The organism is Pseudomonas sp. S2_A05, from assembly GCF_054668485.1.
Genome location: NZ_CP162775.1, coordinates 4,408,803 through 4,465,673, shown reverse-complemented (window position 1 = coordinate 4,465,673; position 56,871 = coordinate 4,408,803). Strand labels below are relative to the sequence as shown.

51 protein-coding genes, 1 other RNA gene and 2 pseudogenes (2 of these 54 running past the window's edge) are annotated in these 56,871 nt (G+C 61.3%); 34 read left to right on the top strand and 20 right to left on the bottom strand.

What is annotated here, in order from left to right:
* A protein-coding gene (locus AB4O12_RS20380) for an NADPH:quinone oxidoreductase family protein (protein WP_056791691.1) crosses the window boundary here: on the bottom strand, positions 1-623 show its 5' portion. Its footprint begins 355 nt before the window's first position; 623 of the gene's 978 nt are visible here — the first part of the coding sequence; its start codon is at positions 621-623; its stop codon lies off the left edge, out of view.
* 150 nt (positions 624-773) lie between these two features.
* Here AB4O12_RS20380 and AB4O12_RS20375 point away from each other — a divergent pair, with 150 nt between their 5' ends.
* Positions 774-1,181, top strand: coding sequence for a flagellar basal body-associated protein FliL (locus AB4O12_RS20375; RefSeq protein WP_056791694.1), 408 nt, complete (start codon positions 774-776; stop codon positions 1,179-1,181).
* A 19-nt stretch (positions 1,182-1,200) separates the two neighbouring features.
* Here the strand turns inward: AB4O12_RS20375 and AB4O12_RS20370 are convergent, their stop codons facing one another.
* The 4 genes from AB4O12_RS20370 to AB4O12_RS20355 all read right to left on the bottom strand — a co-directional run bounded on the left by AB4O12_RS20370 (position 1,201) and on the right by AB4O12_RS20355 (position 6,577).
* Positions 1,201-2,319, bottom strand: coding sequence for an ABC transporter permease (locus AB4O12_RS20370; RefSeq protein WP_095181272.1), 1,119 nt, complete (start codon positions 2,317-2,319; stop codon positions 1,201-1,203).
* Positions 2,319-5,042 carry a ribosome-associated ATPase/putative transporter RbbA gene (gene rbbA, locus AB4O12_RS20365; protein WP_460059645.1) on the bottom strand — a complete coding sequence of 908 codons (2,724 nt, stop codon included), beginning with the start codon at positions 5,040-5,042 and terminating at the stop codon, positions 2,319-2,321. The genes AB4O12_RS20370 and rbbA overlap by 1 nt, the downstream gene beginning before the upstream one ends.
* Positions 5,039-6,004, bottom strand: a complete 966-nt coding sequence (locus AB4O12_RS20360; protein WP_305381729.1) for an HlyD family secretion protein — start codon at positions 6,002-6,004, stop codon at positions 5,039-5,041. Before AB4O12_RS20360 ends, rbbA begins: the two co-directional genes overlap by 4 nt.
* Positions 6,005-6,127: 123 nt before the next feature.
* Entirely contained in the window at positions 6,128-6,577 is a 450-nt protein-coding gene (locus tag AB4O12_RS20355; protein ID WP_460059644.1) for an EVE domain-containing protein, read from the bottom strand.
* Positions 6,578-6,774: 197 nt separating this feature from the next.
* Between AB4O12_RS20355 and AB4O12_RS20350 the strand changes: the two genes are divergently transcribed.
* On the top strand, positions 6,775-6,930 hold the full coding sequence (locus AB4O12_RS20350; RefSeq protein WP_460059643.1) for a hypothetical protein: 156 nt from the start codon (positions 6,775-6,777) through the stop codon (positions 6,928-6,930).
* Positions 6,931-6,965: 35 nt separating this feature from the next.
* Here AB4O12_RS20350 and AB4O12_RS20345 read toward each other — a convergent pair whose 3' ends face one another.
* From AB4O12_RS20345 to AB4O12_RS20330, 4 genes are all read right to left on the bottom strand, one after another.
* The gene (locus tag AB4O12_RS20345) at positions 6,966-7,571 is read right to left on the bottom strand and encodes a 5-formyltetrahydrofolate cyclo-ligase (protein WP_460059642.1); all 606 of its coding nucleotides are present in this window, start codon (positions 7,569-7,571) and stop codon (positions 6,966-6,968) included.
* An 80-nt stretch (positions 7,572-7,651) separates the two neighbouring features.
* Positions 7,652-7,830: non-coding RNA, 6S RNA (gene ssrS, locus AB4O12_RS20340), on the bottom strand.
* Between the two features lie 30 nt (positions 7,831-7,860).
* Entirely contained in the window at positions 7,861-8,178 is a 318-nt protein-coding gene (locus AB4O12_RS20335; protein ID WP_016772632.1) for a cell division protein ZapA, read from the bottom strand.
* Entirely contained in the window at positions 8,175-8,384 is a 210-nt protein-coding gene (locus AB4O12_RS20330) for a TIGR02449 family protein (protein WP_007911197.1), read from the bottom strand. The genes AB4O12_RS20335 and AB4O12_RS20330 overlap by 4 nt, the downstream gene beginning before the upstream one ends.
* A gap of 125 nt (positions 8,385-8,509) precedes the next feature.
* Between AB4O12_RS20330 and AB4O12_RS20325 the strand changes: the two genes are divergently transcribed.
* The 10 genes from AB4O12_RS20325 (at position 8,510) to gcvP (ending at position 21,187) form a co-directional block, all read left to right on the top strand.
* On the top strand, positions 8,510-9,070 hold the full coding sequence (locus tag AB4O12_RS20325; protein ID WP_041476897.1) for a YecA/YgfB family protein: 561 nt from the start codon (positions 8,510-8,512) through the stop codon (positions 9,068-9,070).
* A gap of 27 nt (positions 9,071-9,097) precedes the next feature.
* Complete coding sequence (gene pepP / locus AB4O12_RS20320) at positions 9,098-10,432, top strand: Xaa-Pro aminopeptidase (RefSeq protein WP_095181277.1); 1,335 nt, start codon at positions 9,098-9,100, stop codon at positions 10,430-10,432.
* Positions 10,429-11,616: a 2-octaprenyl-6-methoxyphenyl hydroxylase gene (ubiH, locus tag AB4O12_RS20315; protein WP_460059641.1), complete on the top strand. Its 1,188-nt coding sequence runs from the start codon at positions 10,429-10,431 to the stop codon at positions 11,614-11,616. The genes pepP and ubiH overlap by 4 nt, the downstream gene beginning before the upstream one ends.
* A complete protein-coding gene (locus AB4O12_RS20310; protein WP_041476891.1) occupies positions 11,609-12,094 on the top strand; it encodes a DUF4442 domain-containing protein in 486 nt (161 codons plus the stop codon). Before ubiH ends, AB4O12_RS20310 begins: the two co-directional genes overlap by 8 nt.
* Positions 12,095-12,103: 9 nt before the next feature.
* On the top strand, positions 12,104-13,321 hold the full coding sequence (locus AB4O12_RS20305) for a 2-octaprenyl-3-methyl-6-methoxy-1,4-benzoquinol hydroxylase (protein ID WP_460062490.1): 1,218 nt from the start codon (positions 12,104-12,106) through the stop codon (positions 13,319-13,321).
* 220 nt (positions 13,322-13,541) lie between these two features.
* The gene (locus AB4O12_RS20300; RefSeq protein WP_460059640.1) at positions 13,542-14,546 is read left to right on the top strand and encodes an extracellular solute-binding protein; all 1,005 of its coding nucleotides are present in this window, start codon (positions 13,542-13,544) and stop codon (positions 14,544-14,546) included.
* Between the two features lie 245 nt (positions 14,547-14,791).
* Positions 14,792-16,408, top strand: coding sequence for an ABC transporter permease (locus AB4O12_RS20295; RefSeq protein ID WP_150637065.1), 1,617 nt, complete (start codon positions 14,792-14,794; stop codon positions 16,406-16,408).
* 155 nt (positions 16,409-16,563) lie between these two features.
* Positions 16,564-17,646 (top strand): glycine cleavage system aminomethyltransferase GcvT, encoded by a 1,083-nt coding sequence (gene gcvT, locus AB4O12_RS20290; protein WP_056791717.1) that lies wholly within the window; start codon positions 16,564-16,566, stop codon positions 17,644-17,646.
* Between the two features lie 47 nt (positions 17,647-17,693).
* Entirely contained in the window at positions 17,694-18,077 is a 384-nt protein-coding gene (gene gcvH, locus AB4O12_RS20285) for a glycine cleavage system protein GcvH (RefSeq protein WP_024014734.1), read from the top strand.
* Positions 18,078-18,313: 236 nt separating this feature from the next.
* Complete coding sequence (gene gcvP, locus AB4O12_RS20280; protein ID WP_460059639.1) at positions 18,314-21,187, top strand: aminomethyl-transferring glycine dehydrogenase; 2,874 nt, start codon at positions 18,314-18,316, stop codon at positions 21,185-21,187.
* A gap of 186 nt (positions 21,188-21,373) precedes the next feature.
* On the opposite strand, the gene AB4O12_RS20275 is transcribed toward gcvP, so the two are convergent.
* The 3 genes from AB4O12_RS20275 to AB4O12_RS20265 all read right to left on the bottom strand — a co-directional run bounded on the left by AB4O12_RS20275 (position 21,374) and on the right by AB4O12_RS20265 (position 23,975).
* Positions 21,374-21,694, bottom strand: coding sequence for a DUF2388 domain-containing protein (locus tag AB4O12_RS20275; protein WP_172667868.1), 321 nt, complete (start codon positions 21,692-21,694; stop codon positions 21,374-21,376).
* A 65-nt stretch (positions 21,695-21,759) separates the two neighbouring features.
* Entirely contained in the window at positions 21,760-23,544 is a 1,785-nt protein-coding gene (locus tag AB4O12_RS20270; protein WP_024014732.1) for a GspE/PulE family protein, read from the bottom strand.
* Positions 23,545-23,636: 92 nt separating this feature from the next.
* Entirely contained in the window at positions 23,637-23,975 is a 339-nt protein-coding gene (locus tag AB4O12_RS20265; protein WP_375122849.1) for a hypothetical protein, read from the bottom strand.
* A gap of 126 nt (positions 23,976-24,101) precedes the next feature.
* Between AB4O12_RS20265 and AB4O12_RS20260 the strand changes: the two genes are divergently transcribed.
* Positions 24,102-24,566: an Lrp/AsnC family transcriptional regulator gene (locus AB4O12_RS20260; protein WP_460059638.1), complete on the top strand. Its 465-nt coding sequence runs from the start codon at positions 24,102-24,104 to the stop codon at positions 24,564-24,566.
* Positions 24,567-24,749: 183 nt separating this feature from the next.
* Here AB4O12_RS20260 and AB4O12_RS20255 read toward each other — a convergent pair whose 3' ends face one another.
* Positions 24,750-26,120 carry a CYTH domain-containing protein gene (locus AB4O12_RS20255; RefSeq protein WP_236167740.1) on the bottom strand — a complete coding sequence of 457 codons (1,371 nt, stop codon included), beginning with the start codon at positions 26,118-26,120 and terminating at the stop codon, positions 24,750-24,752.
* Positions 26,121-26,276: 156 nt separating this feature from the next.
* On the opposite strand from AB4O12_RS20255, the gene argE reads away from it, so the two are divergent.
* Both argE and argA read left to right on the top strand, forming a co-directional pair.
* Positions 26,277-27,431 carry an acetylornithine deacetylase gene (argE, locus tag AB4O12_RS20250; RefSeq protein WP_375122847.1) on the top strand — a complete coding sequence of 385 codons (1,155 nt, stop codon included), beginning with the start codon at positions 26,277-26,279 and terminating at the stop codon, positions 27,429-27,431.
* A gap of 262 nt (positions 27,432-27,693) precedes the next feature.
* Complete coding sequence (gene argA / locus AB4O12_RS20245) at positions 27,694-28,995, top strand: amino-acid N-acetyltransferase (protein ID WP_016772647.1); 1,302 nt, start codon at positions 27,694-27,696, stop codon at positions 28,993-28,995.
* A gap of 133 nt (positions 28,996-29,128) precedes the next feature.
* On the opposite strand, the gene tauA is transcribed toward argA, so the two are convergent.
* Positions 29,129-30,118 (bottom strand): taurine ABC transporter substrate-binding protein, encoded by a 990-nt coding sequence (tauA, locus tag AB4O12_RS20240; protein ID WP_323619973.1) that lies wholly within the window; start codon positions 30,116-30,118, stop codon positions 29,129-29,131.
* Positions 30,119-30,482: 364 nt separating this feature from the next.
* On the opposite strand from tauA, the gene AB4O12_RS20235 reads away from it, so the two are divergent.
* The 8 genes and pseudogenes from AB4O12_RS20235 to AB4O12_RS20200 all read left to right on the top strand — a co-directional run bounded on the left by AB4O12_RS20235 (position 30,483) and on the right by AB4O12_RS20200 (position 37,757).
* A complete protein-coding gene (locus AB4O12_RS20235; RefSeq protein WP_095181290.1) occupies positions 30,483-31,841 on the top strand; it encodes an OprD family porin in 1,359 nt (452 codons plus the stop codon).
* A gap of 292 nt (positions 31,842-32,133) precedes the next feature.
* Positions 32,134-32,771 (top strand): annotated as a pseudogene (locus tag AB4O12_RS20230) (peroxiredoxin).
* A 315-nt stretch (positions 32,772-33,086) separates the two neighbouring features.
* On the top strand, positions 33,087-33,680 hold the full coding sequence (ssuE, locus tag AB4O12_RS20225; protein WP_016772651.1) for an NADPH-dependent FMN reductase: 594 nt from the start codon (positions 33,087-33,089) through the stop codon (positions 33,678-33,680).
* Positions 33,681-33,769: 89 nt separating this feature from the next.
* The gene (locus tag AB4O12_RS20220; RefSeq protein WP_041476876.1) at positions 33,770-34,744 is read left to right on the top strand and encodes a sulfonate ABC transporter substrate-binding protein; all 975 of its coding nucleotides are present in this window, start codon (positions 33,770-33,772) and stop codon (positions 34,742-34,744) included.
* Positions 34,745-34,769: 25 nt separating this feature from the next.
* Complete coding sequence (ssuD, locus tag AB4O12_RS20215; protein ID WP_016772653.1) at positions 34,770-35,918, top strand: FMNH2-dependent alkanesulfonate monooxygenase; 1,149 nt, start codon at positions 34,770-34,772, stop codon at positions 35,916-35,918.
* 9 nt (positions 35,919-35,927) lie between these two features.
* Positions 35,928-36,710, top strand: coding sequence for an aliphatic sulfonate ABC transporter permease SsuC (gene ssuC / locus AB4O12_RS20210; RefSeq protein WP_027610511.1), 783 nt, complete (start codon positions 35,928-35,930; stop codon positions 36,708-36,710).
* Positions 36,707-37,512: pseudogene (gene ssuB, locus AB4O12_RS20205) on the top strand (aliphatic sulfonates ABC transporter ATP-binding protein). The gene ssuC and the pseudogene ssuB overlap by 4 nt, the downstream one beginning before the upstream one ends.
* Positions 37,513-37,541: 29 nt before the next feature.
* Positions 37,542-37,757: a TOBE domain-containing protein gene (locus AB4O12_RS20200; protein ID WP_003229256.1), complete on the top strand. Its 216-nt coding sequence runs from the start codon at positions 37,542-37,544 to the stop codon at positions 37,755-37,757.
* A 161-nt stretch (positions 37,758-37,918) separates the two neighbouring features.
* On the opposite strand, the gene AB4O12_RS20195 is transcribed toward AB4O12_RS20200, so the two are convergent.
* Together AB4O12_RS20195 and AB4O12_RS20190 are read right to left on the bottom strand one after the other, a co-directional pair.
* Positions 37,919-38,551, bottom strand: a complete 633-nt coding sequence (locus tag AB4O12_RS20195; protein ID WP_095181294.1) for a TetR/AcrR family transcriptional regulator — start codon at positions 38,549-38,551, stop codon at positions 37,919-37,921.
* A gap of 282 nt (positions 38,552-38,833) precedes the next feature.
* Positions 38,834-40,210, bottom strand: a complete 1,377-nt coding sequence (locus AB4O12_RS20190; RefSeq protein ID WP_460059637.1) for a glutamine synthetase family protein — start codon at positions 40,208-40,210, stop codon at positions 38,834-38,836.
* 728 nt (positions 40,211-40,938) lie between these two features.
* Between AB4O12_RS20190 and AB4O12_RS20185 the strand changes: the two genes are divergently transcribed.
* The 7 genes from AB4O12_RS20185 to AB4O12_RS20155 all read left to right on the top strand — a co-directional run bounded on the left by AB4O12_RS20185 (position 40,939) and on the right by AB4O12_RS20155 (position 49,296).
* Entirely contained in the window at positions 40,939-42,297 is a 1,359-nt protein-coding gene (locus AB4O12_RS20185; protein ID WP_016772658.1) for a glutamine synthetase family protein, read from the top strand.
* A gap of 56 nt (positions 42,298-42,353) precedes the next feature.
* Complete coding sequence (locus AB4O12_RS20180) at positions 42,354-43,718, top strand: aspartate aminotransferase family protein (RefSeq protein WP_041476872.1); 1,365 nt, start codon at positions 42,354-42,356, stop codon at positions 43,716-43,718.
* 171 nt (positions 43,719-43,889) lie between these two features.
* On the top strand, positions 43,890-45,002 hold the full coding sequence (locus tag AB4O12_RS20175) for a polyamine ABC transporter substrate-binding protein (protein WP_039757472.1): 1,113 nt from the start codon (positions 43,890-43,892) through the stop codon (positions 45,000-45,002).
* Between the two features lie 186 nt (positions 45,003-45,188).
* Complete coding sequence (locus AB4O12_RS20170) at positions 45,189-46,286, top strand: polyamine ABC transporter substrate-binding protein (protein ID WP_038860901.1); 1,098 nt, start codon at positions 45,189-45,191, stop codon at positions 46,284-46,286.
* A gap of 63 nt (positions 46,287-46,349) precedes the next feature.
* Positions 46,350-47,492: an ABC transporter ATP-binding protein gene (locus AB4O12_RS20165; protein WP_016772662.1), complete on the top strand. Its 1,143-nt coding sequence runs from the start codon at positions 46,350-46,352 to the stop codon at positions 47,490-47,492.
* A 35-nt stretch (positions 47,493-47,527) separates the two neighbouring features.
* A complete protein-coding gene (locus AB4O12_RS20160; protein WP_177327003.1) occupies positions 47,528-48,409 on the top strand; it encodes an ABC transporter permease subunit in 882 nt (293 codons plus the stop codon).
* Positions 48,406-49,296 carry an ABC transporter permease subunit gene (locus AB4O12_RS20155; protein WP_150742954.1) on the top strand — a complete coding sequence of 297 codons (891 nt, stop codon included), beginning with the start codon at positions 48,406-48,408 and terminating at the stop codon, positions 49,294-49,296. Before AB4O12_RS20160 ends, AB4O12_RS20155 begins: the two co-directional genes overlap by 4 nt.
* A gap of 198 nt (positions 49,297-49,494) precedes the next feature.
* Here the strand turns inward: AB4O12_RS20155 and AB4O12_RS20150 are convergent, their stop codons facing one another.
* Positions 49,495-51,906, bottom strand: a complete 2,412-nt coding sequence (locus AB4O12_RS20150; RefSeq protein ID WP_460059636.1) for a penicillin acylase family protein — start codon at positions 51,904-51,906, stop codon at positions 49,495-49,497.
* 102 nt (positions 51,907-52,008) lie between these two features.
* A complete protein-coding gene (locus tag AB4O12_RS20145) occupies positions 52,009-52,587 on the bottom strand; it encodes a DUF6436 domain-containing protein (protein WP_056786241.1) in 579 nt (192 codons plus the stop codon).
* A 99-nt stretch (positions 52,588-52,686) separates the two neighbouring features.
* Here AB4O12_RS20145 and bipL point away from each other — a divergent pair, with 99 nt between their 5' ends.
* Entirely contained in the window at positions 52,687-53,634 is a 948-nt protein-coding gene (gene bipL, locus AB4O12_RS20140; protein ID WP_150637043.1) for a phospholipase BipL, read from the top strand.
* Between the two features lie 131 nt (positions 53,635-53,765).
* On the opposite strand, the gene AB4O12_RS20135 is transcribed toward bipL, so the two are convergent.
* The gene (locus tag AB4O12_RS20135) at positions 53,766-54,497 is read right to left on the bottom strand and encodes a DUF2059 domain-containing protein (protein WP_263216117.1); all 732 of its coding nucleotides are present in this window, start codon (positions 54,495-54,497) and stop codon (positions 53,766-53,768) included.
* A gap of 108 nt (positions 54,498-54,605) precedes the next feature.
* On the opposite strand from AB4O12_RS20135, the gene AB4O12_RS20130 reads away from it, so the two are divergent.
* Both AB4O12_RS20130 and AB4O12_RS20125 read left to right on the top strand, forming a co-directional pair.
* On the top strand, positions 54,606-55,238 hold the full coding sequence (locus AB4O12_RS20130; protein WP_460059634.1) for a 2OG-Fe(II) oxygenase: 633 nt from the start codon (positions 54,606-54,608) through the stop codon (positions 55,236-55,238).
* Between the two features lie 2 nt (positions 55,239-55,240).
* Complete coding sequence (locus AB4O12_RS20125; RefSeq protein ID WP_460059633.1) at positions 55,241-55,726, top strand: 2-thiouracil desulfurase family protein; 486 nt, start codon at positions 55,241-55,243, stop codon at positions 55,724-55,726.
* Between the two features lie 224 nt (positions 55,727-55,950).
* On the opposite strand, the gene AB4O12_RS20120 is transcribed toward AB4O12_RS20125, so the two are convergent.
* Entirely contained in the window at positions 55,951-56,514 is a 564-nt protein-coding gene (locus tag AB4O12_RS20120; RefSeq protein ID WP_150742959.1) for a transporter substrate-binding domain-containing protein, read from the bottom strand.
* A gap of 135 nt (positions 56,515-56,649) precedes the next feature.
* Between AB4O12_RS20120 and AB4O12_RS20115 the strand changes: the two genes are divergently transcribed.
* Positions 56,650-56,871, top strand: the 5' portion of a protein-coding gene (locus AB4O12_RS20115) for a DUF4399 domain-containing protein (protein ID WP_039757489.1). Its footprint extends 204 nt past the window's final position; the window shows 222 of its 426 coding nt (coding positions 1-222); its start codon is at positions 56,650-56,652; the stop codon falls past the right edge of the window.

Sequence of the window (56,871 nt, the reverse complement as noted above, 5' to 3'; positions counted from 1 at the left end):
CCCTGGCCGTCGGTGAGGCGTTTGATCTCCTCCTTGAGGCTGGCTTCGCTGTAATTGATCAGCTCATCGGCGCCGGCAGCCTTGGCCACCGCGAGTTTTTCGGCGCTGCTGGCGGCGGCGATCACGCGGGCGCCCATGGCTTTGCCAATCTCCACGGCGGCGAGGCCGACGCCGCCCGATGCGCCGAGCACCAGCAGGGTTTCGCCCGGTTGCAGGTTGGCGCGTTGCTTGAGCGCGTGCATCGAGGTGCCGTAGGTCATGCTGAATGCAGCGGCGATGTTGAAATCCATCGACGGCGGAATCGGCAGGACGTTGTAGCCCGGCACCGCCACCTGCTCGGCAAAACTGCCCCAGCCAGTCAGGGCCATGACCCGGTCGCCGACTTTCAGATGGCTGACCTTTTCCCCGACTTCACGCACCACGCCCGCCGCTTCACCGCCTGGCGAAAACGGGAAGGGCGGTTTGAACTGGTACTTGCCCTCGATGATCAGCGTGTCCGGGAAATTGACTCCGGCAGCGTGCACGTCCAGCAGGATTTCATTCTTCTTCGCGACAGGACTGGCGACGTCTTCCAGCACCAGCGATTCGGCAGGGCCGAAGGCTTTGCACAGCACGGCTTTCATCAGGGCTATTCCTTTGGGAGTGATGGCCGATAAGTGTAGGTGTGTGAATCAACGGGTCAACGAGCATGCCCGGCCCTGATAGTCAGCCATAAGCTTGTGCTTGCGCGGCGGGTCGTTATGCTAGGCCGCAAACCGGATAAGGAGCGAATTGTGAAAGCGTGGATCATGTTATTGCTGGCCCTGTCTCTGCCTGTGGCAGCACTGGCCGAAGAAGCCAAAGAAGGCGAGGCGCCGAAGGTCAATTACATCACCCTGAGCCCGCCGTTCGTCGGCAACTATGGCCTGGACGGCACCGCCAAGCTCAAGGTCTACAAAGCCGATGTGGCATTGCGTGTGACTGGTGAGGAGGCGACCAAACTGGTCAAGGCCAACGAGCCGCTGATCCGCAATCAGCTGGTGGCGTTGTTCACTCAGCAGTCGACCGAGGCGATGGGCAGCATCGAGGGCAAGGAAAAGCTGCGTCAGGAAGCGTTGAAGCAGACCCAGCAGGTCATGAATGACGAGACCGGCAAGCCTGTTGTTGAGGATCTGTTGTTCAACAACCTGATCATCCAGTAAATACGTTGGCTGCTGCTCTTCAGGACGCCAGGCTTTTGCGAAAGCGTGCCAAGGCGATGGCGAAGAACAGCAGACCGATGGCAGTCAGCGCCAGCAACTCCGGCCAGACCACGCTCAGCCCGGCGTCGCGAAACAGAATCGCGGCGCTGAGGCTGACAAAATGCGTGGACGGTGAGCCCTGCATGACCCACTGCAGCCAGTGCGGCATGCTGTCCAGTGGCGTGCTGCCGCCCGACAGCAGCAGCATCGGGATGATCACCGGAATCGCCAGCAAGCCGAACTGCGGCGTCGAGCGCGCGAGTGTCGCCAGAAAGATGCCCAGCGCGGTACTGGCAAACAGATAAACCGCAGTCACCAGCAAAAACAGGCTCATTGAGCCGGAAAGCGGCACGCCGAGTGCGCCTTTGACCACCACCTCCACGGACAGCCAGGTGCACAGCACCACCACCAGCAGGTTGCTCCAGATTTTCGCCAGCATGATTTCCAGCGCCGTCAGCGGCAGCACCAGCAAATGGTCGAGCGTGCCGTGCTCGCGTTCGCGCAGCAGCGCGGTGCCCGTGAGGATGATCGCCAGAATGGTGATGTTGTTGACGATCTGGATCACCGCCAGAAACCAGCCACCCTCCAGGTTGGTATTGAATAGCGCGCGGGTGGTCAGCGAAATCGGCGTCTTGCTCGCGGCATCGCTCTGACCGCCGTAGGCCTGCAGTTCACGCTGGAAGATCCGGCCGATGTAACCGGCGCCCATGAACGCCTGGCTCATCGCGGTGGCATCGACGTTGACCTGAATGGCCGGTCGCCGCGCCGCGAGCAGGTTGGTTTGAAACCCCGCCGGAATGTTGATCACGAAGGTGTACTGGCCGCTGTCCATCACCTGATCCAGTTGCGGGTAAGGCAGTAGCACCGGCGTCTGGAACTCCGGCGGTTGCAGGGCCTGGGCCAACTGGCGCGAGAGGGCGCTGCGGTCTTCGTCGACGATCGCCACGCTGGCGTTGTGCACGCCGATTACCGAACCGGCGGCGGGCATGTAGATCGCCACGGTGAAGGCGTAGAACAGGAACAGCAACAACACGCTGTCGTGGCGCAGGCTGGTCAGTTCCTTGAGTCCCAAGCGCAGGATGTGCGCGAACTTGTGCATCAGGCCTCCTGCTTTTTCAGCATGATCAGGCTCAACCCTGTGAACCCGACGAAGAAGCCGAACAGGGCCAGGCATTGTGGCCACAGCTGCCGCAAGTCCAGCGCCTTGGTGAACGTCCCCACGGCAATATCGAGAAAATGTCCTGCCGGAAACAGCATGCCCATCACCGCAGCCGCACCTTGCAGCGAAGAACGCGGCACGATCAGCCCGGAGAACTGGATGGTCGGCAGGCTGGTGATGATCATGGTGCCGAGGATCGCGGCGATCTGTGTGCGGGTGAAGGCCGAGATCAGCAGACCCATGCTGGTGGTCGCCAGCACGTAGAGCAGGCCGCCAAACGCCAGTGTCAGCAGGCTGCCCTTGAACGGCACGCCAAACAGCCAGCGGTTCATCGCCACCAGCAGCGCGAGATTGACCAGACTGACCAGCAGGTATGGCGCCTGTTTGCCCAGCAGAAACTCCAGGCGGGTCAGGGGCGTGGCGTAGAAGTTGGTGATCGAGCCCAGTTCTTTCTCGCGCACGATGCCGAGTGCGGTGAGCATCGCTGGAATGAACGCCAGTATCAGCGCCATGACGCCGGGGCCGATAGCGTTGACGCTGACCACATCCTGGTTGTAGCGAAAGCGCGTTTCCAGGCTGGCGCCCGCCTGATGGTTGATGGCGAGACTGCTCTGTTCGGCCAACTGTTGCAGGTTGGCCAAGTGCACCGCTTCGACATAATTGCGGCTGGTCTCGGCGCGAAACGGCATGCCGCCATCCAGCCATGCCGCCACCGCGGGCTGGCGTCCGGCGTACAGGTCACGGCCGAAACCGGGGGGGATTTCCAGCGCAAGTTTGATCTCCGAGCGTTGCAGGCGTCGGTGCAATTCCTGTGCATCATGGATGGCTGGCCGTTCATCGAAGTAACGCGAGCCGCGAAAGGCCTCCAGATAGGTTCGGCTCTGCGGTGTCTGGTCCTGGTCGTACACGGCAAACGCGAGGTTTTCCACGTCCAGGGAAATCCCGTAGCCGAAAATCACCATCATGAAAATTGCCCCCGCCAGGGCGAATGCCATGCGCACCTTGTCACGCAGCAGCTCCTTGCCTTCGCGACTGGCCACTGCCAGCAGGCGACCGAGGCTGAAACCGCGCTGCTGGAGCGGCGGCGTGGCGGTCGTTGGCGCGGTCGGCGATTCACTGGCAGGCGGCGACTGCGCAGTGCCCTGAGCCTGTTCCAGGCACGTCACGAAAGCGGCTTCCAGCGTTTCTCCAGCGAACTGACGTTGCAGCGCTGCCGGGGTGTCGCACGCCAGCACTTGGCCGGCGTGCATCAGCGAAATGCGGTCGCAGCGCTGGGCTTCGTTCATGAAGTGGGTGGAGAGAAAAATCGTCACGCCTTGCTCGCGGGACAGTTCGATCAACAGTCGCCAGAAGTCATCGCGGGCGGCCGGGTCGACGCCGGAGGTCGGCTCATCGAGGATCAGCACTTCCGGACGATGCAACACCGCAACCGCCAGCGACAGGCGTTGACGCAGCCCCAGAGGCAGGGCGCCGGACGGCTGATCGGCGACGCTGAGCAGGTTGAAGCGTTGAATGAGGGCATCGATGCGTGGCGCACTCTCGGCTTTGGGCAAGTCGAACAGCCGGGCGTGCAGATCAAGGTTCTGTCGCACACTGAGTTCGCCATACAGCGAAAAGCTCTGGGACATGAAACCGACCCGTTTGCGTGTGGCCAGATCCTTGGCATTTACCGGGTTGCCGAGCAGTGTCGCGCGGCCTTCGCTGGCAGGCATCAGCCCGGTCAGGACTTTCATCGTGGTGGTCTTGCCGCAGCCGTTGGAGCCGAGAAAACCGAAAATTTCGCCGCGACCGATGGCGAAGTTGACGTGATCGACCGCAGTGAAGTCGCCGAAACGCAGTGTCAGGTCGTGGGCCTCGATGGCGGTGTCGCTGCTGCCACTGCTACGTGGCGGAATCACCAGCGGCCTGACGTCATGCTGGCTGTCACCCTGGAAATGGGTGAAGGCCTCATCGAGTTTGCCACTGGGGGTGACGGCCGCCAGTTCACGGCTCAGACCGGTGGCAATCAATTTGCCGTTGTCGAGCATCAGGCAATGCTCGAACTGTTCGGCTTCTTCCATGTACGCGGTGGCGACCAGCAGGGTCAGTTGCGGGCGCTGGCGCCGCACGTCGTCGATCAGCTCCCAGAAACGCCGTCGTGAGAGCGGGTCGACGCCGGTGGTTGGCTCATCGAGGATTAACAGATCCGGTTCGTGGATCAGCGCGCAGCACAGTCCGAGTTTCTGTTTCATGCCGCCGGACAACTTGCCGGCGGGGCGCTCGGCGAACTTCAGCAGGTCGGTGGCAAGCAGCAGATTGCGCATGCGTTGTTCGCTGTCGGCCTTCGACAGGCCGAACAGCGTGGCGAAGAACTGAATGTTTTCGCGGATCGACAGTTCTGGATACAGGTTGCCGCCCAATCCCTGCGGCATGAAAGCGATGCGTGCATACAGCGTGTCGCGGTGGTGGCGCTGCTGGATCGGCCCGCCAAGGACGTCCAGTTGCCCTTGCTGCAAGGCCTTCACGCCGGCGATCAGTCCCAGCAGGCTGGACTTGCCCGCGCCATCGGGGCCGATCAGACCGCAACGGGTGCCGGCTGGCAGGCTGAAGGTGATATCGCTCAGTGCTTGCTGTTTGCCGTAGCGGTGCGCGATAGCATTGGCCTGGACCGCGAGGCTGCTCATTGCAGATTGGCCGGCCAGACGATCGGCGCGGTGCGCACATACCCGGCACCGGGCATGCCGGGCTTGGCTTGCGGTACGGCGCTGGGTTGGGTCAAGCGCAGTTTGACGCGGAACACCAGTTTTTGCCGCTCGTCGCGGGTTTCGACTTCCTTGGGGGTGAACTGCGATTTGCCGGCGACAAAACTGATTTTCGCTGGCAAGGGCTTGTCGGGCAGGGCATCGAGCAGTACCCGGGCCTCATCGCCCACCGCCAGACGCCCGGCCACCGAGGCGGACAAGTAGAGATTCATGTACTGATCGTTGGGGTCAATCAACAGCAGGACGCGGCCACCGGCACCCAGCACTTCCCCGGGTTCGGCCATGCGTAACTGGATCACGCCGTCAATCGGCGCCCGCAGGCTGCTGTCGTCGATTTCGCTGGTCAGTTGAGCGACCTGCGCCTGGGCTGCGCCGATCGCTGCAGCGACCGCCGACACTTGGGCGCGGGCCGCCGTCACGGCAGCGTTGCCGGTGCCGATGCGCGACTGCAATTGATCGATGACCTGAGCGCTGACGAAACCGTGCTTGAACAGCGACTCAGAGCGCCCGAGTTCCTGTTGGGCCAGCAGTAGCTCACTCTGACGCAACTGCACGTTGGCTTGGGCGGCGTTGAGGTTTTCCCGGGCGCGCACCACCTCGGCTTCGGCCTGGTTGCGCTGGGCTTCAAGAGTGCGGGTGTCCATGCGGGCCAGCAGTTGGCCTTGAGTGACCTTGTCGCCTTCATCGACCAATACCTCGGCGAGGCGACCGGGGGTCTTGCTGGCGATTTGCACTTCGGTGGCCTCAAGTCGTCCGTTGCCGGCCGACAGCCCCTCGGGCAGGCGGCTGCTCATCGACTTCCAGTAACCGAAGCCGCCAGCGGCCAACAGCAAGGCTATGAGCGATCCGGCAAATAACAGTGAGGAACGGCGGTGCGTCGACATGGGGGCATCCTGCGGCTGTGGCGTCCACTCTGACGGTTCAAGCGCTGGGGGCGCTTGATGTCAGTCAAATGAGCGTCAAGCCTAGACCCTTTTGTCTGCCACCACGGAGTGACTTGGCAGTTCTCAGCGCAGGCCGAGCACTGCGGCCCATTGTTCGGCGGTGACGGGCATCACTGAAAGCCGCGAGCCTTTCTGCACCAGTGGCATTTCTGCCAGCGCGGTCTGCTGTTTCAGGTAGTCGAGCTTCAAGACTCGCGCAAAGGTTTCGACGTGCGCCACGTCGATGGCGCTCCAGGCATTCTTCTGCGCTGTGGCCTTCGGATCGAAGTAATGGCTCTGCGGCTCCAGCGCCGTCGGATCGGGATACGCTGCTTCGATAATTTTGCCAATCCCGGCAATCCCCGGCTCGGGGCAGCTGGAATGGTAGAAAAAGAACTCGTCACCGACCGCCATCGCCCGCAGGAAATTGCGCGCCTGATAGTTGCGAACCCCGTCCCAGCGCGTCTTGCCGAGCTTTTCCAGACCCTTGATCGAGAGTTCGTCGGGCTCTGATTTCATCAGCCAGTAGGCCATGTCGTGTGCTCCTGAAGCGGTCATTGGGCAGGTTGTCGGGCAATTTTATGACAAACCGACAGTCGGTTGACGTCAGCGTTTGCGCACAGGTTCACGTTGCCGCAAAATGCCGGCCTTTAAAGCTTGACGCTGCTGCACGGCCTACGAACGGAAACCGCTGCTGTCATCGTGATGATGTGCCTTGAGGGGGGCAATCGATGAAACGCAAACCGGATTTGCTATGGACTTTGGTAATTTTGTTTGGCCTGGGCGTGGTAACCACCGGTTACGCGCAGAGCCTGTGGGCGAACAAGACCGACGCGCCCATTAAAGTGGCGCAACAGGTGCAACAGTCGACCGCTTTCAAACGCTGAACCTGTCTCTTCGACGCCGCTGTTCCATGCGGCGTCTACTCTGCGAAATACCACGCCTTGTCGGTGACCGTGCCTTGTAACGGGACATCCCAGCTCGCCTGCGCCAAACGCTCGACCTTCTGACACTCATGGGCCAGGCCCAGCAGCGTCGGCTTGCGCCAGTTCTTGCGCCGGGCCAGATAGGCGAGGCTGCGATCATAAAATCCGCCGCCCATGCCCAGGCGCCCGCCGACATCGTCAAACCCTACCAGCGGCAACAGCACCAGATCCAGCGCCCAGACCTTGCGTTGCCGAGCCAGATTGGCCCGGGGCTCGAGGATGCGGAAACGATTGGGGGTGAGCTTTTCGCCAGGGCGGATGCGCTGGAAGACCATTTTCGTTCGTGGCCACGTGCTGAGTACCGGCAGATAAGTTGCCTTGCCGCGACGCTGGGCTTCGCGCAGCAGCAGGCGCGGATCGATTTCACCGTCGGTGGGCAAATACAGAGAGATATGTTTTGCCCGGCGAAAGTGCGGGTCCTGGGCCAATTGGCGGAACAGGCCTTTGGCAGCCTGGCGTTGTTCGCCTGGCGTCAGTGCGCGGCGCGCCTTGCGCAGCAGGCGGCGGAGTTGCGGGCGGGGCAGCAGCGCGGGTCCGGTCATGGTTCGGCTTCGGCAGGTGGATGCAAAAACGTACGCATAAAAAATCCGATGTCGGCATACACCGACATCGGATTCGAATCAGGCTCCCCGGATGAACCGCTGTCAACTCAGCCCTTGAACCCGAAAGTTCAAGGTGGAAGAAGCAGTAGACTTTAAGGCTTTCCGTCTAGCGGACATGCACACCAGCCCAACGTGCAACTTCCAGGGTAGTGCGAATCGGCTCCGGGACATCGTCAACTGGCAAGCACCCCAGGGAGTGCCGCGAGTATACCTCAAGCTGCCAGCCGAATCAGCCCTTGGCGGTGTTCTGATCGTCGGCCAGGACCAGATCGACACGATCGAGCAAGTCGCGCACCTGTTCGCGGGTCGAACCGCTGGCCTGGATGTCCGGGCGCTCTTCTTTGTGCAACAGGTCGTGGGTGATGTTCAGCGCGGCCATCACGGCAATGCGGTCGGCACCGATGACTTTGCCGCTGCTGCGGATCTCGCGCATCTTGCCGTCCAGGTAGCGCGCGGCACTGACCAGATTGCTGCGTTCTTCCGGCGGGCAGATGATCGAATACTCTTTGTCGAGGATCTGCACGGTAACGCTATTGCTTGAACTCATGAGTCTTGCTCCAGGGCCTTGAGGCGCGAAATCATCGATTCGACCTTACGCCGGGCGATTTCGTTTTTTTCAATGAGGTGAGCGCGTTCCTCGCGCCAGGTTTTTTCCTGAGCTAGTAAGAGTGCGTTTTGACTCTTAAGTTGCTCGACTCGGCCAATCAGCAGTTCGAGTCTGGCCATCAGCGCTTGCAGGTCGGTGTCTTCCATTGGGTCCACGTGTTCGTCTGATGGGTGGTGACTGGCGGACAGCCTTTAATGGTCTTGGCGGGGCTGTCGATGTAGGATACAAGGCCTTCATTCTAGACATAGCGCCGTCTGGCGCCTAGCTGCCCATGACCATTGCGAATTCCCCGTACCAAGCCTTTGCCACCCTGCTGACTGCCAGCGGCCACAACGTCTCGCCTGCCGAACTGCACGGCGTGCTGCTCGGGCGCAGTTGCGCCGGGGCCGGCTTCGATCACGAAGGCTGGCTGATCGACGCCGCCGAGCTGCTCGAAGGCGATATCCAGGACAACGTCCGCAACGCCCTGATCGGCCTGCAGGAGATGGTCAAAGGCGAGCTGACCGGCGACGACGTCACTGTCGTGCTGCTGCTGCCGACCGACGATGCGCCGCTGGCCGACCGCGCTGCTGCACTGGGCGAATGGTGCCAGGGCTTCCTCAGCGGTTTCGGCCTGAACTGCCGCGACAGCAGCATGCTCAGCACCGAAGCCACCGAAGTGCTGCAGGATCTGGCAGCCATTTCCCAGGTGCAGGACGCGCTGGAAGAATCCGAAGACGGCGAATCCGACTACATGGAAGTCATGGAATACCTGCGCGTCGCGCCGTTGCTGCTGTTCTCGGAAACCAAGAAGTCCGATGTGCCGCCAGCCGCCAAACCTTCGCTGCATTAATCGCGAGCCAGGGAAAGCCATCTGCCCATGACCCATATCCCCAAAGCGGAATACAGCCGTCGCCGCAAGGCCCTGATGGCGCAGATGGAACCCAACAGCATCGCGATCCTGCCCGCCGCCGCGGTGGCCATCCGCAACCGCGACGTCGAGCATGTCTATCGTCAGGACAGCGACTTCCAGTACCTCAGCGGTTTTCCCGAGCCACAGGCCGTCATCGTCCTGATGCCCGGCCGCGAGCACGGCGAGTACATCCTGTTCTGCCGTGAACGCAACGCCGAACGCGAATTGTGGGATGGCCTGCGCGCCGGGCAGGAAGGCGCGATCCGCGAGTACGGCGCCGACGACGCCTTTCCGATTACTGACATCGACGACATCCTCCCGGGCCTGATCGAAGGCCGCGACCGGGTGTATTCGGCGATGGGCAGCAACCCTGAATTCGATCGGCATTTGATGGACTGGATCAACGTGATCCGCTCCAAGGCGCACCTCGGCGCGCAGCCGCCGAATGAATTCGTTGCCCTGGATCACCTCCTGCACGACATGCGCCTGTATAAATCGGCGGCAGAAGTGAAGGTGATGCGCGAAGCCGCACGGATCTCGGCGCAAGCCCACATCCGCGCGATGCAAGCCAGTCGGGCCGGGCTCCACGAGTACAGCCTCGAAGCCGAACTGGATTACGAATTCCGCAAGGGCGGGGCGAAGATGCCGGCCTACGGTTCGATCGTCGCCGCCGGGCGCAACAGCTGCATCCTGCATTACCAGCAGAATGACGCGCTGCTCAAGGACGGCGACCTGGTGTTGATAGACGCCGGTTGCGAGATCGATTGCTACGCCAGCGACATCACCCGCACCTGGCCGGTCAATGGCAGGTTCTCGCCAGAGCAGAAGGCGATCTACGAGTTGGTGCTGGCTTCGCAGGAAGCGGCATTCGCCGAGATTGCCCCCAACAAGCACTGGAACCAGGCGCACGAAGCCACGGTGCGGGTGATCACCGCAGGTCTGGTCAAGCTTGGCTTGTTGCAGGGCGAGGTTGACGAGTTGATCGCCAGCGAAGCCTACAAGGCTTTTTATATGCACCGCGCCGGCCACTGGCTGGGCATGGATGTGCATGACGTCGGCGAGTACAAGGTCGGCGGCGAATGGCGCGTGCTGGAGGTCGGCATGGCGCTGACCGTGGAGCCGGGTATCTACATCGCGGCAGACAATCAGAACGTGGCGAAGAAATGGCGCGGTATTGGCGTGCGTATCGAGGATGACGTGGTCGTGACCCGATCCGGTTGTGAAATTCTCACCAGCGGCGTGCCGAAAACCGTCGCCGAGATCGAAGCGCTGATGGCACAAGCAAGGACACACGCAGCATGAGTCGAGTCAATCTGGCAATCATCGGTGGCGGTCTGGTCGGCGCCAGTCTGGCGTTGGCGTTGCAGGCCGGGGCCAAGGCGCAAGGCTGGAAAATCGTCCTGATCGAACCGTTCGCGCCCGGCGACAACTGGCAGCCGAGCTACGACGCCCGCTCCTCGGCGCTGTCGTTCGGCTCGCGGCAGATTTATCAGCGCCTGGGCGTGTGGCAGGAAATTTCCCGCCGCGCCGAGCCGATCAAACAGATTCACGTCTCTGACCGTGGCCGCTTCTCCACCGCGCGCTTGTCGGCGATGGAAGAGGGTGTGCCAGCGCTCGGTTACGTGGTGGAAAACGCCTGGCTCGGCCAGTGCCTGTGGCAGCACCTCGACAAAGACGTGATCACGTGGCGCTGCCCGGCGGAAGTCACGCGCATGGAGCCGTTGGCCGATGGCTATCGCCTGACCCTCAACGATGAAACCACGCTGGAATGCGATCTCGCAGTGCTCGCCGATGGCGGCCGCTCCGGCTTGCGCGAACAGTTGGGCATCAACGTGCGCAAGCGCCCTTACAACCAGAGCGCGCTGATCGCCAACGTCACCCCGAGCGAAGCGCACAACGGCATGGCCTTCGAGCGCTTTACCGATGAGGGGCCGATGGCCCTGCTGCCGCTGCCGGACAATCGCTGCGCACTGGTGTGGACGCGGCTGGGCATGGACGCGCAGCGTCTGACTGAATTGAGCGAGCGTGATTTTCTCAGCGAGCTGCAAGGCGTGTTCGGTTACCGCCTCGGCACCTTGAAACAGGTCGGCGCACGGCATCTGTATCCGCTGTCGCTGATCGAAGCTGAAGAACAGGTGCGTTCGCATCTGGCCGTGCTCGGCAACGCCGCACACAGCCTGCACCCGATTGCCGGCCAGGGCTTCAACCTGTCGCTGCGTGACGCCGATGCCTTGGCTGCCGCGCTGCTGGCCAGCGACAAGCCGCTGGGCGACTTCGCCACGTTGCAGGCCTATCGCGAGCGGCAGCGCCTCGATCAGGACCTGACGGTGGGCTTCTCCGATCAGGTCACGCGTCTGTTCGGCAGCAGCCAGCCGCTGGTGTCGCTGGGGCGCAATCTCGGCCTGCTCGGCCTCGACCTGCTGCCGCCAGCCAAACGCTGGTTCGCCCGGCAGGCGATGGGCCTGGGAACCCGTCCGGATGCTTGAGTGGCTGAGCAACACATTCGGCAAGGCGCGATTGATGCGCTGGGTAATGACCTGCTACCCGCCGTATCTCGGCGCGGGTGTGCGGGTGCGGCACATCAGTGACGACTTTCGCGATGTGCAGGTGTCCATGGGGTTGGGCTGGTACAACCGCAACTATGTCGGCACCCAGTTTGGCGGCAGTCTGTATTCGATGGTCGACCCGTTCTTCATGTTGATGCTCATGGAAAACCTCGGCCCGAAGTACATCGTCTGGGACAAGGCCGCCGACATCGATTTCATTGCGCCGGGCAAAGGCCCGGTGTTCGCCCGGTTCAACATCGACCAGACCCTGCTCGACGAGATCCGCCGGCAGACCGCCAATGGCGAGAAATACCTGCCGCAGTTGCAGGTCGACATTCATGACGGCGCCGGCAACCTTGTGGCGCGGGTCGGTAAAACCCTTTACGTGCGGCTCAAGCCGCAAGCGAGACAGGCCTAAAGCATGGAAATGCGCGCAGATGTGCTGATTGTCGGAGCCGGAATGGTCGGCAGCGCCCTGGCGCTGGCGTTACAGGACAGTGGGCTGGAAGTGCTGTTGCTCGACGGTAGCCCGCTGAGTGTCAAACCCTTCGCTGCCGAAGCGGCGTTCGAACCGCGCGTCAGTGCATTGTCGGCGGCGAGCCAGCGCATTCTCGAGCGCCTTGGCGTCTGGGACGGCATCGCCCAGCGGCGCAGCAGCCCGTACACCGACATGCACGTGTGGGACGGCAGCGGCACCGGGCAGATTCATTTCTCGGCGAGCAGCGTGCATGCCGATGTGCTCGGCCACATCGTCGAAAATCGCGTGGTCCAGGATACGCTGCTCGAGCGTTTGCATGGTTGCGACCTCGGCATGTTGGCCAATGCGCGGCTGGAGCAGATGCGTCGCTCCGGCGATGACTGGCTGCTGACGCTGGCCGACGGCCGCACCTTGCGCGCGCCGCTGGTGATCGCGGCCGATGGCGCCAATTCTGCTGTGCGCCGTCTGACCGGCGTGGCGACTCGCGAGTGGGATTATCTGCATCACGCCATCGTCACCAGTGTGCGCTGCAGCCAGCCGCACCGCAAAACCGCCTGGCAGCGCTTTACCGATCACGGGCCATTGGCGTTTTTGCCGCTGGAGCGTGATGGTCAGCAGGACTGGTGCTCGATCGTCTGGTCGACCACGCCGGGTGAAGCCGAGCGCCTGATGGCACTCGAGGAGACGGCGTTTTGCGCTGAGCTGGAGCGAGCCTTCGAAGGGCGCCTCGGTGAAGTGATCAACGCCGATCCGCGTCTGTGCGTGCCGCTGCGTCAGCGCCATGCCAAGCGCTACGTCGCTGAGGGCCTGGCCTTGATCGGTGATGCGGCGCACACCATTCACCCGTTGGCGGGGCAGGGTGTGAACCTTGGTTTCCTCGATGCAGCGGTGCTGGCGGAAGTGCTCCTGCAAGCGCATCAGCGCGGTGAGCGACTGGCGGACGTGAAGGTGCTGAGCCGCTACGAGCGTCGGCGCATGCCGCACAATCTGGCGCTGATGGCAGCGATGGAAGGCTTCGAGCGGTTGTTCCAGGCCGACCCCCTGCCGCTGCGCTGGTTGCGCAATGCCGGATTGAAACTGGTCGAGCAGATGCCCGAGGCGAAGGCGTTGTTTGTGCGCGAGGCGCTGGGGTTGACCGGTGATCTTCCCGCTCTGGCAAAGCCCTGAGCGCCTCATTGAGGCTGATGGCCCCTTCGCGAGCAGGCTCGCTCCCACCGTTGAAATGCATTCCAATGTGGGAGCGAGCCTGCTCGCGAAAGCGTCCGCCCGCTTACCGCAGTTTTGAGCCGTGCAACATCTGGTAACGCCTTCCCCCAGTGTTCGATTGAGAAGGTAAATGTGAGTCCTTATCATTTGGCCCACATTTCCCGACCGTGAGACCACTCCCATGTTGGCACCCAAGCGTCTTCTGACCGCACTGGCCTTGACCCTGATCGGCAGCACCACTGCCCAGGCCGCCGATGAGGTGGTGGTGTACTCGTCGCGCATCGATGAGCTGATCAAACCGGTATTCGATGCCTACACCGCCAAGACCGGGGTGAAGATCAAGTTCATCACCGACAAGGAAGCGCCGCTGATGCAGCGCATCAAGGCCGAGGGCGAAAACGCCACCGCCGACCTGCTGCTCACCGTCGATGCCGGTAACCTGTGGCAGGCCGAGCAGATGGGCATCCTCCAGCCATTCACCTCGAAAACCATCGACACCAACATTCCCGCGCAATATCGCTCGTCCACCCACGCATGGACCGGCCTGAGCCTGCGCGCGCGGACCATCGCCTATTCCACCGAGCGAGTGAAGCCGGGCGAACTGACCACCTATGAAGCGCTGGCCGACAAGAACTGGGAAGGTCGCCTGTGCCTGCGCACGGCGAAGAAGGTCTACAACCAGTCGCTGACCGCGACCATGATCGAAGTCCACGGCGCCGAGAAGACCGAGCAGATCCTCAAGGGCTGGGTCAACAACCTGTCCACCGACGTGTTCTCCGATGACGTTGCGGTGCTGGAAGCGATCAACGCCGGGCAGTGCGATGTTGGCATCGTCAACACCTACTACTACGGTCGCCTGCACAAGCAGAAGCCTGAATTGCCGGTGAAACTGTTCTGGCCGAATCAGGCTGATCGCGGCGTGCATGTGAATCTGTCAGGCATCGGCCTGACCAAACATGCACCGCACCCGGAAGCGGCCAAGGCTCTGGTCGAATGGATGACCACGCCTGAGGCGCAGAAGATTTTTGCTGATGTGAATCAGGAATTCCCGGCCAACCCGGCGGTGGCGCCATCGGAAGAAGTGGCGGCGTGGGGCAAGTTCATTGCTGATACCTTGCCGGTAGAAGTGGCGGGCAAACGTCAGGCCGAGGCGATCCGGATGATGGATCGGGCGGGGTGGAACTGAGGCGTTTCGTGTAACTGTTGATCTTTCAAGATCGCTCCCTCACCCCAGCCCTCTCCCGGAGGGAGAGGGAGCCAACTTGTGTTGCTTTCGAAACTTGAGTTCGACTCAATATCTCAGGTCGATGTAGTTTGCATGAGCACCTCGGTCAGTTCCCTCTACCTCCGGGAGAGGGCTAGGGTGAGGGCAGCAATCCCAACCTGAAATACGCAATCCAAGAACACCCCAATCCCACCAGAGACCCAAAAGTGGCCCACCCCGCCCAACGCCGCTGGTACCCCATCGTCTTCGCCATCGCCGCGCTGGTGTTGTTGCCCCTGAGCGTGTTGCTGCTGTCGTGGCAGACCATCGATCAGCAGATCTGGTCGCACCTGTGGCAAACCCAGATGCCGCGTCTGCTCGGCAATACCCTGACGCTGATCCTCGGCGTCGGTGTCGGCGTGACTCTGCTGGGTGTCAGCCTGGCCTGGCTGACCAGCCTCTGCGAATTTCCCGGTCGGCGCTGGCTCGACTGGGCGCTGATGCTGCCCTTCGCCATTCCAGCGTATGTACTGGCGTTCGTTTTCGTCGGCCTGCTGGATTTCGCCGGGCCCGTGCAGTCCCTGTTGCGCGAATGGTTCGGCAGCGGCCTGCGCCTGCCACGGGTGCGTTCCACCGGCGGGGTGATCGTGGTGCTGGTGCTGGTTTTTTATCCCTACGTTTATCTGCTGGCGCGTACCGCGTTTCTGGCTCAGGGCAAAGGTTTGATGGAAGCGGCGCGGGTGCTGGGCCAGTCGCCGTGGCAGGCGTTCTGGCGGGTTGCGCTGCCGATGGCGCGTCCGGCGATTGGCGCGGGCGTCGCGCTGGCGCTGATGGAAACCCTCGCCGATTTTGGCGCGGTGTCGGTGTTCAATTTCGACACCTTCACCACGGCAATCTACAAGACCTGGTACGGCTTCTTCAGCCTGCCCAGCGCTGCGCAACTGGCCAGTCTGTTGCTGCTGGTGGTGATGCTGGTGCTGTACGGCGAGCGCCGGGCACGCGGGGCGAATCGGGCCAGCAATGAGCGGCCACGGGTGAAGGCGCTGTATCACCTGCGCGGGCTCAAGGCGTTCGCGGCGACAGGCTGGTGTGGATTGGTGTTCGCCTGCGCCTTCGTCATCCCGGTGCTGCAACTGATCGTGTGGTTCTGGCAGCGTGGGCGTTTCGATCTGGACGAGCGCTACGCCGGACTGATTCTGCACACGCTGTACCTGGGCGCGATGGCGGCGCTGATCACCGTCAGCGTTGCGCTGTTGCTGGCGTTTGCCCGGCGCCTGGCACCGACCCCAGCCATCAACTCCGGGGTCGGCCTGGCCAATCTCGGCTACGCGTTGCCCGGTTCGGTGCTGGCCGTGTCGATCATGCTTGCCTTCAGTTATCTGGATCGTGAGCTGGTGATTCCGCTTTCGTCATGGCTCGGCGGTGCGGGCAGACCGTTGCTGCTCGGCAGCCTCGCGGCGTTGCTGATGGCTTATCTGGTGCGCTTCATTGCCGTCGCCTATGGGCCGCTGGAAAGCAGTCTGGCGCGTATACGGCCATCTTTGCCTGAAGCGGCACGTAGCCTGGGTGTCAGTGGGCCGCGACTGTTTTTCAAAGTGTATCTGCCGCTCTTGCTGCCCGGCACGTTGAGCGCCGCGTTGCTGGTGTTCGTCGATGTGCTCAAGGAAATGCCCGCGACCCTGCTGATGCGCCCGTTTGGCTGGGACACGCTGGCGGTGCGCATCTTTGAAATGACCAGCGAAGGCGAATGGGCGCGCGCCTCATTGCCGGCATTGACGCTGGTGCTGGTCGGGTTGTTGCCGGTGATCGGATTGATTCGACGTTCGGCGCATCGAAACACTTAGTCGTCAGTCCTACATCATGCGGCTACAATGCGCGGCATTCGGTGCGGTTCGTCTGACAGACCCGTGCGCTGGAATCGGCTGCAAGCCTTATCCATCAAGGCTTTCAGCCGTATAGCGGCGGTCCGCACCCTCGCCACGCCCGGAAGGAGAAACCCATGGGACAGCGTACGCCTCTGTATGACCTGCACCTCGCGCTCGGCGCGAAGATGGTCGATTTTGGCGGTTGGGACATGCCACTGCATTACGGCTCGCAGGTCGAGGAGCACCACGAAGTGCGCCGCGATTGCGGGGTGTTCGATGTTTCCCATATGACCGTGATTGATGTCACCGGCGCCCAGGCCAAGGCCTGGCTCCAGCATCTGCTGGCCAACGACGTCGAACGTCTGCACCGCCCCGGCCGGGCGTTGTACAGCACCATGCTCAATGAGCGCGGTGGCATCGTCGACGACATGATCGTCTATCGCCTCGACGACGCGTACCGGCTGGTGTTCAACGCCTCGACCCGCGATCAGGATCTGGCCTGGATGAACGCCCAGCTCGGCGCCTACGACGTGCAACTGCACGAGCGCGCCGAGCTGGCGATGCTCGCCATCCAAGGCCCGCAGGCCCGGCACAAGATTGCCGAACTGGTCACCCAGTCGCGCGCCACGCTGATCCAGCAACTCAAACCTTTCGAAGGCGCCATCGACGGCGACTGGTTCATCGCGCGTACCGGTTACACCGGCGAGGATGGCCTGGAAATCTGCCTGCCGGCCAATCAGGCGCCGGGTTTCTTCAACGATCTGGTCGGTGCGGGTATTTCGCCGATCGGCCTCGGTGCTCGCGACACCTTGCGTGTCGAGGCCGGAATGAACCTGTACGGTCAGGACATTCATCAGGACGTTTCACCGCTGGCCTCGAACATGGCCTGGAGCATCGCCTGGGAGCCGGCCTCGCGGCAGTTCATCGGCCGTGCGGCGCTGGAGGCGGAAAAAGCCGTCGGCGTGGCGCATAAACTGGTCGGTCTGGTGCTGGAAGAGCGCGGGGTTTTGCGCGCTCACCAAGTGGTTCGCATCGCCGATGTTGGCGAAGGGGAGATCACCAGTGGTAGTTTCTCTCCTACGCTGAGCAAATCGATTGCCCTGGCGCGTGTACCGATGGCGACTGCCGACCGCGCCGAAGTGGAAATCCGTGGCAAGTGGTATCCGGTGCGAGTGGTCAAACCGACCTTCGTGCGCCATGGCAAAACCTTGATCTAACCTTTTCTGGCGGGCATGACCGCTGACCAATTTCCGAGGAACCGAAGATGAGCGATATCCCTGCCGAACTGCGTTTTGCCGAAAGTCATGAATGGGCGCGTCTGGAAGCTGACGGCACTGTCACCGTGGGCATCAGCGATCACGCGCAGGAAGCGCTGGGCGACGTGGTGTTCGTCGAGTTGACCGAAGTCGGCAAGGTGTTCGCCGCCGGTGATCAATCCGGCGTGGTCGAGTCGGTGAAAGCCGCCTCCGACATCTACGCCCCGGTCAGCGGTGAAGTCATCGCGATCAACGAAGAGCTGGGTGGCTCGCCTGAGCTGCTGAACTCCGACCCGTACGGCGCGTGGATCTTCAAGCTCAAGCCAAGCGACAAGGCCGAGCTGGACAAGCTGCTGGATGCGGCGGCTTACAAGGCTGCCATCGGCGAGTAACTTGCCGGTATGACCCAAAGCCCCGATTCGTCGGGGCTTTTTTATGGGCGACGAATCTCCCTTTGTGGGAGCGAGCCTGCTCGCGAAAGCGCCATATCAGTCAATGCCAAGGTTTCTGAAACACCGCTTTCGCGAGCAGGCTCGCTCCCACAGGGGCGGCGTGATCTTGAAAATTCGCCTGCTATGCTGGTTTGACCGTGTCGATTGACGCCAAGCGCCAGCCAGGAGAGCCCGTCATGTCCCAGTCGCCGTCCCTGAGCCAGTTACGCGATCCCGAAGCCTTCCTGCGCCGCCACCTTGGCCCGGATGCCGCCGAGCAGCAGGCGATGCTCGACAGCCTGGGCCTGGGCAGTCGTGCCGAGCTGATCGAGCAGACCGTGCCGCCGGGCATTCGCTTCAATCGCGCACTGGATCTGCCGCCGGCACTCGACGAACAGGCTGCGCTGGCGAAACTGCGCGGTTATGCCGAGCAGAATCAGCTGTTCACCAGCCTGATCGGCATGGGTTATCACGGCACCGTGACGCCGACCGTCATTCTGCGTAACGTGCTGGAAAATCCCGGCTGGTACACCGCGTACACCCCATATCAACCAGAGATCGCCCAGGGCCGGCTCGAAGCCCTGCTGAATTTTCAGCAGCTGACCATCGACCTCACCGGCCTGGAACTGGCCAACGCCTCGCTGCTCGATGAGGCCACCGCAGCGGCCGAAGCCATGGCGTTGGCCAGGCGCGTGGCGAAGTCGAAGAGCAATCTGTTTTTTGTGGATGAAAACTGCCATCCGCAAACCCTCTCCGTGGTGCAGACCCGCGCCGAAGGTTTCGGCTTCGAGCTGATCGTCGACGCGGTGGATAACCTGGCGCAGCACGAGGTGTTCGGCGCGCTGTTGCAATACCCCGACACCCACGGCGAAATCCGCGATCTCAAACCCTTGATCAACCACCTGCACGCGCAACAGGCCCTGGCCTGCGTCGCCACTGATTTGCTCAGCCTGCTGGTGCTGACGCCGCCGGGTGAGTTGGGTGCCGATGTGGTGTTCGGTTCGTCCCAGCGTTTCGGTGTGCCGATGGGTTATGGCGGCCCGCACGCGGCGTTTTTCGCCAGCCGCGAGGAGTACAAACGAGCGATTCCGGGGCGGATCATCGGTGTATCGAAAGATGCTCGCGGCAACGTCGCGCTGCGCATGGCCCTGCAAACCCGCGAGCAACACATCCGCCGCGAGAAAGCCAATTCGAACATCTGCACCGCGCAGGTGCTGCTGGCCAATATCGCCAGCTGTTATGCGGTGTATCACGGCCCCGAGGGCTTGAAGCGTATCGCCCAGCGCGTGCATCGCCTGACCTGCCTCCTCGCGGCGGGACTCGAGCGCAACGGCATCAAGCGGCTCAACAGGCAATTCTTCGACACCCTGTCGCTGGAGGTCGGCGGTGCGCAAACGGCGATCATCGAAAGTGCTCAGGCAGCGCAGATCAACCTGCGCATTCTCGGTCGCGGCCGCGTCGGTCTGAGTCTGGACGAGACCTGTGATGAACACACCGTGGCGAAGCTGTTCGATGTGCTGCTCGGCGCCGATCACGGCCTGAGCGTTGACGCGCTGGATGCCGAAGACATGGCTTCTGGAATTCCAGAGCATCTTCAGCGCGGCACACCGTACCTGCAACATCCGGTGTTCAACGCTCACCACAGCGAAACCGAGATGCTGCGTTACCTCAAACAACTGGAAAACAAGGATCTCGCGCTCAATCAGTCGATGATTCCGCTCGGTTCCTGCACGATGAAGCTCAACGCCACCAGCGAAATGATCCCGATCACCTGGCCGCAGTTCGCCCATCTGCATCCGTTTGTGCCGAGGGAGCAGGCTGTTGGTTACACGCTGATGATCGAAGAGCTTGAGCGTTGGCTCTGCGCGATTACCGGTTTCGACGCGATCTGCATGCAGCCCAATTCCGGCGCCCAGGGCGAATACGCCGGGCTCCTGGCGATCCGTAAATATCACGAGAGCCGAGGGGAGGGCGCTCGGGACATCTGTCTGATTCCATCGTCGGCCCACGGCACCAACCCGGCTTCGGCGCAGATGGCCGGGATGCGCGTGGTGATTGTCGAATGCGATGAGGCGGGCAACGTCGATCTGGAAGACTTGAAGCTGAAAGCCGCAGAGGCCGGGAACAAGTTGTCGTGCCTGATGGCAACCTATCCGTCGACCCATGGCGTTTACGAGGAAGGCATCAGCGACATCTGCGCAGTGATCCACCAGCACGGCGGCCAGGTGTACATGGATGGCGCCAACCTCAATGCCCAGGTTGGTCTCGCCCGACCGGCGGACATTGGCGCCGACGTCTCGCACATGAACCTGCACAAGACCTTCTGCATTCCCCATGGCGGCGGCGGGCCGGGCATGGGCCCGATCGGGGTTCGCGCGCATCTGGCGCCGTTCGTCGCCAATCATCCGGTGGTGCCGATTGACGGGCCGCTGGCACAGAACGGCGCAGTCAGCGCAGCGCCGTGGGGCAGTGCGAGCATTTTGCCGATCAGCTGGATGTACATCGCCATGATGGGCCCGCAACTGGCGGACGCCAGCGAGGTGGCGATTCTGGCGGCAAATTATCTGGCGCAGCATCTATCCGGGGCGTTCCCGGTGCTTTACGCCGGGCGCAACGGCCGGGTGGCGCATGAATGCATTCTTGATCTGCGCCCACTGAAGGCGCAGACCGGCATCAGCGAGGAAGACGTTGCCAAGCGGCTGATGGATTACGGCTTCCACGCGCCGACCATGTCCTTCCCGGTGCCCGGTACGTTGATGGTCGAGCCGACCGAGAGCGAATCCAAGGCAGAACTCGACCGTTTCATCGCTGCGATGCTGAGTATTCGCGCCGAGATCAATGAAGTGCAGAAGGGCAACTGGCCCGCCGAAGACAACCCGCTCAAACGCTCGCCGCATACCTTGGCCGATGTCACTGGAATCTGGGAGCGACCCTACAGTATCGAACAGGCCATCACCCCCGATGCGCATACCCGGGCGCACAAGTATTGGCCGGCAGTGAATCGGGTGGACAACGTTTACGGGGATCGCAACCTGTATTGCGCGTGTGTCCCGGTGGATGATTACCGCTGATCTCTAAATCCACCGCCGTCCCTGTGGGAGCGAGCCTGCTTGCGAAAGCAATCGTCCAGCCAGCATTTTCGGTGACTGGCTCACCGCTTTCGCGAGCAGGCTCGCTCCCACAGGGTTTTGTATCGGTTTCAGAAGACGGGCAAAAAAATGCCGCTCGATCGAGCGGCATTTTCATCGGCGCAACGTTTACTCGGAAGCCACGGCGTTCTTCGCCAGAATCGCGTTCGCCAGTTCCATGTCCGAAGCCTGCAGGCCCGGGTTGTCGGCGCGGACTTTCTGCATGGCTGCTTCCAGGTACGGGCCACGGATGCCGCCGTCGCTGGCGACGAAGCTGCCGGCGTCGTCCTGGGCGGCGACGATCAGCTTGTGATCCTTGAACGTCAGGTAGGTCGAGCCGGTGGTGGCACCGGAGGAGATGACGTTACGCCAAAAGCTGTCCGCCATGGCCGAACCAACGGGAAGCGACAGCAGGGCCAAGGTGGCGACAGCAAGTTTGAGACGCATGATGAGGTGACTCCTGGGATTGACTACGGCGTTGGATAGCCGATCCCCCGATCCAGTTCCGTGCTGAATTATTTCAACTCACTTTGCGGCGTCACCCGCAGCACTTCTTCCACCGTGGTCAGCCCCGCCGCGACTTTCTGCGCGCCGGACAGGCGCAGGCTGCGCATGCCTTCCTTGAATGCCTGACGCCTGATCGCGGTGAGGTCGGTATCCGGGGTGATCAGCGCTTTGAGGCTGTCGCTCAGTTGCATGATTTCGTAGACCCCGGCGCGGCCGCGATAGCCGGTGTCGCGGCATTCCAGGCAACCGATCGCTCGCTGCGCATTGCTCGGCAGCGGCGCTTGCCAGGGCCGGGTCAGGGTTTGCCAGTCTTCATCCTCGAGCGTCAGTGGCGCCTTGCAGTGCGGGCATAACGTGCGCACCAGACGCTGAGCCATAACGCCGAGCACGGTGGCTTTGATCAGGTAATGCGGCACACCGAGTTCGAGCAAACGGCTGATGGCGCTTGGTGCATCGTTGGTGTGCAGGGTGGACAAGACCAAGTGGCCGGTGAGTGCGGCCTGAATCGCCATTTCCGCAGTTTCCAGATCGCGGATCTCGCCGATCATGATGATGTCCGGGTCCTGTCGCATCAGCGCGCGCACCCCGGCGGCGAAGGTCAGTTCGATGTTGTGCTGCACCTGCATCTGGTTGAAGGCCGGCTCGACCATTTCGATCGGGTCCTCGATGGTGCAGAGGTTGACCTCCGGCGTCGCCAGTTTTTTCAGCGTGGTGTACAGAGTGGTGGTCTTGCCCGAACCGGTCGGCCCGGTGACCAGAATGATGCCATTGGGCTGGCGGGTCATGTCCTGCCAGCGGCGCAGGTCGTCGGCGCTGAAACCCAACTGGTCGAAATTTTTCAGCAGCACTTCCGGGTCGAAAATCCGCATGACCATTTTTTCGCCGAACGCCGTCGGCAAGGTCGACAGACGCAATTCCACTTCGCCGCCGTCCGGGGTCTTGGTCTTGACCCGGCCATCCTGGGGTTTGCGTTTTTCCGCGACGTTCATGCGGCCAAGACTTTTCAGGCGGCTGACGATCGCCATGGTCACCTGCGGCGGGAACTGATAGACGTTGTGCAGCACGCCGTCGATGCGAAAGCGCACGGTGCCGTGCTCGCGGCGCGGTTCGATATGGATATCGCTGGCGCGCTGCTGGAAAGCGTACTGGAACAGCCAGTCGACGATGTTGACGATGTGCGCGTCGTTGGCGTCCGGCTCCTGATCGCTGGCGCCGAGGTTGAGCAGTTGTTCGAAATTGCCGAGGTTGCCGCCCTGGGCGTCGGCATTGCTGGCGCCGCTGACCGATTTGGCCAGCCGGAAAAACTCGACGCTGAAGCGCTGGATGTCGACCGGGTTGGCCACGACCCGTTTGATCGGCAGCTTCAATACGTGGGTCAGGTCAGCTTCCCAACCGCTGACGTAGGGCTGAGCGCTGGCCACGGTGACCGAGTCGCGGTCCACGGCGACGGCGAGAATCTTGTGCCGTTGCGCGAAGGCGTAAGACATCAGCGGTGTGATCGCTGCGACGTTGATTTTCAACGGATCAATGCGCAAGTACGGCTGGCCGGCCTGTTGCGCCAGCCACAGGGTCAGGCTTTCCAGATCCAGATGTTTGCCCGGACGGCTGAGGTCGTCGAGTTGCTGGCTGGCGATGAACTCCAGCGGATGCATCTGCCCGTGAGCAGCATGGCGACGGCGGGCATTGAGCGCCTGTTCCGCCGCGTCCTGGCAGATGAAGCCTTGGGCGACCAGTTCCCGTAATACATCGTTGAGGTCCAGCCAGCGGTCCTGAGTGACAAATTGAACGGACATGCGGCTTTCCTTTTTAAGCGTCATGCGCAAAAGGATAGTCGTGGCTCTGCTGACCGTTGGGCCACTACCCGACGAAGCCGTTGCCGGATTTGTCAGCCGGCAGCCTGGGCGGGCGCTTGCCACGCGGCGTCGGCGTTGTGCAGGTCCACCGCGCAGACGCTGATCAGGTTGCGCAGTTTTTCCGCGATCACTTGCGCGCGATGCCAGCTCAGGCCGCTCATGAGGAGGTCGATCGACAGCAGATCGTCCTGGCGCTGGACGTTGACCTGCTCCGGGGTCAGAAACTGCAAGGCGAACAGATTCAGGACGCGCACCAGCAGGTCCGGCTCGGCCTCGGCAAGGATCCGGTACTGCGCCAGGCAATGGGCGTTGTTGACGTTCCAGACATCGGCGCGGGCAGGCGCGCTGTTCACGGCTTCAAGATGCGGCATGGCAAATCTCCAGATCAGTGGAGAAATTTTTACATTCGGTGCGGGGTATTTCTTGGCTATGATCGGCGTCTGAACGGATTTATCGAAAGAGTTGATTCGTGAAAGCTGATCTTTGAGGATTTTTTTATGCACAGCGAGCTGGATGCCTACGACCGCAAGATCCTCGCCTTGCTGCAGGAAGACACTTCGCTGTCGAGCGCGCAGATCGCCGAACAGGTCGGCCTGTCGCAATCGCCGTGCTGGCGGCGGATTCAGCGGATGAAGGAGGAGGGCATCATTCGCGGCCGGGTGACCTTGCTGGATCGCAAGAAGATCGGCCTGAACACGCAGATTTTTGCCGAGATCAAACTCAACGCTCATGGGCGTTCGAACTTCACCGAATTCACCGAGGCGATTCGCGGCTTTCCGGAAGTGCTGGAGTGTTATGTGCTGATGGGCGCGGTGGATTTCATGTTGCGCATAGTCGCGGCGGACATCGAGGCGTACGAGCGATTCTTCTTCGAGAAGCTGTCGCTGGTGCCGGGGATACAGGAAGTGAATTCGATTGTGGCGCTTTCTGAAATCAAGTCCACCACCAGCCTGCCGGTCTAGTGCGGATGGCCTTTGTGGCGAGGGGATTTATTCCCGCTGAGGGCTGCCCAGCAGACCCCGCTTGATCGTTCCCACGCTCCGCGTGGGAATGCAGCCCGGGACGCTCTGCGTCCCAAAGCGGACGCAGAGCGTCCATTGAGGCGTTCCCACGCAGAGCGTGGGAACGATCAGGTGGGAAGGTGTTTAGCTGCGCAGGAGGATTTTCCAGGCGCGGTTCTGGTACACCGCAATCGCCTGATGCTTGCGCGCATCGAGCAGTTCGTCGGTGATGGTCGGCTCGTTGGCCAGTTGCGCCAGTTTGTTCAGCTCACCGTACAGACGATCCATTTCCGGGATGTCCAGCACGTTGCGCGCATGGTGCAACCAGACCTGAATGCGTTCGATACGCGGCAGTTGTTCAGCGAGATCTTCCGGCTGCTGCTGATAGCGTTGCAGCTGCAGAGCAGTGGCTTCTTCGCCGAGCAGACGCGGCAGCCAGCTGTGCAGTTGCGCGTCACCCTGACGATTACCGCGAGTGTTGCGGTCGGCGGTCCAGGTGCGGGCCAGCAGCCAGCGTGAAGCGTTCAGCGAGAACTGGCCCCAGCGCGGGTCTTCCAGTTCTTCGAGGAACTGCTCCGGCGCGGCCTTGCGCACGTCTTCGTCTTCGATACCGACCTGTACCAGCGGACGCCAGTCTTCCAGCAAGGCATCGAGGGCCACGCGCAAATCGTGGGTCGACTGACGCGGCGCAGCCTGGCCGAGGCTGCTGAGCAGGGCGCGCATTTCCGCGAGGTTCTCGACCCAGTCCTGCAGCAGACGCCAGTGGCCGTTGAAGCGATATTGTTCGGCCAGACGCTGGCTGCTGCCGAGCAGATGCCAGCTCAGCGCGGCGAAGGCGTCGTCGAGACGGGTTTCGGTGGTCAGCTGCGGCGCTGGCAGGCTCAGCGAGTAGCTGTTGGCGTCGTGCAGGCGATAACCACGCTCGGCCTTGCTGATATCGCATGGCATCAGCGCCAGGGTTTCGGCCAGTTCGGCAGCCAGTTCCAGCAACGCAGCAGGCGCGCCTTCGCGCAGCTCCAGTTCCAGCTCGCAGATTTCTTCTTTCTGCTTGCCGACCACCACGTGACCGAGATCCAGCGCGGCTTCAATGACTACTTTGGTCTTGCCACGGCCCCAGGCGATTTCGGCGCGCTCGCGGACGAAATCGGTGGTGAAGATCGGCTTGAGGGTTTTCTTGTCCAGCTCGGCGAGCGACTCTGGCCAGCATTCGCCGTCGAGTTTCTTCACGTCGAGCTTGGCTTTCGGCAGTTTCCAGTCGTACTCGTTACGCTCGGACAGACCGGCGACGCTCTGGCCACGGGTCTTGAGAGTTTGAATCACTTCGTCACCGTCCTTGCGCAGGCGCAGGGCGACCTTGGCCTGGGCGAGGTCGCGCTCGGGGGTGTCGAAGTACTGGTTCATCAACTCACGGCGTTCCCAGCCACTTTTGTTGCGTTTCTTCAGCAGCGGGTGCTCGCGCAGGGCAGCGAGGGTTTCGCGGCTGACGCGGAGTTTGATTTCAGTTTCTTTTTGCATGGCCGGAACATCCAGAATCGGGAGCGCAGCCGGGGGAATGTGTGGCTGCCAAGGCCGTGCAGTGTACAGGAGTCAAACTTCCTACGCCCTGCGGCGGTTTATTCCGCGCGCCGGATGGTTCTATAGTGGGCCTCAATCCGGGACCTGGAGTCAGTGATGCCATTGCCGTCCATGCAAGACCAGTTCGCCGCGCTGATTGCCGCGCCATCGGTCAGCTGCACCCAACCGAACCTGGACCAGTCCAACCGCGCCGTCATTGATCTGCTGGCGGGCTGGCTCGGTGACCTGGGTTTCAGCTGCGATATCCAGCAGGTCAGCCCCGGCAAATTCAATCTGCTCGCCAGTATCGGCAGCGGCCCCGGCGGCCTGGTGCTGGCCGGGCACAGCGACACCGTGCCTTATGACGACGCGTTGTGGCAGACCGATCCGCTGAAGCTCACTGAAGTCGATGGTCGCTGGGTCGGGCTGGGCAGTTGTGACATGAAGGGCTTCTTCGCGCTGATCATCGAAGCCGTGCGGCCGCTGCTCGATCAGCCGTTCAAACAGCCATTGCTGATCCTCGCCACCTGCGACGAAGAAAGCTCGATGTCCGGCGCCCGCGCGCTGGCCGAGGCCGGGCAACCGTTGGGCCGCGCGGCGGTGATCGGCGAGCCGACCGGGCTCAAGCCGGTTCGCATGCACAAAGGCATCATGATGGAGCGCATCGACATCCTCGGGCAGAGCGGCCATTCGTCGGATCCGCGCCTGGGCCACAGCGCCCTTGAAGCGATGCACGATGCGATCGGCGAACTGCGCGGTCTGCGCCTGTTGTGGCAGCGTGAATTCAGCAATCCACAGTTCAGCGTGCCGCAACCGACGATGAACTTCGGCTGCATTCATGGCGGCGACAATCCCAATCGCATCTGCGGCCAGTGCTCGCTGGAATTCGACCTGCGGCCGCTGCCGGGCATGGACCCGAGCCTGCTGCGCGCGGAAATCCTGCGCAAGCTCAACCCGGTGGCCGAGCGGCATAAGGTGAAAATCGATTACAAACCGCTGTTCCCGGAAGTGCCGCCGTTCGAGCAGTCCGAAGATGCCGAACTGGTGCGCATCGCTGAAAAGCTCACCGGCCATCGCGCCGAAGCAGTAGCGTTCGGCACCGAAGCGCCTTATCTTCAGCGCCTCGGCTGCGAAACCATCGTCCTCGGCCCCGGCGACATTGCCTGCGCGCATCAACCCGGCGAGTACCTTGAAATGTCACGTTTGCAGCCTACCGTGCATCTGATTCGGCAGTTGATTGAACATTACTGCCTGACGACAGACGAACGATGACGGCCCTGTGTGGGAGCGAGCCTGCTCGCGAAAGCGTTTTGTCAGTCGCCATTGATGAACCTGATCCACCGCTTTCGCGAGCAGGCTCGCTCCCACAGGGTTAAATGTCTTGCATCAACCCGGTAAATTGCCTGCACCCCAACCCGTATTCATGAGGAGAGCGCGCGTGTCGCCAAGCCTGTTCCGACGATAACCATCAGCCCGCTGTGCGTTTTTCGTTTCGCCCCTTTTTTCGGCTGCTCTTTATTACAGGCCCAGGTTCATGCCCGAATACGTCAATTGGCTTCGCCACGCGTCCCCATACATCAATGCCCACCGCGATTGCACCTTCGTCGTCATGCTGCCCGGCGACGGCGTCGAGCATCCGAATTTCGGCAACATCGTCCACGACCTGGTCTTGCTGCACAGTCTTGGCGTGCGTCTGGTGCTGGTGCACGGCTCGCGCCCGCAGATCGAAACCCGCCTCGCCGCCCGTGGCCTGACCCCGCATTACCATCACGGCATGCGCATCACCGATGCCGCGACGCTTGAGTGTGTGATCGATGCGGTGGGCCAGTTGCGCATCGCCATCGAGGCGCGGCTGTCGATGGACATGGCCTCGTCGCCGATGCAGGGCTCGCGTCTGCGCGTGGCCAGCGGCAACCTCGTCACCGCGCGGCCGATCGGTGTGCTGGAAGGTGTCGACTATCACCACACCGGTGAAGTGCGTCGGGTTGACCGCAAGGGGATCAATCGCCTGCTCGATGAACGCTCGATCGTATTGCTGTCGCCGCTGGGCTACTCGCCGACCGGTGAAATTTTCAACCTCGCCTGCGAAGACGTCGCCACCCGCGCCGCGATTGATCTGGGCGCGGACAAGCTGCTGTTGTTCGGCGCCGAACTCGGCCTGATCGACGAAAACGGCAAACTGGTGCGCGAACTGCGCCCGCAACAAGTGCCGGCACATTTGCAGCGCCTCGGCATGAGCAACTATCAAGCGGAGTTGCTCGATGCCGCCGCCGAAGCCTGCCGTGGCGGTGTGGCGCGCAGTCATATCGTCAGTTACGCCGAAGATGGCGCGCTGCTGACTGAGCTGTTCACCCGTGACGGTGGCGGTACGCTGGTCGCGCAGGAGCAGTTCGAACTGGTGCGCGAAGCGGCGATTGAAGACGTCGGCGGTTTGCTCGACCTGATCAGTCCGCTGGAAGAGCAGGGCATTCTGGTGCGCCGCTCGCGGGAAGTGCTGGAGCGCGAGATCGAGCAGTTCAGCGTGGTCGAGCGCGAAGGCATGATCATCGCCTGTGCGGCGCTGTATCAGATTGCCGATTCCGATGCCGGCGAACTGGCGTGTCTGGCGGTGAATCCGGAATACCGCCACGGCGGACGCGGCGACGAATTGCTGGAACGCATCGAAACCCGCGCGCGGGCGCAGGGTTTGAAAACCCTGTTCGTACTTACTACGCGCACTGCGCACTGGTTCCGCGAGCGCGGGTTCGAGCCAAGCAGCGTCGAACGCCTGCCAGCGGCACGGGCGTCGCTGTACAACTATCAGCGTAATTCGAAGATCTTCGAAAAGACCCTCTGAACAACAGCGAGGTCTGTGGCGAGGGGATTTATCCCCGCTGGGTCGCGTAGCGGCCCCCTGTGGTTTCACTTGGAATCGCTGGGGCACTGCTGTGCAGTCCAACGGGGATAAATCCCCTCGCCACTTTCTGCATTCAGTCAGTGATGAATTTGGCGCTGACGTACGGCGAATAATCCGCCAGCACTGTCTCGACCTTGCCCTGTTCCTTCAAGAATTTCGCCGTTTCGGCAATGGCCTCGGCGGTGCCGCCGTCCAGCAGCGCCGTGCTTTGCTGCGCCTTGGCATCCGGGAACGCCGAACCGGCCAGCAGTTCCGGTACATCTGCTGCGTTGGCACCGGTCAATTTGGCGATTTTCTGCACAGGCACCGAGTCGGCCGTCCAGCTGTCTTTGTGCGCGGCGTAATCAGCGAACGAATCCAGGGTGACCTTGGCGAATTTCGCCACGACCTCGGGATGCTTCTCGGCAAAGTCCTTGCGCGCGACCCACACCTCGAAGGTCGGCGCACCCCACTGGCCGACCTGGGCGGCGTCGGTCAGGGTCTTGCCGGTCTTGCGGATCTCGCCCAGCGCCGGCGACCAGACAAACGCACCATCAATGTCGCCACGCTTCCACGCGGCGGCGATTTCCGCCGGTTGCAGGTTGACCACTTTGACTTGCGAAGTATTCAGGCCCCAGTGCTTCAGCGCCCCAAGCAGACTGTAGTGCGAGGTCGACACGAACGGTGTGGCGATGGTCTTGCCGACCAGATCCTGCGGTTTGTCGATGCCGCTGCCGTTGCGCACCACCAAGGCTTCTGCGGCATTAATCTGCGCCGAAACGATAAACGCCACGATCGGCAAATTGCGCGAGGCCGCTGCAGCCAAGGGACTCGAGCCAAGGTTGCCTATCTGCACGTCGCCAGAAGCAATGGCAGTGACGACTTCCGGGCCGCTGTTGAAACGACGCCAGTCGATCTTCTCGCCGATGGTTTTTTCATAGACACCATCGGCCTGCGGCACTTTGCTCGGATCGATCCCGGTCTGGTAACCGACCGTCAGACCGGCGGCATGTGTGGAAAAAGAAAACAGTGCCGACACACAAACTGTAACAAATTGACTTGATAGTGCGCGTTTCGCCATGATGCGTCGCCTTTTCGATGGGATTTGCCGTGTTGGGAGCACGGCAAAGCTAATCGATCTAAAAAAAGGTCAACAAATACCATTTAGGAATGAGCTTAGGCGCCGATACGCTGTTTCCCGGCGCGGATGGCCATTAATGGGCCATATACCTGAATGGCATGAAAAAGAACGAATAAATTCTTTTTGGGATTATCAGGAAGTCTTTACGCTGCAGGGACCAAATCACTCGCGATTAGACGATGGTCGTAGACATACAAGGTTACGATTGACTTGGCAGTCACGGTCTGGCGCTAATCGCGGATCTTAGGATTCAGGGCAAATCGACCCCGAACCAGGAACACAAGAATTAGAACGAGAGGAGCGATACATGAACAAGTCCACCTTGGCCCTGGCTGTGGCCGTTGGGGTTATGGCGCAGCAGGCAGGCGCCGCCGGTTTTATCGAAGACAGCAAGGCTACTCTGGGTCTGCGCAACTTCTACATCAACACTGACAACCGTAACGGCACTGCCGAACCAAGCCGCAACGAAGAGTGGGGCCAAGGCTTCGATCTGCGTTTCATTTCCGGTTACACCCAAGGCACTGTCGGCTTCGGTATCGATGCCATCGGCCTGTTGGGCGTACGTCTGGATTCGGGCGGCGGCACCAACGGTAACGTTGCCTCCAACGGCACCCCAGGCACTGCTTACGGCGGCACTGTTTTCCCAAGCGAATCCAACGGTCAGGCAGTTGATAACTTCTCCAGCCTGGGCCTGACAGCCAAAGCGAAGATCTCCCAGACCGAACTGAAGCTGGGTACTCTGCAGCCGAAGAACCCGGTCATCGTCACCAACGACGGTCGTTTGCTGCCGCAAACCTGGCAGGGTGGCCAGATCACTTCCGGCGAGATCAAGGACCTGACTCTGGTCGGTGGCCAGATCGAGCACGTGAAAGGTCGTAACTCCAGCAACAATGAACAGCTGTCGATCGGTGGTGCAAACGCACGCACCGCGAACAGCAACAAGTTCATCTACGCCGGTGGTGATTACAAAATCACCAAGGACCTGACTGCCCAGTACTACTACGGCAATCTGGAAAACTTCTACAAGCAGCATTTCCTGGGTCTGGTGCATAACTGGTCGATCGGTCCAGGTGTGTTGAAGTCCGACTTCCGTTACTTCAATAGCTCCGACGACGGCCGTAATGGCGATGAATCTGCCTATTTCAGCAACGGTGCCTACGGCAACAGTTCGCTGGGTAACGGCAAAGGCAAGGTCGACAACAATCTGTACAGCGGCCTGTTCCTGTACACCGTTGCCGGTCACACCTTTGGTGGCGGCTATCAGGTGAGCAACGGCAGCAGCGACTTCCCTTGGCTGAACCAGGGCGACGGTTCGTCGAACTACACCATCACCGACATGCAGATCCAGAAGTTCAACCGTGCCGGCGAGCGCACCTGGCAAGCACGTTACTCCTATGACTTCGCCAAGGTTGGCGTGCCTGGCCTGACCGCAGGCATGGTTTACCTGCGTGGCGACAATGTCGATACCTACGCGAGTCGTGTGCAAACCTCCAATGGCGCTTCCGAGTGGGAACGCGATCTGACCGTGGCGTACGTGGTTCCGGAAGGCCCGTTGAAGAACGTCGGCTTCATGTGGAAAAACGCTTCGTGGCGCACCGACATCGCTGGTCAACGCGACCAGGACGAAAACCGCCTGATCCTCAGCTACTCGATCCCGCTGCTGTAATAGCGCTCGAGCAACTGAAGCAAAAAAAGCCCCGTCCGGCATCGCGCCGGACGGGGCTTTTGCGTTTTCGAGTCAGGCTCACCCCCGTAAGCCCTTCTCGATTTCCCTCTTTGCTGCAACTCAAGGCCTTCTCGAACCTTGCGTTGGATGTTCGTCGCGATGCGGGTCGGTGTCCAATGAACAGATGTTTAATATTCACTAATGATCTAGATATCTAGTTATTTATTCTTTTTCACGCTGATCGATCCCGAGCTACAGTTGTTGTCTCCCATCCCTCATCAGGAGCAGCACCATGAGCCTCAGACTCGGCGACATCGCCCCCGATTTCGAACAGGACTCCAGCGCCGGCAAGATTCGTTTTCACGAATGGCTGGGCGATAGCTGGGGCGTGCTGTTTTCCCATCCGGCGGACTTCACTCCGGTGTGCACCACCGAGCTGGGTTTCACCGCCAAGCTCAAGGATGAATTCAGCCGACGCGGCGTCAAGGCCATCGCGCTGTCGGTTGACCCGGTGGACTCGCACCACAAGTGGATCGAGGACATCAACGAAACCCAGAACACTATCGTCAACTTCCCGATCCTGGCCGATGCCGATCGCAAGGTCTCCGATCTCTACGACCTGATCCACCCGAACGCCAACGACACGCTGACCGTACGTTCGCTGTTCGTCATCGATCCAAACAAGAAGATCCGTCTGACCATTACCTACCCGGCGAGCACCGGGCGCAACTTCCACGAGATCCTGCGGGTGATCGACTCGCTGCAGCTCACCGACAATTACAAAGTCGCCACCCCGGCCAACTGGCAGGACGGTGAAGAAGTGGTGATCGTGCCGTCGCTCAAGGACGAAGACGAGATCAAGCAGCGCTTCCCAAAGGCTATCGCGCGGTGAAGCCCTACCTGCGCCTGACGCCGCAGCCGAACAAATAAGATTTGTGGTGCAGTCACCGCCGCTTTCGCGAGCAGGCTCGCTCCCACATTTGCAATGCATTCCCCTGTGGGAGCGAGCCTGCTCGCGAAGGCGTCAGTCCAGGCACTTGAGAATCCAGAATCACAACGCAGGGGAATTTCGGCCGTTTCGACGGCCTTTTTTTTCGCCTGGATTCTGCTTATCTTCATATTTCTTAAACGCATAACCAAATGAATAAATATGATTTATGGATATATAAATCAGCTGGTAAGGTCACTGCCATTGAAGCGAGATCGCAGCCTGCGAATCGCCTGTAACGCTTAAAGGAATCTGCAATGCTGGTCGTCTCACTCGGTGGCAGCCCCAGCCTGCGCTCCCGTTCCGGGGTGCTGCTGGAGCGTTCGCAACGCTGGTTGCAACAGCAAGGGGTGGAAGTGGTGAGTTATCAGGTGCGGGACTTCCCGGCCGAGGATCTGCTCCACGCGCGCTTCGACAGTCCGAAGGTCCTCGACCTGCTGCAACAGATCGCAAACGCCGATGGCCTGCTGATCGCCACGCCGGTGTACAAGGCCTCGTTTTCCGGAGCGCTGAAGACCCTGCTGGATCTGCTCCCCGAGCGTGCTTTGAACCACAAGGTTGTCTTGCCGATGGCCACGGGCGGCAGCATCGCCCACATGCTGGTGGTCGATTACGCCCTCAAGCCTGTGCTGTCGGCACTCAAGGCCCAAGAGATGCTTCAGGGCATTTTCGCCGAGGACAGCCAGATCGCTTACGGCGAAGGCAGTGCCGCCGCGCAACTGGCGCCGGCCCTGGAGCAGCGCTTGCACGAGGCCCTGGATCAGTTCATCGGCGCCATGGCGCGCCGGCCGAAACCGCTGGAGCCAGGCCTGCTGAACGAACGTTTGTTGAGTGCTCGCTGGAGCATTTAAGCCTTATCGAAACTTGAAGTACTGGCCTTACTCGCCCGCCAACGGGCAAGCAGGTGCAGCCACAACCCAACAGCAAAAAGGAGAGCGCTATGCGCACTGTATTTTTGCGTCGTGGTCTGGTCGCTCTGTTTGCTGCGGCTGTCACCTTCGGCGCCATTACCCAAGCTCAAGCCGAGACATTGCGGATCGGTTATCAGAAGTACGGCACGCTGGTGCTGCTCAAAGCCAAGGGCACGCTGGAAAAACGCCTCGCCGCGCAAGGCGTCGACGTGCAATGGACCGAGTTTCCCGGCGGCCCGCAGCTGCTCGAAGGCCTCAACGTCGGCTCGATCGATTTCGGCGTGACCGGCGAAACCCCGCCGGTTTTCGCCCAGGCCGCTGGCGCGGATCTGCTCTACGTCGCCTATGAACCGCCAGCACCGAACAGCGAAGCGATCCTCGTGCCGAAGGACTCGCCGATCAAATCGGTGGCCGATCTCAAGGGCAAGAAAGTCGCCCTGAACAAAGGCTCCAACGTCCACTACCTGCTGGTGCGTGCACTGGAAGACGCCGGCCTCAAGTACAGCGACATTCAAACCGTGTTCCTGCCGCCAGCCGATGCTCGCGCTGCGTTCGAACGTGGCAGTGTCGACGCCTGGGTCATCTGGGATCCGTATCAGGCCGCTGCCGAGAAACAACTGCAAGCGCACACCCTGCGCGACGGCAAAGGCATCGTCGACAACCATCAGTTCTATCTGGCCACAAAACCTTACGCGCAGAAAAATCCCGAGGTGATCAAGACCCTCGTCGAAGAGGTGCGCGCGGTTGGTGAATGGTCGAAAGCCAATCCCGAAGACGTGACGCAACAGGTCGCGCCACTGCTTGGCCTGCCGGCGGACATCACCCTGACCTCGGTGAAACGCCAGGGCTACGGCGCGCTGTTCCTGACCCCGGAAGTGGTCGCTGCGCAACAGAAAATCGCCGACACGTTCTTCCAGCTCAAGCTGATTCCCAAGCCGTTGAGCATCAAGGATGTGATCTGGACCCCGCCGGCCGCTGTGGCCCAAAGCTCCCAAGCCCAGTAATTCGAATCCACAAGGAGACCACTCCATGAGCCTCAACATCTTCTGGTTCCTGCCGACCCACGGCGACGGCCATTACCTTGGCACCGCCGAAGGCGCCCGCGCGGTTGATCACGGTTACCTGCAACAGGTCGCGCAAGCGGCGGATCGTCTGGGTTTTGGCGGTGTGTTGATTCCGACCGGGCGTTCCTGCGAAGACTCATGGCTGGTCGCGGCCTCGCTGATTCCAGTGACCCAGCGCCTGAAGTTTCTGGTCGCCCTGCGCCCCGGGATCATCTCCCCGACGGTCGCGGCGCGCCAGGCAGCGACGCTGGATCGTTTGTCCGGCGGGCGTGCGCTGTTCAATCTGGTCACCGGTGGCGATCCGGAGGAACTGGCTGGCGATGGTCTGTTCCTCAACCATGAAGAACGCTATCAGGCCTCGGTGGAGTTCACCCGCATCTGGCGCCGTGTTCTGGAAGGCGAAACCGTCGATTACGATGGCGAGCACATCAGCGTGAAAGGCGCGAAGCTGCTCTATCCACCGATCCAGCAACCGCGTCCGCCGCTGTATTTCGGTGGCTCTTCGGAAGCGGCGCAAGATCTGGCCGCCGAGCAGGTCGAGATGGTTCTGACCTGGGGCGAGCCGCCGGCCGCGGTGGCCGAGAAGATCGCACAAGTGCGCGCCAAAGCCGCCAAGCTCGGCCGCACCGTGCGCTTCGGCATTCGTCTGCATGTGATCGTCCGTGAAACCAATGCCGAAGCCTGGCAGGCAGCGGACCGGCTGATCTCGCATCTGGACGACGACACCATCCAACGTGCCCAGGCTTCGCTGGCGCGCTTCGATTCGGTCGGCCAGCAACGCATGGCCGCGCTGCACGGCGGCAGCCGCGACAATCTTGAAGTCAGCCCGAACCTCTGGGCCGGCGTCGGTCTGGTACGTGGCGGTGCCGGTACGGCGCTGGTCGGCGATGGCCCGACCGTGGCAGCGCGGGTCAAGGAATATGCGGATCTGGGCATCGACACCTTCATCTTCTCCGGTTATCCACACCTCGAAGAATCGTATCGCGTGGCAGAGCTGCTGTTCCCGCACCTCGACGTCGAGCGCCCGGAACTGCCGAAGAGCGCCGGTTATGTCAGCCCGTTCGGCGAGATGGTCGCCAACGACATTCTGCCCAAAGCCGCGTCGCAGAGCTGAGGCGCGGCCATGAACAAATTCATCCACAGCCTCGCGCCTTGGGCGTTGCCGGTGTTGCTGCTGGCGGTGTGGCAGTTGTCGGTGTCGGCCGGTTGGTTGTCGACGCGGATTCTGCCGGCACCGGTGGCGGTGATCGAAGCCGGTGTCAGTCTGGTGCGCAGCGGCGAGATCTGGACACACCTGGCGATCAGCGGCTGGCGCGCAGCACTCGGTTTCACCATCGGCGGCAGCATCGGTCTGGTGCTGGGTTTCATCACCGGCCTGTCGAAGTGGGGCGAACGCCTGCTCGACAGCTCGGTGCAGATGATCCGCAACGTGCCGCATCTGGCGCTGATTCCGCTGGTGATCCTGTGGTTCGGCATTGACGAGTCAGCGAAGATTTTCCTCGTGGCGCTGGGCACTTTGTTCCCGATTTACCTCAATACTTACCACGGCATCCGCAACGTCGACCCGGCGTTGGTGGAGATGGCGCGCAGTTATGGTCTGAGCGGTTTCAGCCTGTTCTGGCAGGTGATTCTGCCGGGTGCGTTGCCGTCGATTCTGGTTGGCGTGCGCTTCGCCCTGGGCTTTATGTGGCTGACGCTGATCGTCGCTGAAACCATCTCGGCCAGCTCCGGTATCGGCTATCTGGCGATGAACGCCCGCGAGTTCCTGCAGACCGATGTGGTAGTGCTGGCGATCCTGCTTTACGCGGTGCTCGGCAAACTTGCCGACCTCGCCGCCCGTGGACTTGAGCGTGTGTGGCTGCGCTGGCACCCGGCCTATCAGGTTGCCAAGGGAGGTGCGGCATGACCGCTCAACAACCTCCACGCCTGTTGCGCGGGATTCCGCTGGCGGTGCGCAATCTGCAGAAAACCTTCGGCTCACGCCAAGTGTTGCGCGACATCGATCTGCACATTCCGGCGGGGCAATTCGTCGCCGTGGTCGGGCGCAGTGGTTGTGGCAAGAGCACGTTTTTGCGCCTGCTCGCCGGCCTCGATCAACCGACTGGCGGCGAGCTGCTGGCCGGTTCCGCGCCGCTCAGCCAGGCGCGCGACGATACGCGGCTGATGTTCCAGGAAGCGCGGCTGCTGCCGTGGAAAAAGATCATCGACAACGTCGGTCTCGGCCTCAAGGGCAACTGGCGCCAGCAAGCGCTGGACGCACTGGAAGCAGTGGGCCTGGCCGATCGCGCCAATGAATGGCCGGCGGCGTTGTCCGGTGGCCAGAAGCAGCGCGTCGCGCTGGCCCGGGCGCTGATTCACCAGCCGCGTCTGCTGCTGCTCGACGAACCACTCGGCGCACTGGATGCGCTGACCCGCATCGAGATGCAGCAATTGATCGAACGGCTGTGGCAGCAACACGGTTTTACCGTGCTGCTGGTGACCCATGACGTCAGTGAAGCGGTGGCGATCGCCGATCGGGTGATCCTGATCGAGGACGGCGAAGTCGGCCTCGACCTGCACGTCGAACTGCCGCGCCCCGGGTGCGTGGCTCGCATCGCCTCGCCGCACTGGAAACCGAAGTGCTCAACCGTGTTCTGTCCCTGCCCGGCGAACCGCCGGCGCCGGAACCCGTTTCACCCCTGCCTACGCAACTGCGCTGGGCGCAATAACACCTTTATCAACGACAGGAATCAATGCCATGACTATCAAAGCCATCAACGTGCGCAACCAGTTCAAAGGCTCGATCAAGGAAATCGTCCTCGGCGACGTGCTGTCGGAAATCGACGTGCAGACCGCTTCGGGCATCGTCACTTCGGTGATCACTACCCGCTCTGTGAAAGAGCTGGAGCTGGTGGTCGGCAGTGAGGTGATCGCCTTTGTGAAGTCCACCGAGGTGTCCATCGCCAAGTTGTGAGCCGGTGAGCAAAAAACAACCCCGGAGGGTGTGAGCCCTTCGGGGTTTTTTGTGCCTGTCGCGGATTCGGCGGCGCGGCTTTCGCGAGCAGGCTCGCTCCCACAGGGGAACGCATTTCAAATGTGGGAGCGAGCCTGCTCGCGAAAGGGCCGGTGCATGCGCTAGAGATTTCTTTTGGGTAGATACGGCGGAAGGTACAACCCGATATAGGCATCAAACACGCGCATCCCTTCCTCGGCCATGCGCGGGGTGATCTGCCCGTGCTGCTGCACCGAACGTGCATAGACCCGGTCGCCCAGTTCCATCGCCAGGGCAAACACATCGACATCGTCCGGCAGCCTCGGCAACTCGAAATGCTGGTCGAACAGCTTGTGCATCAGGTCGCCCAGTTCGAGGTCGTGCTGGCGGTCGGCCTGGGTGACTTCGGTCAGGCCATGTTGCGCCAGAATCAATTGCCGTGCGGCGGCATCCTGATCGTAGATCTCGAGCATGCGCTGTTCGACCAGTCGCGACAGATCTCGCCAGTCGCGCAAGGCATCATGATCGATCGGTGCTTGCAGGCAAGCGCGGAAGGCTGCGTGGACATCGGCGGTCAGCGCTTCGAGCAGCGCCGGGACGCTGGCGAAAAAGTGATACACGGAGGAGGGCGGAATCTGCGCGCGCTCGGCCACGCTGTAAATCGACAGACTGGCCACGCCCTCCGCCGCCAGCAACGTGCGCGCGGCATCGAGGATCGAATCGATCCGCGCCTGACTGCGGGCACGGGGTTTGCGGACGGTGGCGGGACGCGTCATGGAAGTCTCCTGCGGGGCAGCGGGCATTGTACGAGGCGGTTCAGGTGTTGTCTGCCAGTACCCTGTGGCGAGGGGATTTAGCGAAACGTCGCACCGCCCCGTTCGGCTGCGCAGCAGTCGTAAACCCTGAGAGCCGGGTATTCCTGACACACCGAGTGGGATGGATTTGGGGCTGCTTCGCAACCCAACGGGGATAAATCCCCTCGCCACAGGTTTTGTGTTCGGCCATAAAAAAACGCCGTGGGCGCGAAGCCAACGGCGTTTCTTTGGACGTTACAACGCTTAAACGGTATGCAGATACCAGTTGTACTCAAGGTCGGAGATGGAGTGTTCGAACTCCTCCAGCTCGCTTTCCTTGCAGGCAACGAAGATATCGATGTACTTCGGATCGATGTACTTGGCCATCACCTCGCTGTCGTCCAGCTCGCGCAGGGCATCGCGCAAGTTGTTCGGCAGGCTCTGTTCGTTCTGCTCGTAGCTGTTGCCTTCGACAGGCGCGCCCGGTTCGATCTTGTTGACCAGGCCGTGGTGCACGCCGGCCAGTACCGAAGCCATCAGCAGGTACGGGTTGGCGTCGGCGCCGGCCACGCGGTGTTCGATACGTACGGCATCGGCAGAGCCGGTCGGTACGCGAATCGCCACGGTGCGGTTGTCCAGGCCCCAGCACGGCGAGTTCGGTACGTAGAACTGCGCGCCGAAGCGACGGTAGGAGTTGACGTTCGGGCAGAGGAAAGCCATCTGCGCCGGCAGGGTCTCGAGCACACCGCCGATCGCGTGACGCAGCGCGGCGTTCTGCTCGGGATCCTCGCTGGCAAAAATGTTTTTGCCGGCTTTGTCCAGAATCGAAATATGTACGTGCAGACCATTGCCCGCCTGGCCCGGATACGGCTTGGCCATGAAGGTGGTGTCCATTTCATGGTCGTAGGCGATGTTCTTGATCAGACGCTTGAGCAGCACTGCGTAGTCGCAGGCCTTGATCGGGTCGGCGACGTGGTGCAGGTTCACTTCGAACTGCGCCGGGGCACTTTCCTTGACGATCGCGTCGGCCGGGATGCCTTGCTCTTTGGCACCTTCCAGAATGTCCTCGAGGCAGTCGACGTATTCGTCGAGGTCGTCGATCAGGTAGACCTGAGTCGAGTGCGGGCGTTTGCCGGAGATCGGCGAGCGTGGCGGCTGTGGACGGCCGTTCACGTTTTCCTGGTCGATCAGGTAAAACTCGAGTTCGAAGGCGGCGCAGATGGTCAGGCCGAGCTCGTCGAACTTGGTCACCACCTGGCGCAGCACTTCACGGGGATCGGCGAAGAACGGATCGCCTTCGAGTTCGTGCATGGTCATCAACAGCTGCGCGGTCGGGCGCTTCTGCCATGGCTCGTTGCACAGGGTATCGGGGATCGGATAGCAGATGCGATCGGCGTCGCCGATGTCCAGGCCCAGACCGGTGCTTTCCACCGTGGAGCCGTTGATATCCAGAGCAAATAGAGAGGCCGGCAGGTTGATGCCTTTCTCGTAAACCTTGTGGAGGCTGGTGCGTTCGATGCGCTTGCCGCGCACCACACCATTCATATCCGCAATCAGAAGGTCAACGTACAGAACCTCAGGATGTTCCTTAAGGAACGCGTTCGCTTCGTTAAGCTGAACGGCACGCGGGGGTACCGACATGATGCAACACCTTTGTTGTTAAAAATATCAATCATTGATCTTTTCTGGTTTCAGTCAACCCGAACGGCCTGCCGAAGTCAAGCGAGGCCTTTTTTGCCCCGAAAAAGCGCTTGAAGGGCATTTATGGGGCACTTTGGGGCGTTTTTTCAAACCTTGAACGTTGCTCAGCTGCGGGCTTGAGCAGGCCGTGTTGTATTTTTTACGGGGGTGTTGTGTAAAAAAATGAACAAGGCTAAGCTCCGGTCAAACCCATAACAGCAATAATACCGGGGTGCTTCATGTCTCGCCTGCCGTTAATCGGCATCACCGACTGCTCGCAACAGTCCGGTCTGCATGCTCATCACATCAGTGGCGATCAATCCGTCCGTAGCGCAGCCAGCAAGGCGCGCAGCCTGTTGACGAGACTCTCGTCAACATCCGGCAAAACGGCAGCGTCCGATATTCTGGACGTCGGGCACAGCATCCGCTTTATGGCGTCTCCTTTCACTATAGAACTCTTTCCCTCCCAAAGCCCGTGCCGCACTCAGCGTCATGCTTGTGATTCTGCACGTTTGCAAAGTGCACGGGAAATGCAACGCCAGCGTCAAGGGCAGGTAAGCTCCTCTTTCATTGTCTATGCGCGGTGCCAGGCGTAAGCCGGCACTGCGCGAGCAAGCCCCCTTTAACGCGACGCCGCAAGCGTCAAAATTGCCTGACATCGCGTCAGGAGACTCAGCCCAGAGGCATTTATGAGTAACAACCTCGACCAGCTCACCGATTGGTTGAAAGACCGCAAGATCACAGAAGTCGAATGCATGATCGGCGACTTGACCGGGATCACCCGGGGCAAGATTTCGCCGACCAACAAGTTCATCGCCGAGAAAGGCATGCGTCTGCCGGAGAGCGTGCTGCTGCAGACCGTGACCGGCGACTACGTCGAAGACGACATCTATTACGAACTGCTCGACCCGGCCGACATCGACATGATCTGCCGTCCCGACCAGAACGCCGTGTACCTGGTGCCGTGGGCGATCGAGCCGACCGCGCAGGTGATCCACGACACCTACGACAAGCAAGGCAACCCGATCGAGCTGTCGCCACGCAACGTCCTCAAGAAAGTCTTGAAGCTGTATGCCGACAAGGGCTGGCAGCCGATCGTGGCGCCGGAAATGGAGTTCTACCTGACCAAGCGCAGCGACGACCCCGACTATCCGTTGCAGCCGCCGATCGGCCGCTCGGGCCGTCCGGAAATCGGTCGGCAGTCGTTCTCCATTGAAGCGGCCAACGAATTCGACCCGCTGTTCGAAGACGTCTACGACTGGTGCGAATTGCAGGAGCTGGACCTCGACACGCTGATCCACGAAGACGGCACCGCGCAGATGGAAATCAACTTCCGTCACGGTGATGCCCTGTCGCTGGCCGATCAGATTCTGGTGTTCAAGCGCACCATGCGCGAGGCCGCGCTCAAGCACGATGTCGCTGCGACATTCATGGCCAAGCCGATGACCGGCGAGCCGGGCAGCGCCATGCACCTGCACCAGAGCATCATCGACATTCAGACCGGCAAGAACGTTTTCTCCAACGAAGACGGGACCATGAGCCAGCTGTTCCTGCACCACATCGGTGGCTTGCAGAAACTGATCCCCGAGCTGTTGCCGCTGTTCGCGCCGAACGTCAACTCGTTCCGCCGCTTCCTCCCGGACACTTCGGCACCGGTGAACGTCGAGTGGGGTGAAGAAAACCGCACCGTCGGCCTGCGTGTACCGGATGCCGGCCCGCAGAACCGGCGCGTGGAAAACCGCCTGCCGGGCGCCGACGCCAACCCGTACCTGGCGATCGCCGCGAGCCTGCTCTGCGGTTACATCGGCATGGTCGAGGGCCTGAACCCGAGCGCGCCAGTGGTCGGCCGTGGTTACGAGCGCCGCAACCTGCGCCTGCCGCTGACCATCGAAGACGCGCTGGAGCGTATGGAAAACAGCGCGACCATCGAGAAGTATCTCGGCAAGACCTTCATCACCGGCTACGTCGCGGTCAAGCGGGCCGAGCATGAAAACTTCAAGCGCGTGATCAGTTCCTGGGAGCGTGAGTACCTGCTCTTCGCCGTCTGATACGCCGGGCGCGGCGGCCAGCCGTCGCGCCTTCACCGATAACAAGGAGAATTGGCATGACCAGCAACAACCCGCAAACCCGTGAGTGGCAAGCGCTGAGCAGCGATCACCACCTGGCCCCGTTCAGCGACTTCAAGCAACTGAAAGAGAAGGGCCCGCGGATCATCACCAACGCCAAGGGCGTTTATCTGTGGGACAGCGAAGGCAACAAGATCCTCGACGGCATGGCTGGCCTCTGGTGCGTGGCGATCGGTTACGGTCGCGATGAACTGGCCGATGCCGCCGCCAAACAGATGCGCGAACTGCCTTACTACAACCTGTTCTTCCAGACTGCCCACCCGCCGGCGCTGGAACTGGCCAAGGCGATCGCCGAAGTGGCGCCAGAAGGCATGAACCACGTGTTCTTCACCGGCTCCGGCTCCGAAGGCAACGACACCATGTTGCGCATGGTCCGTCACTACTGGGCGATCAAAGGCCAGCCGAACAAGAAAGTCATCATCAGCCGCAAGAACGGTTATCACGGTTCGACCGTGGCCGGCGCGAGCCTCGGCGGCATGACCTATATGCACGAGCAGGGCGACCTGCCGATTCCGGGCATCGTCCACATCGCCCAGCCGTACTGGTTTGCCGAAGGCGGTGACATGTCGCCGGAAGAGTTCGGCATCTGGGCGGCCAATCAGCTCGAAGAAAAGATTCTCGAAGTCGGCGTCGACAACGTCGGTGCCTTTATTGCCGAGCCTATTCAGGGTGCCGGCGGCGTGATCATTCCGCCCGACACCTACTGGCCGCGCATCAAGGAAATCCTCGCCAAGTACGACATCCTCTTCGTCGCCGATGAAGTGATCTGCGGTTTCGGCCGTACCGGTGAGTGGTTCGGTAGCGATTTCTACGACCTCAAACCCGACATGATGACCATCGCCAAGGGCCTGACCTCCGGCTACATCCCGATGGGGGGATTGATCGTGCGTGATTCGGTGGTGGCCGTGCTCAACGAAGGCGGCGATTTCAACCACGGCTTCACTTACTCCGGGCACCCGGTGGCAGCAGCGGTGGGCCTGGAAAACATCCGCATCCTGCGCGACGAAAAAATTATCGAGAACGCCCACAACGAAACGGCACCGTATTTGCAGAAACGTCTGCGCGAGCTGAACGATCACCCGTTGGTGGGTGAAGTTCGCGGCGTCGGTCTGCTGGGGGCGATCGAGCTGGTGCAGGACAAGGCCACGCGCAAGCGTTACGAAGGCAAGGGCGTGGGCATGATCTGCCGGCAGTTCTGCTTCGACAATGGCCTGATCATGCGCGCGGTGGGCGACACCATGATCATCGCGCCGCCGCTGGTGATCAGCAAAGCCGAAATCGATGAGCTGGTTACAAAAGCACGCAAGTGTCTGGACCTGACCCTCAATGCGCTGCAGGCCTAGGTGCTAGGCTTTGGGCGGGGGAGCTGCGGCGCACTCGCTCAAAGCTGTCAGAAAGGCTGGTCTTTTGTTGAAAGACCGCCTCGGATCTTGCCAGACTAGCCGCGGTTCCAGTTGTCCGGGTTCGGCCGCTGAACAAAGTGGTTCAAAAAAGAAAAATTTGGAGCATGACGCATGAAGGCATTAGGTAAAAAGCTAGCTGGCAAGACTCTGCTCGCGCTGTCCATGGCGGGCATGATGGCGGGTGCGGTGCACGCGGACGACAAGGTGCTGCACGTCTACAACTGGTCCGACTATATCGCGCCGGACACCGTGGCCAACTTCGAAAAAGCCACCGGGATCAAAGTCGTCTACGACGTCTTCGACAGTAACGAAACCCTGGAAGCCAAGCTGCTGGCCGGCAAGTCCGGTTACGACATCGTGGTGCCTTCCAACAACTTCCTCGCCAAGCAGATCAAGGCCGGCGTTTACCAGGAGCTGGACAAGTCCAAGCTGCCTAACTGGAAAAACCTCGACGAAGACCTGCTCAAGGCCGTTGGCGACGCCAGCGACCAGGGCAACAAACACGCCTTCCCGTACATGTGGGGCTCGATCGGCATCGGCTACAACCCGGCCAAGGTCAAGGCTGCGCTGGGTATCGACAAGATCGATTCGTGGGACGTGGTGTTCAAGCCGGAAAACATCGAGAAACTCAAAAGCTGCGGCGTGAGCTTCCTCGATGCCCCGACCGAAATGATTCCGGCGGCATTGCACTATCTGGGCAAGCCGACCAACAGCAAGGACAAGGCTGATCTGAAAGCCGCCGAAGACCTGTTCCTGAAGATCCGTCCTTCGGTCGCCTACTTCCACTCTTCCAAGTACATCTCGGACCTGGCCAACGGCAACATCTGCGTCGCCGTCGGTTACTCGGGTGACCTGGAGCAATCCAAGACCCGCGCCCAGGAAGCCGGTGACAAGGTCAAGCTGGCCTACACCATTCCGAAAGAAGGCGCCGGTACTTTCTACGACATGGTCGCCATTCCCAAGGATGCCGAAAACGTCGAAGCCGCCTACAAGTTCATGAACTACCTGCTGGAGCCGCAAGTGATGGCCGGCATCACCAACGCCGTGCGTTTCCCGAACGGCAACAAGGCGGCAACGCCTCTGGTGGACAAGGACATCACCAGCGACCCGAGCATCTATCCTTCGGCTGAAGTGAAGAAGCAACTCTATGCGATCAGCGATCTGGACGCCGCCACACTGCGTCTGATCACCCGCAGCTGGACCAAGATCAAATCGGGCAAATAAGCCGGTTTGTCGCCACAACCACTGGCCGTCGTCGTCGCGACGGCGGCCAGCGGATAATTAAATGACAGAAAGTTTTGCTGGATCGGTTTTTCGAGGGTAAGTTGCGCGCCGGTTTTGTTGTCGGGCAGCCATGGCTGTCATGCAGCGCGGGGCAACTTGGGCCCAATCAATTTAGAGGACCTCCACTTGCCTGTATTTTCTTCTTTGCGCAAAGCCCTGCTGGCCGCTGCCGGCCTGACAATCGCTGTCGGAGCCCAGGCCGCCGGTACGGTGCATATTTATAACTGGTCCGATTACATCGGCGAATCGACTCTGGCCGACTTCGAGAAAGAGACCGGGATCAAACCGGTCTACGACGTTTTCGACTCCAACGAAACCCTGGAAGGCAAGCTGCTCGCCGGGCGCACCGGTTATGACGTGGTCGTGCCGTCGAACCACTTTCTTGGCAAGCAGATCAAGGCGGGCGCGTTCCAGAAGCTCGACAAGGCGCAGTTGCCGAATTATTCCAACCTCGACCCGGTGCTGCTCAAGCGCCTGGAGCAGAACGATCCCGGCAACCTCTACGCCGTACCGTATCTGTGGGGCACCAACGGCATCGGCTACAACGTCGACAAGGTCAAAGCTGTGCTGGGTATCGACAAGATCGATTCCTGGGCCGTGCTGTTCGAGCCGGAAAACATCAAGAAGCTGCACAGCTGCGGTGTCGCGTTCCTCGATTCGGCTGACGAAATGATGCCGACCATGCTCAATTACCTGGGCCTGAACGCCAACAGCACCAACACCAAGGACTACGAAAAGGCCACCGCCAAGCTGCTCGCGGTGCGTCCCTACGTGACCTATTTCCATTCGTCGAAGTACATCGGCGATCTGGCCAACGGCGACATCTGCGTGGCCATCGGTTTCTCCGGCGATATCTTCCAGGCGAAGAACCGTGCCGAGGAAGCCAAGAAGGGCGTCAACATCGCCTATTCGATTCCGAAAGAGGGCGGCGCGCTGTGGTTCGACATGCTGGCGATCCCCAAGGATTCGTCCAACGTCAAAGAGGCCCACGCCTTCATCAACTATTTGCTGAAACCTGAGGTGATCGCCCAGGTCAGTGATTACGTCGGTTACGCCAACCCCAATCCGGGTTCGGACAAGCTGATGGAACAATCCATTCGCACCGATGAAGCGGTTTACCCACCGCAAGCAGTCCTCGACAAGACCTACGTGTCGACCGAGTTGCCAGCCAATATTCAGCGTTTGATGACCCGTAGCTGGACCAAGGTCAAGTCGGGCAAATAACGCACAAACTATCCAGGGTTCGTCTTGCGGGGCGAACTGCTGCTTCTGTTGGGAGTTTCGTAAATGGCAGTTGCCTCCGGCGCCTACAAGAAAGCCCTCGAGGGCGACCAGACACCGAAACAGGTGCTGGTCAAAATCGACCGGGTCACGAAGAAGTTCGACGAGACGATTGCCGTGGACGACGTGTCCCTGGAAATCAAGAAGGGCGAGATCTTTGCCCTGCTCGGCGGTTCGGGATCGGGCAAATCCACCTTGCTACGGATGCTGGCAGGCTTCGAACGGCCCACGGAAGGGCGGATTTTCCTCGACGGCGTCGACATCACCGACATGCCGCCGTACGACCGTCCGATCAACATGATGTTCCAGTCCTACGCTTTGTTCCCGCACATGACCGTGGCGCAGAACATTGCCTTCGGCTTGCAGCAGGACAAGATCCCCAAGGCCGAGATCGACGCCCGCGTGGCCGAGATGCTCAAGCTGGTGCAGATGAGCCAGTACGCCAAGCGCAAGCCGCATCAACTGTCCGGCGGCCAGCGTCAACGCGTGGCCCTGGCCCGTTCGCTGGCCAAGCGGCCGAAGCTGTTGCTGCTCGACGAACCGATGGGCGCACTGGACAAAAAGCTGCGTTCGCAGATGCAGCTGGAACTGGTGGAAATCATCGAGCGCGTCGGCGTGACCTGCGTGATGGTGACCCACGACCAGGAAGAGGCCATGACCATGGCCGAGCGCATCGCGATCATGCACCTGGGCTGGATTGCGCAGATTGGTAGCCCGATTGACATCTACGAAACCCCGACCAGCCGTCTGGTCTGCGAATTCATCGGCAACGTCAACATCTTCGAAGGCGAAGTGATCGACGACGCCGAAGGCCACGCGACCATCACCTGCAAGGACCTCGACCGGCAGATCTACGTCGGCCACGGCATCAGTACCTCGGTGCAGGACAAGTCGGTCACCTACGCGATTCGCCCGGAAAAACTGCTGGTCACCGCCGACATGCCGACCTGCGAGTACAACTGGTCGAGCGGCAAGGTCCACGACATCGCTTATCTGGGCGGGCACTCGGTGTTCTACGTCGAATTGCCGAGCGGCAAACTGGTGCAGTCGTTCGTCGCCAACGCCGAACGTCGCGGCGCGCGTCCGACCTGGGGCGATCAGGTCTACGTGTGGTGGGAAGACGATAGCGGCGTGGTACTTCGCTCATGAACATGCGCAAATTCAAACGCCGTATAAACCGAATCATCCCCAATGGCCGGCAGCTGGTCATCGGGGTGCCGTTCATCTGGCTGTTCCTGTTCTTCATGCTGCCGTTCTTCATCGTTCTGAAGATCAGCTTCGCCGAAGCCGACGTGGCGATCCCGCCGTACACCGAGATCTACACCTACGCCGAGCAGAAGCTGCAACTGCTGCTGAACCTGGGCAACTACGCGTTGCTTGGCGACGACGAACTGTACATCGCCGCCTATCTCGGCTCGCTGAAAATGGCCTTTATCAGCACCGTGCTCTGCCTGCTGATCGGTTACCCGATGGCCTACGCCATCGCCAGCGCGCGCAAGGAGCTGCAAACGGTACTGGTGCTGCTGATCATGATGCCGACCTGGACGGCGATCCTGATCCGCGTGTACGCGTGGATGGGCATCCTCAGCAACAACGGCCTGCTCAACGGCTTCCTGATGAGCATGGGCCTGATCGACGAGCCGCTGCAGATCCTCAACACCAACCTGGCGGTGTACATCGGGATTGTCTATTCGTACCTGCCGTTCATGATCCTGCCGCTGTACGCCAACCTGGTGAAGCACGATCAGAGTCTGCTGGAAGCCGCGTCGGATCTGGGTTCGAGCACCTTCAACAGCTTCTGGAAAATCACCATTCCGCTGTCCAAGAACGGCATCATTGCCGGCTGCATGCTGGTGTTCATTCCCGTGGTCGGCGAGTTCGTGATCCCGGAACTGCTCGGCGGCCCGGAAACCCTGATGATCGGTAAGGTGCTGTGGCAAGAATTCTTCAACAACCGCGACTGGCCGGTGGCGTCCGCCCTGGCGGTGGTGATGCTGGCGATCCTGATTGTGCCGATCATTCTGTTCAACCGCAGTCAGGCCAAGGAAATGGAGGGTAAAGAATGAAGCGCTTCCGTTTCTCCAGCCTGATGCTGGTACTGGGTCTGATCTTCATCTATCTGCCGATGCTGATTCTGGTGATCTACTCGTTCAACGCCTCGAAACTGGTGACGGTATGGGGCGGCTGGTCGATCAAGTGGTACGTCGGCCTGCTCGACAACTCGCAACTGATGGGCTCGGTGCTGCGCTCGCTGGAAATCGCCTGCTACACCGCGGTTGCTGCGGTGGCGCTGGGTACCCTGGCAGCGTTCGTGCTGACCCGCATCACTCACTTCAAGGGCCGCACGCTGTTCGGTGGCCTGGTGACTGCGCCGTTGGTGATGCCGGAAGTGATCACCGGTCTGTCGCTGTTGCTGCTGTTCGTGGCCATGGCCCAAATGATCGGCTGGCCGCAGGAGCGCGGCATCGTCACCATCTGGATCGCCCACACCACGTTCTGCGCCGCGTATGTGGCGGTGGTGGTGTCAGCGCGCTTGCGTGAGCTGGACCTGTCGATCGAAGAGGCGGCGATGGACTTGGGCGCGCGGCCGTGGAAGGTGTTCTTCCTGATCACCATCCCGATGATCGCGCCGTCGCTGGCGGCGGGCGGGATGATGTCGTTCGCGCTGTCGCTGGATGACCTGGTGCTGGCGAGCTTCGTGTCCGGCCCGGGTTCGACGACCCTGCCGATGGAAGTGTTCTCGGCCGTGCGCCTGGGTGTGAAGCCGGAAATCAACGCCGTGGCCAGTCTGATTCTGCTGGCGGTGTCGCTGGTGACCTTCCTCGTCTGGTTCTTCAGCCGCCGCGCCGAAGAAGCACGCAAGAAAGCCATCCAGCAAGCCATCGAAGAAAGCGCCGCCGATTCGTGGAAACAACCGGACGCACGCCGCGCGCCAGCGCCGGAAGCGGCCTAAGCAATATCAGGTTGGCCTCAACCCTGCGGCCAACCTGGTTGTAAATGTGGGAGCGAGCCTGCTCGCGAAGACAGAGTGTCAGTCGACTCCGATGCCGGCTGACACAGCGCTTGCGAGCAGGCTCGCTCCCACATTTGGAATGCAATCTCCTGTGGGAGCGAGCTTGCTCGCGAAAGGGCCGGTCGAGACGGCATCAATCTATTGCGCAGCCCGCGCAGGCAGCAGCTTCAACGTACTGCGCGTATTCGCCAGCACCTCTTCCTCGCTGAAATGCGCCTGCACATAAATCCCCTCCACATACGCCTCGGCCTGATCGTCATAGTGACTGTCCAGTGGCACGCCACTCTGGCCGACCGGATTGATCGTCAGGCTATGGACCGGATCGGCAAAATCCACCAGACGCCGCGTCGACGGTCCATAGGTCACCGGCCATGGCGCCGGGCCGATTTTTGCCGAGAGGTTGTTCGGCACTTCATGACTGCCCGGCGCCGCGAACGGGCCGACGTTGAACAGGCGATCCAGCGGCTTCTGCTGCCCCAGCGGATGGCCGTGAGTCAGGGTGTGCGCCGCGCCCCACTGCCAACCGGCCACGTTATCGCCGAGGGTCAGTTTCAGATGCGCCATGCTTGCCGCCCACGCCGTGCGCACGACATCGGCGCGGGTTTCTTTGGCCGGCGTGCTGCGATTGTCCCACCACGGTGAGTCCGCCTTGGCCGCCAGGCGTGGCAACGCCGAATCGATTACCCGCGTCGACAGCAGTGTCTCGAAGAAGTCATTGCCCAACTCATCGCGCATCGACGCGTCGGCAAGGTCGTAGAGGAATTGGTTGAACACCGTCGCGCTGATCGAATTCAGCGGATAGTCGCCGGGCCACTGCGCCAATTGCTCGACCAGTTTCAGCTGCGCCGGATCACTCACCACCTCGCGCAACACCGGCAACAGCGGCGCCAACAGACGCGGGCCGTAACCGGTCGCGGTGCCCAGTTGCAGTTGCTGGTTGGCCTCGTTGTTCCACTTCACCCGGTTGTCGCTGAGCTGACGGTCAAGCTGCTGACCGCGATCGGCAAGGTTGTAATAACCGGGAATCTCCATGCCGGTCGGCGACACGGGCTGGAAGTTGGCCGAGACGATATAGCCGCGCGCCGGGTTCTCTTCCTGCGGGTTGGCGCTGAACGGGTAATAGCCGTCCTTGTCCGCCTCGGGCGTGCTGCCGTCGAGGATGAAGTCCGGTTTCACCCCGGCCGGACGTTTGGGCAGCAAGGCCGAGGCCCACCAGGCGATATCGCCTTTGGCGTTGGCGTACACCAGATTCAGGCCCGGCGCCTGCACCTTGGCCGCTGCCGCGCGGGCCTTGGCCAAGGTGTCGGCGCGGTTGAGCTGGTAGAAGCCGTCGAGGATCGGGTTAGGTGTTTCGAGGAAGGCCCACCACATCGCGATCGGGGTCTTGCCGGCGGCGCTGCCAAGAGCATCGTTGACGATTGGCCCGTGCGGGGACTGGCGCAAGGTGAGAGTCACCGGCGCCTGACCCTTTACATTGATCTGTTGTTCGCTGACGAGCATCTCGGTCCACTGGCCGCGATACCAGACCTGATTGGGATTGTCCGGGTTGACCTTCTCGGCGATCAGATCGAGGTCATCGTTCTGGAACATGGTCAGGCTCCAGCCGAAATCGAGGTTGTGTCCCAGAAACGCGAACGGCACCAGTGCCTGATGATGGCCGTACAACTCGAAACCCGGCGCCGACAACTGCGCCTCGTACCACACCGACGGCACCGAGAAACGAATATGCGGATCGCCGGCCAGCAATGGCTTGCCACTCTGACTGCGGCTGCCGGCAATCACCCAGGCGTTGCTGCCCTCGAACTGCGGCAGGCCGTTGTCGAGCAGCGCCTGTTCGCTGAGGCGGGCGAGGGCGGTGAGGTCCTGCCAGTCGCCGGCGGCGAGGGCCGGTGCGTGCCGGGTGTGATCGGTGGCCAGAACGCCTTTGGCCTGCCAGTCGAGATCGAAGACATTGAGGTAATCGGCGCCGAGCTGATCGCGCACGTAGGTCAGCAGCGGCTCGGTGCGAAACGCAGCAGCAAAGCTGTAGGCCATGTAGCCGGCGACGCTGATGCTGTCTTCGGCAGTGAACGGCCGCTTGGGGATGCCCAGCACGTCGAACTCGATCGGCGCGGCGTGGGCGTCCTGATATTGGTTGATGCCATCCAGATAGGCTTGCAGGCCCTTCCATGCCGGCGACTGCTTGTCGAGGCTGGCGACGTAACTGGCCGCGCGCTCGCGAATGCGCAGGCTGCGAAACAGTTTGTCGGTGTCGAGCAGTTTCGGCCCTAGCACTTCGGCCAGCTCGCCCCGGGCGAGGCGGCGCATGGCTTCCATCTGGAACAGACGATCCTGCGCGTGCACATAACCGAGGGCGCGATAGAGGTCGGTTTCGTTCTCGGCGCGGATATGCGGCACACCGCGCTCGTCATAGCGCACGGTCACCGAGCCTTGCAGGTTGCGCAGCTCGACCTGGCCCTGGCGCGTCGGCTGCTTGCTGTAGATATACCCGCCGGCGGCGCCGAGCAGGACAACGATGAGCAGGGCAACGACGATCAACGCACGCTTCATGGTGACTCCTTGTGCAGGCGGGAAGGCCACCCGTCGGGCTGCAAACATTTAGCACAGAGCATCTGTGCGGTGCAGCGCTGTCCTTGAAAAGTCCGGAATGCCTTACTTCGCGTCCGCCGGCCATGGGCAATAACAACCCACCGCCAAGGTGTGGGTAGCATTGACCGGGCGATCTTCCGTCAGGGCATGCAGGATCGGTTCGATAAAGCTGTTGCTGGAGTTGCAGGTCAAGCCTTCGCTGTACGGGCCGAAGTAGGCGAGTTTGCCGCTGCGATCCCAGATCGCCACGGCAGGGCTGGCGGGGATCTGTTCGGCGCCGGGCAGGACGATGATGGTTTTCAGGCTGGCGAGGGTGGCGGGCAACTGGCCGTGGCTGCCGGGCTTTTGCACGGCGAAGAACTCCACTCCACGCGCGCCGAACTGTTCGACCATCTCGCTCAGGTGCTGTTGATTGCCGACATTGCACGGACAGGCCGGGTCCCAGAAGTGCACGAGGCGGATATTTCCCGGCCCGGCGAGGTTGTCCGGCAGGCGCAGCGGGTCACCGGAAAATACCGCCGTATGTTCGCTGAACGCGCGCAGATAGCGGCCCTGAAACCAGTCATACGCCGCCCATAGCACCCCGGCGCAGATCAGCGCGAGCAGGCTGGCGAACAGTGCGGTGCGGTAGGGCGAACGCATGGTTTTCGATCCTCGAAAGGCCGGCTAGCTTGCCATGTCTGCCTCTAGAGATGAATATCGCAGGCCGATAAAGTCCGTTTCCCGCTCTGGAATGTCCGCATGCCTGATACTTTCGACCCCGATCATTTACGCGCGAGCCTCAAGCCATTGGCCGAGTGGCAGCCGTTATCGGATGAGGCGAAGGATTATCAGCGCTTCTACAAGACCGACTTCGCCGAGCGCGATGTCTGGCGCGGCATGGGTCGTTTCGAAGTCGATGGCTACGAGCTGGTCAGCCATTGCTGGTGGCCGGAGAAGGTCAAGGCGACGCTGTTTCTGCTCCACGGTTATTACGACCACATCGGCCTGTACCGGCATGTGATCGAGTGGGCGCTGGATCAGGATTTCGCCGTGATCGCCTGCGACTTGCCGGGCCATGGTCTGTCGAGCGGGCCACGGGCAAGCATTCGTGATTTCGCTGAATACCAGGACGTGTTGCAGGCGCTGTTCGCTGAAGCGAACTCGATCGCGCTGCCGCAGCCTTGGCATTTGTGCGGGCAAAGCACCGGTGGCGCGATTGTCGTCGATCATCTGCTCAATCATGGCGAGAACAGCCCGGCGCAGGGGCAGGTGATTCTGCTGGCGCCGTTGGTGCGACCAAGGGCGTGGGGCTGGTCGCAGCTGAGTTATTACCTGCTGCGGCCGTTTGTACGCGGTGTGGCGCGACGCTTCAGCGAGAACTCCAACGATCCGGATTTTCTGCCGTTTCTGCTGGCCGATCCGTTGCAGCCAAGACGTCTGCCGACGAAATGGGTGGGCGCGCTGTCGCGCTGGATCATCCGCGTCGAGCACGCGAAAAAAAGTCCGCGACGGCCGCTGATCATTCAGGGGCAGGCGGACATGACTGTCGACTGGCAGCACAATCTGCAGGTGTTGAAATGGAAGTTCGACCGGCCGCAGATTCTGCTGTTGGCCGAGGCACGGCATCACCTGGCCAATGAAACGGCGGAGATGCGTGAGGAGTATTTCGAATTCTTGAGCAAGCGGATCAGGGGCCGGAATCTCTAGTGCCTGGAGGGCCTCTTCGCGAGCAGGCTCGCTCCCACAGGGAATTCGGGATGCTCACGCATTTTGTGTCCACTGATGATCCAATGTGGGAGCGAGCCTGCTCGCGAATGCGATCTTTCAGGCAACGAAGATTATTGGCCGACCGCCAACCCCGCCCGAATCGCCGCCAGTGCCGCCTGGTAGTAAGCCTTGCCCTCGGTCGACTCGGCAAACGTCGCAAACTCTTCCAGCTCTTCATCCGACAAATCGCGATAGACGTAGAGCAACGTGTTGTTCAGATCGGCGCCGATCTGATCCATCAGCCGCTGGCGCTGACCATTCAGCATGCCCTGTGCCTGTCCACCGCCAAGCAATCCCGGAATCATCGAACTCAAGCTGTCCGCCGCTACGCCGGCAATCGCCAGGCTGACCTCGGCGCCAGCCTCACGGGCCGGCAGGGCCTGGGCGAGATGGCCGATGATCAGCAAGCGACTGTCGCTGGCCTGCATCTTCGGCAGGCCCTGGGCATTTTTTGCCAGTTGATCGCGACGGGTTGCGAGCAATTCGGCGGCGACGATTTTCTTGCCCAGTGGTGACTGGAAGAAGGTCAGCGCCGGTTTCGGGTCGGCGAGTTTCTGCCGCAGTTGCGCTTCGGCACGCTGATCCATGGCCTGCGCGGCGAAGCGCTGATTGCTGTTGTTGACCAGCGCCTGAAATACCGCAGGCGGCAGGCTGTTCTGATAGCGCTGCTGGGCGGCGCTCAGGGCATCGTTGAAATGCGCGCGTTGTTCTGGCCAGCCGGCGACCTTGTACAACTGATCGTGGCCGTCCGCCCAGGTGGGCAATACGCAGAACATCAACAGTGAAAAAAGCAAACGGCGCATAGGGACTCCTGTCAGCAGCGGACTATTGTCCGTGCGGTGCCGGTACTTGTCGAGAATTCGTAGCAAGGCGCTGCGTGGCTCTGTCGGATTTGTTGCCGTCGGCATACTATGCGCGCCATGCCGATATCCTCTGAACACCCGCTGCTGTTACGCATTGTCGACGACCTGGCCGAACACGGCTGGTCGCAGCAGAACATCTTCCTGCCCGCCGATCTGACCCAGGCGCTGGCGGCCGAGTGCCGTAAACGTGAAGCCGAGGGTGAGCTGGCGCCGGCGGCGGTCGGACGCGGGCCGTTTTCCGAGATTCGCGAGGGTATTCGCGGCGATCACATCCAGTGGATCGACCCGGGTCAGGCCGACGCCACTGACCGCTACCTGAGCCTGATGGACAGTCTGCGCGAGGCGCTCAATCGCGGCTTGTTTCTGGGGCTTGAGGATTTCGAATGCCATTTCGCCCTGTACCCGCCCGGCGCGTTCTACCTCAAGCACCTCGACCGTTTTCGCGATGATGACCGGCGCATGGTGTCGGCGGTGATCTACCTCAACGACGCCTGGTTGCCGGAGGACGGTGGCCAGTTGCGCATGTACCTGGGCGAGGAACGTGTGCACGACGTGCAGCCGACCGGCGGCTGCCTGGTGGTGTTTCTCTCCGGCGAAGTGCCCCACGAAGTGTTGCCGGCCCATCGCGAGCGCCTGTCGCTGACTGGCTGGTTCCGTCGCCGTGGCAACGAGCCGTTCTGAACATGGAAAAGATCCTGGTCAGTCGCTGCCTGCTGGGCCATCGCGTGCGCTATGACGGTGGCGCGAGCGGGCCGTTTGATCTGCTTGAGCAATGGATCGAAGAAGGGCGGGTAGTGCCGTTGTGTCCTGAGGTGGCCGGTGGATTGCCGACGCCGCGGGCGGCGGCGGAGATTCCTGGCGGGCAAGGTGTTGAGGTGCTGGATGGCATTGCCGCAGTCATCACTACTGAGGGCGAGGATGTCAGCGCGCAATTTCTCGAGGGGGCGCGGCAAGCGCTGGACCTGGTGCAAAAGCACGGCATTCGGGTGGCGGTGCTCAAGGCCAACAGCCCCTCTTGCGGGAATCTGTTGACGTATAACGGCACGTTCAGTGGGGTCAAGGTCAATGGCGAAGGGGTGACGGCGGCGTTGCTCAAGCGTCATGGGGTTCGGGTTTTCAGTGAGCTTGAGCTGGCTGAGGCGGCGGTGACTCTGGCGGCTTTGGACTGATCCGCCATCGTTGCCCTCACCCCAGCCCTCTCCCGGGGGAGAGGGGGCCGACCGAGGTGTCTGGCGCTGTCCATCGACCTGAAAGACCTTGGCGACCAGAGATTCGACAAAGCCATGATCAGTCGATTTCGGATTCGGTATAGCAATCCCAAGTCGGCGTACCTCTAAAGCATCCCCGGATCAGTTCCCTCTCCCCTCCGGGAGAGGGTTAGGGTGAGGGGGTCTTACGGTTTCAACCACTTCTCGGACAGCGCCGCCAACCGCCCATCCGCCTTGATCCGTTCCAGCGCGCTCTTTAGGCTGGCCTGAAATGCCGGATTACCCTTCTGAAACGGGATCGCCAGCTCGACCGGCACTGCCGCTTTCGGCTTCGCTTCGGTCAACGCCTGCACCAGCACCAGCGGCCGCGGCGTCTCGTCCTTCTTCGCCAACAACTGCCCGTCGACCTCGCCGTACGGCTCGCTGAAGTCGAAACGATCCTTGAGTTCGGGTGTCAGTGCTATGTGGTTGAGCGCGACATCGTATTTGCCGCTTTCAACGCCCTGGAGCAGGTCGCCCTCGTCGGTGACGATGAAGTCGGCGCGTACATCCAGCTCTTGGGCCAGAAGTTGCCCAAGCTCGACCTCGAACCCCGTGAGGGTGTCGCCTTCCTTGTAATTGAAGGGCGGTGTATTAGCCTCAAGGGCTATGCGCAGCTCGCCACGGTCGTTGACGTCATCAATCAGTTCGGCGTGAGCCAGCGGGCTCAGAAGGGGTAGCAGGCAGATCAGGCCAGGCAGCAAGCGCATGGTCACTCCTTTGAAATCATTATCGCGACGCTCTGATTCAGGCTCGCTTTGCTATGGTTGTCGAGTGCCTTCGACAACGAATGGTCATGAAGTTGTCATGACCGTGCGGATTTTACGGAAAAACTGGAGAAGAAAATGAAAAGCTTTATGTCTCGTGCAGCGTTGGCCGGTGTGCTGATGGGTGTTTCGGTGCTGGCCAGTGCGGCGACACCGGCGCCGAAGGATGCTGAAGTGTTCATCGTTTCTCCCGAGGACGGCGCCACCGTCTCGCAGGAATTCAAGGTCAAGTTCGGCGTCAAGAACATCGCGCTGGCCCCGGCGGGTGACACCACCAAGAACACCGGCCACCATCACCTG

Excerpts from the sequence above, each read along its gene's own strand:
- AB4O12_RS20370 (WP_095181272.1), bottom strand. The coding sequence starts at position 2,319 with ATGCACAAGTTCGCGCACATCCTGCGCTTGGGACTCAAGGAACTGACC.
- rbbA (WP_460059645.1), bottom strand. The coding sequence starts at position 5,042 with ATGAGCAGCCTCGCGGTCCAGGCCAATGCTATCGCGCACCGCTACGGC.
- AB4O12_RS20360 (WP_305381729.1), bottom strand. The coding sequence starts at position 6,004 with ATGTCGACGCACCGCCGTTCCTCACTGTTATTTGCCGGATCGCTCATA.
- AB4O12_RS20355 (WP_460059644.1), bottom strand. The coding sequence starts at position 6,577 with ATGGCCTACTGGCTGATGAAATCAGAGCCCGACGAACTCTCGATCAAG.
- AB4O12_RS20350 (WP_460059643.1), top strand. The coding sequence starts at position 6,775 with ATGAAACGCAAACCGGATTTGCTATGGACTTTGGTAATTTTGTTTGGC.
- AB4O12_RS20345 (WP_460059642.1), bottom strand. The coding sequence starts at position 7,571 with ATGACCGGACCCGCGCTGCTGCCCCGCCCGCAACTCCGCCGCCTGCTG.
- AB4O12_RS20335 (WP_016772632.1), bottom strand. The coding sequence starts at position 8,178 with ATGAGTTCAAGCAATAGCGTTACCGTGCAGATCCTCGACAAAGAGTAT.
- AB4O12_RS20330 (WP_007911197.1), bottom strand. The coding sequence starts at position 8,384 with ATGGAAGACACCGACCTGCAAGCGCTGATGGCCAGACTCGAACTGCTG.
- AB4O12_RS20325 (WP_041476897.1), top strand. The coding sequence starts at position 8,510 with ATGACCATTGCGAATTCCCCGTACCAAGCCTTTGCCACCCTGCTGACT.
- pepP (WP_095181277.1), top strand. The coding sequence starts at position 9,098 with ATGACCCATATCCCCAAAGCGGAATACAGCCGTCGCCGCAAGGCCCTG.
- ubiH (WP_460059641.1), top strand. The coding sequence starts at position 10,429 with ATGAGTCGAGTCAATCTGGCAATCATCGGTGGCGGTCTGGTCGGCGCC.
- AB4O12_RS20310 (WP_041476891.1), top strand. The coding sequence starts at position 11,609 with ATGCTTGAGTGGCTGAGCAACACATTCGGCAAGGCGCGATTGATGCGC.
- AB4O12_RS20305 (WP_460062490.1), top strand. The coding sequence starts at position 12,104 with ATGCGCGCAGATGTGCTGATTGTCGGAGCCGGAATGGTCGGCAGCGCC.
- AB4O12_RS20300 (WP_460059640.1), top strand. The coding sequence starts at position 13,542 with ATGTTGGCACCCAAGCGTCTTCTGACCGCACTGGCCTTGACCCTGATC.
- gcvT (WP_056791717.1), top strand. The coding sequence starts at position 16,564 with ATGGGACAGCGTACGCCTCTGTATGACCTGCACCTCGCGCTCGGCGCG.
- gcvH (WP_024014734.1), top strand. The coding sequence starts at position 17,694 with ATGAGCGATATCCCTGCCGAACTGCGTTTTGCCGAAAGTCATGAATGG.
- gcvP (WP_460059639.1), top strand. The coding sequence starts at position 18,314 with ATGTCCCAGTCGCCGTCCCTGAGCCAGTTACGCGATCCCGAAGCCTTC.
- AB4O12_RS20270 (WP_024014732.1), bottom strand. The coding sequence starts at position 23,544 with ATGTCCGTTCAATTTGTCACTCAGGACCGCTGGCTGGACCTCAACGAT.
- AB4O12_RS20265 (WP_375122849.1), bottom strand. The coding sequence starts at position 23,975 with ATGCCGCATCTTGAAGCCGTGAACAGCGCGCCTGCCCGCGCCGATGTC.
- AB4O12_RS20260 (WP_460059638.1), top strand. The coding sequence starts at position 24,102 with ATGCACAGCGAGCTGGATGCCTACGACCGCAAGATCCTCGCCTTGCTG.
- AB4O12_RS20255 (WP_236167740.1), bottom strand. The coding sequence starts at position 26,120 with ATGCAAAAAGAAACTGAAATCAAACTCCGCGTCAGCCGCGAAACCCTC.
- argE (WP_375122847.1), top strand. The coding sequence starts at position 26,277 with ATGCCATTGCCGTCCATGCAAGACCAGTTCGCCGCGCTGATTGCCGCG.
- argA (WP_016772647.1), top strand. The coding sequence starts at position 27,694 with ATGCCCGAATACGTCAATTGGCTTCGCCACGCGTCCCCATACATCAAT.
- AB4O12_RS20235 (WP_095181290.1), top strand. The coding sequence starts at position 30,483 with ATGAACAAGTCCACCTTGGCCCTGGCTGTGGCCGTTGGGGTTATGGCG.
- ssuE (WP_016772651.1), top strand. The coding sequence starts at position 33,087 with ATGCTGGTCGTCTCACTCGGTGGCAGCCCCAGCCTGCGCTCCCGTTCC.
- AB4O12_RS20220 (WP_041476876.1), top strand. The coding sequence starts at position 33,770 with ATGCGCACTGTATTTTTGCGTCGTGGTCTGGTCGCTCTGTTTGCTGCG.
- ssuD (WP_016772653.1), top strand. The coding sequence starts at position 34,770 with ATGAGCCTCAACATCTTCTGGTTCCTGCCGACCCACGGCGACGGCCAT.
- ssuC (WP_027610511.1), top strand. The coding sequence starts at position 35,928 with ATGAACAAATTCATCCACAGCCTCGCGCCTTGGGCGTTGCCGGTGTTG.
- AB4O12_RS20200 (WP_003229256.1), top strand. The coding sequence starts at position 37,542 with ATGACTATCAAAGCCATCAACGTGCGCAACCAGTTCAAAGGCTCGATC.
- AB4O12_RS20195 (WP_095181294.1), bottom strand. The coding sequence starts at position 38,551 with ATGACGCGTCCCGCCACCGTCCGCAAACCCCGTGCCCGCAGTCAGGCG.
- AB4O12_RS20190 (WP_460059637.1), bottom strand. The coding sequence starts at position 40,210 with ATGTCGGTACCCCCGCGTGCCGTTCAGCTTAACGAAGCGAACGCGTTC.
- AB4O12_RS20185 (WP_016772658.1), top strand. The coding sequence starts at position 40,939 with ATGAGTAACAACCTCGACCAGCTCACCGATTGGTTGAAAGACCGCAAG.
- AB4O12_RS20180 (WP_041476872.1), top strand. The coding sequence starts at position 42,354 with ATGACCAGCAACAACCCGCAAACCCGTGAGTGGCAAGCGCTGAGCAGC.
- AB4O12_RS20175 (WP_039757472.1), top strand. The coding sequence starts at position 43,890 with ATGAAGGCATTAGGTAAAAAGCTAGCTGGCAAGACTCTGCTCGCGCTG.
- AB4O12_RS20165 (WP_016772662.1), top strand. The coding sequence starts at position 46,350 with ATGGCAGTTGCCTCCGGCGCCTACAAGAAAGCCCTCGAGGGCGACCAG.
- AB4O12_RS20155 (WP_150742954.1), top strand. The coding sequence starts at position 48,406 with ATGAAGCGCTTCCGTTTCTCCAGCCTGATGCTGGTACTGGGTCTGATC.
- AB4O12_RS20150 (WP_460059636.1), bottom strand. The coding sequence starts at position 51,906 with ATGAAGCGTGCGTTGATCGTCGTTGCCCTGCTCATCGTTGTCCTGCTC.
- AB4O12_RS20145 (WP_056786241.1), bottom strand. The coding sequence starts at position 52,587 with ATGCGTTCGCCCTACCGCACCGCACTGTTCGCCAGCCTGCTCGCGCTG.
- bipL (WP_150637043.1), top strand. The coding sequence starts at position 52,687 with ATGCCTGATACTTTCGACCCCGATCATTTACGCGCGAGCCTCAAGCCA.
- AB4O12_RS20135 (WP_263216117.1), bottom strand. The coding sequence starts at position 54,497 with ATGCGCCGTTTGCTTTTTTCACTGTTGATGTTCTGCGTATTGCCCACC.
- AB4O12_RS20130 (WP_460059634.1), top strand. The coding sequence starts at position 54,606 with ATGCGCGCCATGCCGATATCCTCTGAACACCCGCTGCTGTTACGCATT.
- AB4O12_RS20125 (WP_460059633.1), top strand. The coding sequence starts at position 55,241 with ATGGAAAAGATCCTGGTCAGTCGCTGCCTGCTGGGCCATCGCGTGCGC.
- AB4O12_RS20120 (WP_150742959.1), bottom strand. The coding sequence starts at position 56,514 with ATGCGCTTGCTGCCTGGCCTGATCTGCCTGCTACCCCTTCTGAGCCCG.